Source organism: Massilia brevitalea (genome assembly GCF_030711405.1).
Classification (GTDB): domain Bacteria; phylum Pseudomonadota; class Gammaproteobacteria; order Burkholderiales; family Burkholderiaceae_D; genus Telluria; species Telluria brevitalea.
In genome coordinates this window covers 1-55,477 of sequence record NZ_JAULSI010000032.1, presented here as the reverse complement: position 1 = coordinate 55,477, position 55,477 = coordinate 1, and the positions used below count along the sequence as shown (strand labels likewise).

General features: G+C 67.3%; 52 protein-coding genes, 1 rRNA gene and 1 pseudogene (1 of these 54 cut by a window edge). 20 read left to right on the top strand and 34 right to left on the bottom strand.

The window, feature by feature from the left end; all coding sequences use genetic code 11:
- From QWL29_RS19180 to QWL29_RS19170, 3 genes are all read right to left on the bottom strand, one after another.
- Positions 1-380, bottom strand: the 5' portion of a protein-coding gene (locus QWL29_RS19180; RefSeq protein ID WP_305824478.1) for an OmpP1/FadL family transporter. Its footprint begins 1,036 nt before the window's first position; only the first 380 of its 1,416 coding nucleotides appear in the window; its start codon is at positions 378-380; its stop codon lies beyond the left edge, outside the window.
- 121 nt (positions 381-501) lie between these two features.
- Positions 502-2,124, bottom strand: a complete 1,623-nt coding sequence (locus QWL29_RS19175) for a DUF4132 domain-containing protein (protein ID WP_305824477.1) — start codon at positions 2,122-2,124, stop codon at positions 502-504.
- An 8-nt stretch (positions 2,125-2,132) separates the two neighbouring features.
- On the bottom strand, positions 2,133-2,930 hold the full coding sequence (locus QWL29_RS19170; protein WP_305824476.1) for a hypothetical protein: 798 nt from the start codon (positions 2,928-2,930) through the stop codon (positions 2,133-2,135).
- A gap of 156 nt (positions 2,931-3,086) precedes the next feature.
- On the opposite strand from QWL29_RS19170, the gene QWL29_RS19165 reads away from it, so the two are divergent.
- The 7 genes from QWL29_RS19165 to QWL29_RS19135 all read left to right on the top strand — a co-directional run bounded on the left by QWL29_RS19165 (position 3,087) and on the right by QWL29_RS19135 (position 10,941).
- Positions 3,087-3,446, top strand: coding sequence for a hypothetical protein (locus QWL29_RS19165; protein WP_305824475.1), 360 nt, complete (start codon positions 3,087-3,089; stop codon positions 3,444-3,446).
- A gap of 92 nt (positions 3,447-3,538) precedes the next feature.
- Positions 3,539-5,122: a TerC family protein gene (locus QWL29_RS19160; RefSeq protein WP_305824474.1), complete on the top strand. Its 1,584-nt coding sequence runs from the start codon at positions 3,539-3,541 to the stop codon at positions 5,120-5,122.
- A gap of 201 nt (positions 5,123-5,323) precedes the next feature.
- Entirely contained in the window at positions 5,324-6,391 is a 1,068-nt protein-coding gene (locus tag QWL29_RS19155; RefSeq protein ID WP_305824473.1) for a DUF5694 domain-containing protein, read from the top strand.
- Positions 6,392-6,918: 527 nt separating this feature from the next.
- On the top strand, positions 6,919-7,323 hold the full coding sequence (locus QWL29_RS19150; RefSeq protein ID WP_305824472.1) for a hypothetical protein: 405 nt from the start codon (positions 6,919-6,921) through the stop codon (positions 7,321-7,323).
- A 97-nt stretch (positions 7,324-7,420) separates the two neighbouring features.
- Positions 7,421-9,055, top strand: coding sequence for a mechanosensitive ion channel family protein (locus QWL29_RS19145; protein WP_305824471.1), 1,635 nt, complete (start codon positions 7,421-7,423; stop codon positions 9,053-9,055).
- Positions 9,056-9,142: 87 nt separating this feature from the next.
- On the top strand, positions 9,143-9,520 hold the full coding sequence (locus QWL29_RS19140) for an energy transducer TonB (RefSeq protein WP_305824470.1): 378 nt from the start codon (positions 9,143-9,145) through the stop codon (positions 9,518-9,520).
- A gap of 14 nt (positions 9,521-9,534) precedes the next feature.
- Positions 9,535-10,941, top strand: coding sequence for a tetratricopeptide repeat protein (locus QWL29_RS19135; RefSeq protein ID WP_305824469.1), 1,407 nt, complete (start codon positions 9,535-9,537; stop codon positions 10,939-10,941).
- A gap of 35 nt (positions 10,942-10,976) precedes the next feature.
- Here the strand turns inward: QWL29_RS19135 and QWL29_RS19130 are convergent, their stop codons facing one another.
- Entirely contained in the window at positions 10,977-12,215 is a 1,239-nt protein-coding gene (locus QWL29_RS19130) for an MFS transporter (protein WP_370663718.1), read from the bottom strand.
- Positions 12,216-12,250: 35 nt separating this feature from the next.
- On the bottom strand, positions 12,251-13,300 hold the full coding sequence (locus QWL29_RS19125) for an NAD(P)-dependent alcohol dehydrogenase (protein ID WP_305824468.1): 1,050 nt from the start codon (positions 13,298-13,300) through the stop codon (positions 12,251-12,253).
- A gap of 210 nt (positions 13,301-13,510) precedes the next feature.
- Here QWL29_RS19125 and QWL29_RS19120 point away from each other — a divergent pair, with 210 nt between their 5' ends.
- A complete protein-coding gene (locus QWL29_RS19120; RefSeq protein ID WP_305824467.1) occupies positions 13,511-14,404 on the top strand; it encodes a LysR family transcriptional regulator in 894 nt (297 codons plus the stop codon).
- 16 nt (positions 14,405-14,420) lie between these two features.
- Here the strand turns inward: QWL29_RS19120 and QWL29_RS19115 are convergent, their stop codons facing one another.
- Positions 14,421-15,467, bottom strand: a complete 1,047-nt coding sequence (locus tag QWL29_RS19115) for an AAA family ATPase (RefSeq protein WP_305824466.1) — start codon at positions 15,465-15,467, stop codon at positions 14,421-14,423.
- Complete coding sequence (pnuC, locus tag QWL29_RS19110) at positions 15,464-16,054, bottom strand: nicotinamide riboside transporter PnuC (protein WP_305824465.1); 591 nt, start codon at positions 16,052-16,054, stop codon at positions 15,464-15,466. The genes QWL29_RS19115 and pnuC overlap by 4 nt, the downstream gene beginning before the upstream one ends.
- 234 nt (positions 16,055-16,288) lie before the next feature.
- Between pnuC and zwf the strand changes: the two genes are divergently transcribed.
- Positions 16,289-17,755 (top strand): glucose-6-phosphate dehydrogenase, encoded by a 1,467-nt coding sequence (zwf, locus tag QWL29_RS19105; RefSeq protein WP_305824464.1) that lies wholly within the window; start codon positions 16,289-16,291, stop codon positions 17,753-17,755.
- Between the two features lie 6 nt (positions 17,756-17,761).
- On the opposite strand, the gene QWL29_RS19100 is transcribed toward zwf, so the two are convergent.
- Positions 17,762-18,244, bottom strand: a complete 483-nt coding sequence (locus QWL29_RS19100) for a (R)-mandelonitrile lyase (RefSeq protein ID WP_305824463.1) — start codon at positions 18,242-18,244, stop codon at positions 17,762-17,764.
- Positions 18,245-18,408: 164 nt separating this feature from the next.
- Here QWL29_RS19100 and QWL29_RS19095 point away from each other — a divergent pair, with 164 nt between their 5' ends.
- On the top strand, positions 18,409-19,299 hold the full coding sequence (locus QWL29_RS19095; protein ID WP_305824462.1) for a LysR family transcriptional regulator: 891 nt from the start codon (positions 18,409-18,411) through the stop codon (positions 19,297-19,299).
- A 73-nt stretch (positions 19,300-19,372) separates the two neighbouring features.
- On the opposite strand, the pseudogene QWL29_RS19090 reads toward QWL29_RS19095, so the two are convergent.
- Both QWL29_RS19090 and paoC read right to left on the bottom strand, forming a co-directional pair.
- A pseudogene (locus tag QWL29_RS19090) lies at positions 19,373-20,179 on the bottom strand (aldo/keto reductase); the annotation flags it as partial.
- 138 nt (positions 20,180-20,317) lie between these two features.
- Positions 20,318-22,522 (bottom strand): aldehyde oxidoreductase molybdenum-binding subunit PaoC, encoded by a 2,205-nt coding sequence (gene paoC, locus QWL29_RS19085; RefSeq protein WP_305824461.1) that lies wholly within the window; start codon positions 22,520-22,522, stop codon positions 20,318-20,320.
- 202 nt (positions 22,523-22,724) lie between these two features.
- Between paoC and QWL29_RS19080 the strand changes: the two genes are divergently transcribed.
- The gene (locus QWL29_RS19080) at positions 22,725-23,486 is read left to right on the top strand and encodes a hypothetical protein (protein WP_305824460.1); all 762 of its coding nucleotides are present in this window, start codon (positions 22,725-22,727) and stop codon (positions 23,484-23,486) included.
- A 9-nt stretch (positions 23,487-23,495) separates the two neighbouring features.
- Here QWL29_RS19080 and QWL29_RS19075 read toward each other — a convergent pair whose 3' ends face one another.
- The 8 genes from QWL29_RS19075 to QWL29_RS19040 all read right to left on the bottom strand — a co-directional run bounded on the left by QWL29_RS19075 (position 23,496) and on the right by QWL29_RS19040 (position 29,296).
- A complete protein-coding gene (locus QWL29_RS19075; protein WP_305824459.1) occupies positions 23,496-24,842 on the bottom strand; it encodes an MBL fold metallo-hydrolase in 1,347 nt (448 codons plus the stop codon).
- A gap of 24 nt (positions 24,843-24,866) precedes the next feature.
- Positions 24,867-25,151 carry a hypothetical protein gene (locus QWL29_RS19070; protein WP_305824458.1) on the bottom strand — a complete coding sequence of 95 codons (285 nt, stop codon included), beginning with the start codon at positions 25,149-25,151 and terminating at the stop codon, positions 24,867-24,869.
- A gap of 1 nt (position 25,152) precedes the next feature.
- Positions 25,153-25,407 carry a hypothetical protein gene (locus QWL29_RS19065; RefSeq protein WP_305824457.1) on the bottom strand — a complete coding sequence of 85 codons (255 nt, stop codon included), beginning with the start codon at positions 25,405-25,407 and terminating at the stop codon, positions 25,153-25,155.
- 36 nt (positions 25,408-25,443) lie between these two features.
- Positions 25,444-25,740 carry a DUF3144 domain-containing protein gene (locus QWL29_RS19060; RefSeq protein ID WP_305824456.1) on the bottom strand — a complete coding sequence of 99 codons (297 nt, stop codon included), beginning with the start codon at positions 25,738-25,740 and terminating at the stop codon, positions 25,444-25,446.
- Positions 25,741-25,844: 104 nt separating this feature from the next.
- On the bottom strand, positions 25,845-27,575 hold the full coding sequence (locus QWL29_RS19055; protein ID WP_305824488.1) for an amidohydrolase: 1,731 nt from the start codon (positions 27,573-27,575) through the stop codon (positions 25,845-25,847).
- A 150-nt stretch (positions 27,576-27,725) separates the two neighbouring features.
- A complete protein-coding gene (locus tag QWL29_RS19050; RefSeq protein ID WP_305824455.1) occupies positions 27,726-28,109 on the bottom strand; it encodes an OsmC family protein in 384 nt (127 codons plus the stop codon).
- Between the two features lie 27 nt (positions 28,110-28,136).
- A complete protein-coding gene (locus tag QWL29_RS19045) occupies positions 28,137-28,559 on the bottom strand; it encodes a DoxX family protein (RefSeq protein ID WP_305824454.1) in 423 nt (140 codons plus the stop codon).
- A gap of 38 nt (positions 28,560-28,597) precedes the next feature.
- Positions 28,598-29,296, bottom strand: a complete 699-nt coding sequence (locus QWL29_RS19040) for a pirin family protein (protein WP_305824453.1) — start codon at positions 29,294-29,296, stop codon at positions 28,598-28,600.
- A 256-nt stretch (positions 29,297-29,552) separates the two neighbouring features.
- On the opposite strand from QWL29_RS19040, the gene QWL29_RS19035 reads away from it, so the two are divergent.
- A complete protein-coding gene (locus QWL29_RS19035) occupies positions 29,553-30,644 on the top strand; it encodes a porin (protein ID WP_305824452.1) in 1,092 nt (363 codons plus the stop codon).
- A gap of 10 nt (positions 30,645-30,654) precedes the next feature.
- Here QWL29_RS19035 and QWL29_RS19030 read toward each other — a convergent pair whose 3' ends face one another.
- The 4 genes from QWL29_RS19030 to QWL29_RS19015 all read right to left on the bottom strand — a co-directional run bounded on the left by QWL29_RS19030 (position 30,655) and on the right by QWL29_RS19015 (position 33,136).
- Positions 30,655-31,275, bottom strand: a complete 621-nt coding sequence (locus tag QWL29_RS19030; RefSeq protein ID WP_305824451.1) for a response regulator transcription factor — start codon at positions 31,273-31,275, stop codon at positions 30,655-30,657.
- A gap of 54 nt (positions 31,276-31,329) precedes the next feature.
- Positions 31,330-31,605, bottom strand: coding sequence for a XapX domain-containing protein (locus QWL29_RS19025; protein ID WP_305824450.1), 276 nt, complete (start codon positions 31,603-31,605; stop codon positions 31,330-31,332).
- Positions 31,606-31,677: 72 nt separating this feature from the next.
- The gene (locus QWL29_RS19020) at positions 31,678-32,364 is read right to left on the bottom strand and encodes a hydrolase (protein ID WP_305824449.1); all 687 of its coding nucleotides are present in this window, start codon (positions 32,362-32,364) and stop codon (positions 31,678-31,680) included.
- Positions 32,365-32,428: 64 nt separating this feature from the next.
- Entirely contained in the window at positions 32,429-33,136 is a 708-nt protein-coding gene (locus QWL29_RS19015; protein ID WP_305824448.1) for a YoaK family protein, read from the bottom strand.
- 213 nt (positions 33,137-33,349) lie between these two features.
- Here QWL29_RS19015 and QWL29_RS19010 point away from each other — a divergent pair, with 213 nt between their 5' ends.
- The 6 genes from QWL29_RS19010 to QWL29_RS18985 all read left to right on the top strand — a co-directional run bounded on the left by QWL29_RS19010 (position 33,350) and on the right by QWL29_RS18985 (position 39,695).
- A complete protein-coding gene (locus QWL29_RS19010; RefSeq protein WP_305824447.1) occupies positions 33,350-34,315 on the top strand; it encodes an alpha/beta fold hydrolase in 966 nt (321 codons plus the stop codon).
- Between the two features lie 124 nt (positions 34,316-34,439).
- The gene (locus QWL29_RS19005; RefSeq protein WP_305824446.1) at positions 34,440-35,066 is read left to right on the top strand and encodes a response regulator; all 627 of its coding nucleotides are present in this window, start codon (positions 34,440-34,442) and stop codon (positions 35,064-35,066) included.
- An 18-nt stretch (positions 35,067-35,084) separates the two neighbouring features.
- Positions 35,085-36,971 (top strand): amidohydrolase, encoded by a 1,887-nt coding sequence (locus tag QWL29_RS19000; RefSeq protein WP_305824445.1) that lies wholly within the window; start codon positions 35,085-35,087, stop codon positions 36,969-36,971.
- Between the two features lie 199 nt (positions 36,972-37,170).
- The gene (locus QWL29_RS18995; RefSeq protein WP_305824444.1) at positions 37,171-38,028 is read left to right on the top strand and encodes a sensor histidine kinase; all 858 of its coding nucleotides are present in this window, start codon (positions 37,171-37,173) and stop codon (positions 38,026-38,028) included.
- Positions 38,025-38,660: a response regulator transcription factor gene (locus QWL29_RS18990; RefSeq protein WP_305824443.1), complete on the top strand. Its 636-nt coding sequence runs from the start codon at positions 38,025-38,027 to the stop codon at positions 38,658-38,660. Before QWL29_RS18995 ends, QWL29_RS18990 begins: the two co-directional genes overlap by 4 nt.
- 195 nt (positions 38,661-38,855) lie before the next feature.
- Complete coding sequence (locus tag QWL29_RS18985; protein ID WP_305824442.1) at positions 38,856-39,695, top strand: alpha/beta fold hydrolase; 840 nt, start codon at positions 38,856-38,858, stop codon at positions 39,693-39,695.
- A 47-nt stretch (positions 39,696-39,742) separates the two neighbouring features.
- On the opposite strand, the gene QWL29_RS18980 is transcribed toward QWL29_RS18985, so the two are convergent.
- The 4 genes from QWL29_RS18980 to QWL29_RS18965 all read right to left on the bottom strand — a co-directional run bounded on the left by QWL29_RS18980 (position 39,743) and on the right by QWL29_RS18965 (position 43,257).
- On the bottom strand, positions 39,743-41,179 hold the full coding sequence (locus QWL29_RS18980; RefSeq protein WP_305824441.1) for a catalase: 1,437 nt from the start codon (positions 41,177-41,179) through the stop codon (positions 39,743-39,745).
- A gap of 82 nt (positions 41,180-41,261) precedes the next feature.
- On the bottom strand, positions 41,262-41,693 hold the full coding sequence (locus tag QWL29_RS18975) for a DoxX family protein (RefSeq protein ID WP_305824440.1): 432 nt from the start codon (positions 41,691-41,693) through the stop codon (positions 41,262-41,264).
- Positions 41,694-41,727: 34 nt separating this feature from the next.
- Positions 41,728-42,087, bottom strand: a complete 360-nt coding sequence (locus tag QWL29_RS18970) for a hypothetical protein (RefSeq protein WP_305824439.1) — start codon at positions 42,085-42,087, stop codon at positions 41,728-41,730.
- A gap of 222 nt (positions 42,088-42,309) precedes the next feature.
- Complete coding sequence (locus QWL29_RS18965; protein ID WP_305824438.1) at positions 42,310-43,257, bottom strand: cupin-like domain-containing protein; 948 nt, start codon at positions 43,255-43,257, stop codon at positions 42,310-42,312.
- A gap of 126 nt (positions 43,258-43,383) precedes the next feature.
- Here QWL29_RS18965 and QWL29_RS18960 point away from each other — a divergent pair, with 126 nt between their 5' ends.
- A complete protein-coding gene (locus QWL29_RS18960; RefSeq protein WP_305824437.1) occupies positions 43,384-44,019 on the top strand; it encodes an NUDIX hydrolase in 636 nt (211 codons plus the stop codon).
- 242 nt (positions 44,020-44,261) lie between these two features.
- On the opposite strand, the gene QWL29_RS18955 is transcribed toward QWL29_RS18960, so the two are convergent.
- The 4 genes from QWL29_RS18955 to QWL29_RS18940 are packed head-to-tail and all read right to left on the bottom strand — an operon-like array spanning position 44,262 to position 48,778.
- Entirely contained in the window at positions 44,262-45,200 is a 939-nt protein-coding gene (locus QWL29_RS18955; RefSeq protein ID WP_305824436.1) for a 3-hydroxyacyl-CoA dehydrogenase NAD-binding domain-containing protein, read from the bottom strand.
- 7 nt (positions 45,201-45,207) lie between these two features.
- Positions 45,208-45,954: an ABC transporter ATP-binding protein gene (locus tag QWL29_RS18950; RefSeq protein WP_305824435.1), complete on the bottom strand. Its 747-nt coding sequence runs from the start codon at positions 45,952-45,954 to the stop codon at positions 45,208-45,210.
- A complete protein-coding gene (locus tag QWL29_RS18945; RefSeq protein ID WP_305824434.1) occupies positions 45,954-47,726 on the bottom strand; it encodes a branched-chain amino acid ABC transporter ATP-binding protein/permease in 1,773 nt (590 codons plus the stop codon). The genes QWL29_RS18950 and QWL29_RS18945 overlap by 1 nt, the downstream gene beginning before the upstream one ends.
- Positions 47,723-48,778, bottom strand: coding sequence for a branched-chain amino acid ABC transporter permease (locus QWL29_RS18940; RefSeq protein WP_305824433.1), 1,056 nt, complete (start codon positions 48,776-48,778; stop codon positions 47,723-47,725). The genes QWL29_RS18945 and QWL29_RS18940 overlap by 4 nt, the downstream gene beginning before the upstream one ends.
- A gap of 304 nt (positions 48,779-49,082) precedes the next feature.
- Between QWL29_RS18940 and QWL29_RS18935 the strand changes: the two genes are divergently transcribed.
- Positions 49,083-50,249: an ABC transporter substrate-binding protein gene (locus QWL29_RS18935; RefSeq protein WP_308635764.1), complete on the top strand. Its 1,167-nt coding sequence runs from the start codon at positions 49,083-49,085 to the stop codon at positions 50,247-50,249.
- A 75-nt stretch (positions 50,250-50,324) separates the two neighbouring features.
- On the opposite strand, the gene QWL29_RS18930 is transcribed toward QWL29_RS18935, so the two are convergent.
- The 4 genes from QWL29_RS18930 to rrf form a co-directional block, all read right to left on the bottom strand.
- Positions 50,325-52,031: a hypothetical protein gene (locus QWL29_RS18930; protein WP_305824432.1), complete on the bottom strand. Its 1,707-nt coding sequence runs from the start codon at positions 52,029-52,031 to the stop codon at positions 50,325-50,327.
- A gap of 57 nt (positions 52,032-52,088) precedes the next feature.
- Entirely contained in the window at positions 52,089-53,999 is a 1,911-nt protein-coding gene (locus tag QWL29_RS18925; protein ID WP_305824431.1) for an alpha/beta hydrolase family protein, read from the bottom strand.
- A gap of 68 nt (positions 54,000-54,067) precedes the next feature.
- A complete protein-coding gene (locus QWL29_RS18920) occupies positions 54,068-55,096 on the bottom strand; it encodes a pepsin/retropepsin-like aspartic protease family protein (RefSeq protein WP_305824430.1) in 1,029 nt (342 codons plus the stop codon).
- A gap of 181 nt (positions 55,097-55,277) precedes the next feature.
- Positions 55,278-55,390 (bottom strand): 5S ribosomal RNA (rrf, locus tag QWL29_RS18915).
- Between the last annotated feature and the right edge of the window lie 87 nt (positions 55,391-55,477).

The following is a 55,477-nucleotide window of genomic DNA, read 5'->3' as shown; positions in this document are numbered from 1 at the left end:
CCGAAGCCGGCGGTCCAGCGGTCATCGATCTGGTGGCTGTAGTACAGCGAGGGCGCGGCGACGGCGCTTGGTGCGTAGTCGCTTTGGCGGGCCTGGCCGCCGGTCGGCGTGCCGGTGAAGCGGGTCGAGCCGGCGTCCTGGTAGGTGGAGTGCGGCACCAGGGCGGTGACGCCGCCGGCGAACTGGCGGCCTTCCAGGCGCGAGAGGCCTGCCGGGTTGGCGAATACGGTCGATGCGTCGGCGGCTTCGGCGCCGTTGGCTTCGGCGGTGCCCTGGCTGGAGACGCTCTGCGAGCCGAAGCGGTAGCCGGAGGCGCCGGCGGTGGCGGAGACGCCGGCCAGCGCCAGCGCAATGAGGAGGTTCAGGTGTTTCTGGTTCACGGTATGTCTCTTGGTTCGGGTTGTCTTCTTCAACGCTCCCCTCAGCCTTTGGAATGCCGAGGCGATGCGCGGCGAAGCATACACCAAACCGAAATTTCGAATACGACCGTGCCTTTTTTCCTCAAGCCCCGGCAGACTGCCCGCCATCCAGCAGCACGCCGACGCTGCGCACCACGCGCTCGAGCAGCGCCTCGTCGTAGGGCAGCCAGGGCACGGCGCCGAGCCGGCGGCCCGTGTCCGGCAGCGCCAGTTCCACCGGTGTTCCGTCGCGCAGCACGCGCCCGGTGCGGATGCCGACCCTGGCTCCGGCCACCTGCACATGGAAACCCTCGATGGCCACCGTGCCTGCCGCGATCTGCTTTTCCAGCATCTGGGCCAGCATCTCCACGCGGCGCAGGCGATCGCGGGAATCGTCTTCGGTATCGAGCGCCACCGTGGCCACGCTGACCAGCAGGTCCACGGCGCGGCAGGCTTCCGATACTACTTGCGGCGGCGACTCGGCCAGCGCCACCGGTGCGGCGCCGCGGCGCAAGACCAGTGCGCCGCTGCCGACCACGCCGTCGCAGCCCGGATAGACTCGGTCCGTCAGGCACAGTTCCGTGTCCCACTCGCCGAAACGGCGCACCAGGCAGCCGTCATCGATCTTCCAGCCTTCGCGCCGCGCCAGGCCCAGGAGCGGCACGGTGGCCAATTGGTAGCCGGCGAACAGGTTGCCGTCGGCGGGCTGGTAGAACTCGCGGAAGACCTGGCGCACCGGCTGGCGCAGCTGGCCGTGCACGATGCGCGCGCGCCAGGCTTCGCGCTCGGTTTCTTCGGCGTCGAGCGGGTGCCAGAGCGTGACGGGAACGCCAATTTCGATGTCAAGCGGCTGTCCGTGCGCGTCGACCGGCTGGTCGTCCGCGCCGAGCATGAATGCCACGCCGGCGCGCCAGACCAGGGTGTGGGCGAATTCAGCAACTACCTTGTCGGCCAGCAGGCGCGCACGCCATTCGCCGTAGGGAAGCGCGAACGGGCGCAGGAAAGCGCCCTCGAAGAACTGGGTCAGCAGCGCGCGCGCCTGCTTCGGCGCCAGGCCGGCGTCCAGCAGCCGCAGCGCCACTTCCGGACGCAGCGCCAGCGCGCGCTCGGCCGGCTTCTGGTGGCGCGCCAGCTTCTTGTGCAGGCCGGCGTGGCGCACCGTCGCCAATGCCTGGCGCAAGGCGGCCACCGCTTCGGGCGTGGGCACGTCCTCGATGGCGTGGCCGAGCGCAATCGTCAGCGCTTGGGACGGCGCGGTGCGCGCCGCGGTGGGCGCCACGCAGGTCTTGGAGAGCACCGGCGCGACCAGGCACGCGTACCAGGCGTCGTCGCGGAGGGCGCCCACGCGCGCCGCCATGCCAAGCACCAGCGCATCGTCGCGATCGAAGGCGCCATCGGCTTCGTACCGCTGCGCAACCACATGCCGCAAGCGCCCCAGCATGGCCCCGCTGCCGGTGGCGCGGGCGATGGCCAGCAGGGCGTGCCGTTGGTCGAACCAGGCTTCCTCGGACGGCAGCAGCGGCGCCAGCGCGGCGTCGAGCGCGGCGCTGGCAGCCGCGTCCGTGCCCCTGTCTTTGGCATTGGGCGCCGCGTGGTAGCGCAGGTGGCCGAGCAGCTGGTGGGCAGAGGTCGGCTGCGCCGGCATGGCGCGCAGGGTCGCCAGCAACGCTGCTTCGTCGAGGCGCGGCGCCTGCAGATCGGAAAATGCGCCGATGCCGGCCCTCAACCCCAGGATCAGGTTTCGACGCTGCAGCCGCGAACAAGGCCGCTATCGCCGCCGTTTTGCAGGGCCACCAGCTTGCCCGACAGGTCGTAGCCGACCTGCATCAGGTTCCCGCCGGGCAGCTTGACGCTGTACAGGACCTGGTTTTCTCCCGGCACGATGCTCAAGGTCTCGAGCTCGGCGCGGCTCAGGTCAAAGGATTCGCCGCCCAGCGTGGCCATGCCGCCGGCGAGCTTGAATTCGGCCTTCTTCTGTTCCAGCGGATTGGCCCGGCTCACGCACGTGACGGCGACACCCGGCGTGTCGACGAAGCGGGCCATGCTCTTGTACAGGGGCTGGCTGCGCAGCTTGTCCAGCGGCGGCCCTTTCGGGCAGCTGATCATCTGCTCGCCGCGCATCACTGCGGCGCCTGCGCCGTCCGGCTTGCCCTCGTCGCTCAGAGTCAGCACCGGGCCCTTCTCGGCATCCATCGACAGCATGGCGCCCCCTTTGACGGCGCCGCCCGCCGTTTCGCGGGTGAGGCTGATCATCTGCGCCTTGCGCATGTCCGCGCTGATGTCCGGCGCCGTCAGCTTGCCCGCGGCGTCGAGGCTGATGGTGGCCTCGACGGTGTCCAGCTGCGGCGTGCGGGTGCAGCCACCGCTGTGGCTGCCGGCAAGCAGTGGTCCCACCGCCGGCCAGATGTCGCCCCCAGCCGATGCCGCGGCATTGCCGGCAGCGGCGCCCGGCGCGGCCGGGCTGTCTTCCTTGCTGCAGGCCGCCAGCACCAGGACGGCGAGGACGGCGGGGATCAGGATCGAACGGCGCACTGTGGACTCCTTGGCAATAAAAGCGCCACCTTAGCATGAATATTTCGCCCAATTGCCTGGTGCTGGCATTTCATGCCAATTGCATGGGTACGCGCCCGCTCCCGGCTCGGCCTTGGCCGCATGCTATACTGACAGCGTCCTCTTTACTGCTAGCGTATGAGACGAGCGTTCGTCATCTTCCTGATCCTGCTGTTCCCCCTGAATGTGCTGGCACTGTCCCTGTCGGTTGCGGCCACGCAGGCCGGCGCCGCGGGCGTGGCCGTCCAGCTTGACGCGCCCTCTTCCGCATCGACATCCTCTTCCGCCGGCGATTCCCTGTTTGCCAAGGTGTTCGACATCGACACCAGCGCCGACCTCGATCCCGACGAGCCGCCCGCCATGGACCTGCACGACATCGTGAACCATGAAGCGGGCCTGCGCCTGCATCTCCTGCCCGGCCGCGCCGCGCTGTGCCACGACGCGCGCCGGCATTGCCACTTCCTGCCTCCTCCGGTCAAGCCGCCGCGCGCAGCCTGAGACCGGTTCGCCGGCCCTGTATCCGGTTCGCCCGCCGCGCCCCACGTGCGCGGACGGCATGACGTATTCAATTTATTCAAGAGGCTGACAAGATGGAATGGCTGTTCGACCCCACCATATGGGTGGGCTTATTCACGCTGGTGCTGCTGGAAATCGTCCTCGGCATCGACAACCTGATCTTCATCGCGATCCTGGCGGACAAGCTGCCGCCGCACCAGCGCGACAAGGCGCGCCTGCTCGGTCTGTCGCTGGCGATGGGCATGCGACTCGGCCTGCTGACCATCGTGTCCTGGCTGGTGACGCTGACCACCCCGCTGTTTTCCCTCGGCTCATTCAGCTTTTCGGGACGCGACCTGATCCTGCTGGTCGGCGGCATCTTCCTCCTATTTAAGGCGACGATGGAACTGCACGAGCGCCTGGAAGGCGTGGAGCACACGCAGAGCGAATCGAAGGTATACGCCAGCTTCGCCGCCGTGGTGGCGCAGATCGTCGTGCTCGACGCCGTGTTCTCGCTTGACGCCGTGATCACCGCGGTGGGCATGGTCGACGAACTGGGCGTCATGATGGCGGCCGTGATCATCTCGATCGGCGTCATGATCCTGGCCTCGAAGCCGCTCACGCGTTTCGTGAACGCGCACCCGACCGTGGTGGTGCTGTGCCTGAGCTTCCTGCTGATGATCGGCCTGAGCCTGGTGGCCGAAGGCCTGGGCTTCCATATCCCGAAGGGCTACCTGTACGCCGCGATCGGCTTCTCGATCGTGATCGAGTCCTTGAACCAGTTCGCCCGCCGCAACCTCATGAAGAACGCTGCGCGCGTGCCGTTCCGCGAGCGCACCGCCGACACGGTGCTGCGTTTGCTGGGCAGCCGCAGGCGCGGCGCCGTGGCGCAAGCCGAGGCGGAGGCCGAAGCGGAGACGCCGCCCGAGGAAACCTTCGGGGTCGAGGAACGCAACATGGTCAGCGGCGTGCTGACCCTGGCCGACCGCTCGATCCGCTCGATCATGACGCCGCGCTCGGAGATGTCGTGGGTGAACCTGGAGCACGCACCACCCGCCATCCTGGCGCAGCTGCGCGACACGCCGCACAGCCTGCTGCCGGTATGCCGCGGCGAGCTCGATAACGTGGTCGGCGTGGCGCGCACCAAGGACCTGATCGCGGCGCTGCTGCTGCGCGAGCGGGGCGACCTGTCGGTGGAAGCGAGCTTCGAGCCGGCTCTCAGGACCCCGATCATCATGCCGGAAACGAGCGGCGTGCTGCGCGCCATGGACACGCTCAAGCGCGCCCACGGCCAGCTGGTGCTGGTGACCGACGAGTACGGCACGGTCCAGGGCATGCTGACGCCGATCGACATCCTGGAAGCAATCGCCGGCGAGTTCCCCGACGAAGACGAACAGCCGGCCGTGCGCCCACAAGGTCCGGGCCTGTGGGAAGTCGACGGCGCCGCCGACCTGCACCTACTGGAACAAGTGCTGGAAACCGACGCCCTGGTGGGAGAGTCCGACGACTACACCTCGCTGGCCGGCTTCCTGCTGGCGCGCTTCGAGACCTTTCCCGAGGCTGGGCAGGCGATCGAGCTCGATGGCTTGCGCTTCCAGATCCTGGCGGTCGAGGAGAGGCGCATTGCGCGGGTGGCGATCCGGCGCATCGAGGCTGCCATCCAGAAGCCGGCGGAGTAAGCCGGTGGGGGCGCGGCTGCCCCCGCTTATTGCTTTCTGGATAAGTAAAGCGCCGAGTTTACTTAATGGCGGGACGGACTCCATGCCGGCTATTTGGCAGCCTGGCCCGTGATTCCTGCAATCTGTCCACCCGTCGTTGTGCCGTACGGAAGTTCTTTCTACATTGTCAAGCTGTTCGACAACCACGGAAAGGACACCGCAATGACACGCTGGACCTATGGGCTGTGCTGCCTGCTTGCGGCGCTGCCGCTTGGCGCCGGGGCGCAAACCGCGCCCGACAGACTCGACCTGACCACGCTCGACCAGGGCATGACCGGGCCGCGCGCCCAGGTGCTGGTGCTGGGCACGGTGCACCTGAGCGGCATGCCGGCCAGCTTCAAGCCAGCAGCGCTGGACGGACTGCTCGACCGCCTGGCGCTTTTTTGCCCGGAGATCGTCACCATCGAAACCGAGTCCGGAGAAGAATGCGACATGGCCGCGCGCCATCCGGCCAGGTACGGCGCCGACTATTGCCCGTCGACCGACGCGGCCAGGGCGGCGACCGGGCTGGACGTGCCGGCGGCGCTGGCCGAGGCCGACAAGATGTTGAAGGCCTGGCCGGCCGCGCCCACGCCGGCGCAGCGGCGGCGCCTGGCCGCCACCTTCCTGGCGGCGAACGACCATGCGTCTAGCTATGTGCAGTGGCTGCAATTGCCCGAAGCCGAACGCCGCGCCGGCGACGGCCTGGACGCGAAGCTGGTCGAGATGCTGGGCAAGATCGGCAAGCGCAATAACGAGAACTACCGGATCGCGGCGCGGCTGGCGGCACGTCTCGGCCTGCAGCGCGTGTACCCGGTCGACAACCATACCGGCGACCGCATGGACCTGCCCGACATGAAGGCCTTCGTGCGCTCGATCGAGGCGGCCTGGGCCACGGCCGGGCCGGCCATGAAGACGCGCGGCCAGCAGGAAGACGTGCTGGCCGCGGCGGGCGACCTGCTGCCGCTCTACCGCTACATCAATACCCCTGCGGGCCTGAAGGTGCTGGCCGACGCCAACGTCAGCGCCTCGCTGCGGCACACGTCGCCGGACGGCTATCCGCAGATGTTCGTGGCCGGCTGGGAAATCCGCAACCTGCGCATGGTGGCCAACGTACGCGAGACTTTCCGCGAACGGCCCGGCGCGCGCGTCCTGTCGGTTGTCGGCAGCTCGCACAAGCCCTGGTTCGACGCGTGGCTGGGGCAAATGCAGGGGGTGGACATTGTGGACGTGGAGGCGGTGCTGAAATAAGTTGCCCGTTTGTCAGCTCCGCGCGGGAGTATTCTGGGTGACCCGGCGCGGGCCTTCTCCCAAGCCGTCTCTTTTCGCGCTCTCATTTCCTCTCTTTTTTTCTCATTTCGTACTTGTCAAAGTGACAGGGTGGAAAAGAGAAGGAATGAGACGATATGAGTACGGCAAATAAGACAATTTGATAGAGGGGTCCTGACGCGCCTCCCCCTACCCCTGCCGCAATCAGGCCGAGCACGATCCGGTGGTAAAGGGTGCATGGGCAAGCCCGGGCTGGCAGGCCTGCCGCATGCTTCCTCCTGTTACCGGTTGCCGGCTGCCGGTTTTCCCTTGCCGGTTGCCGATTGCCGGCGCCGGCCGTGGCTACCCTGGCAGCCGTAGTGTTAGCATGGCGGGCATTGGCGCCGGCGCCCGCGCTTCGACAGCGTCGCTGCTGCGCAGCCCCAGCCTATTTCCAGGAAAGAGAACATGCACCACGATTCAACCCGACCAGACGGCAGCGCCATCCTTGCACCACGTGGAGGACAGCCATGAGCTACGACCTGATGGTCTTCGCGCCCGAAGCCGCGCCACGCAAGCGCCCCGATTTCCTCGACTGGTACGAAGCGCAGACCGAATGGCCGGAAGACCACGGCTACGACGATCCGGCGCTGGCCATGCCGGCGCTGCAAGCCTTTTATGCCGAGCTGAGCGAGACATTCCCGCCGGTTGCCGAGGACGAGCCGGAACAGCTGGAATCAGGCACCGACTACACCATCGGGCGCGACCTGATCTATATTTCCTTCCTCGACTGGGACCGGATCGACCAGGCGCACGACGCCGTGTACCGGCTCGCAGCCAGGCACGCGCTCGGCTTTTTCGATGTCAGTTCGGACATCGCCGAGGTCTGGCTGCCTGACAATAAGGAAGGCCTGCGCATCGCGCATTCCGACTAGCCGCGCCGCCGCGCTCCACGAGAGAGCGGCTTTCGCGCCACAGACAAGCGCGTCGATGCATGGCATCATTGCGGGTTTTTCCCAACAGCAACCATCCATGCTTGCCCCGGTTCGCCTCCTTGTTTTCCTGACCATCCTCGTCTTCAGTGCGCTGAGCCAGGCGCAGACAGCGCCGCAGGCGACGCTCGCGGGGCAACCGGCCGCCGCCGCAACCGTCGCCACGGCCGAACTGAACGTCGGCGCGCGCACCATCTTCGTGTTCCGCTCCAGCCTGGCCGGCTTTCCGGCCCGGGACCGCGCCGACGGCGCCAGCAAGCGCCTCGACAAGGCCATCGCTGCCGGCGGTCCGCAGCATGCCGGCACGCGCTCGATCGGCGAAGGCACCCAGGTGCTGCTGGATGGGAACCTGCTGTTCCTGGTCACCGCGAACGACGTCAACACCCTGGCCGGCGACACCGTCGACGAGGTGGCGCAGGAAGCGGCGACGGCGCTGAACCGCGTGCTGCTCGAACGGCGCGAACAGGGCAGCCCGCGCGCCCTGCTGGTCGCCGGCGCCTGGTGCCTGGCCGCGACGCTGGGCTACTGGCTGGTGCTGCGCAGCCTGGGCATCCTGCACCGGCGCGTGCGCGCGTTCACCAAGCGCTCGGTCAGCCGCAAGCTGGAGCAGGTGCGCTTCCAGGACGTCGCCCTGCTCGACGCCGACTACATCGTGCGCATGCTGCGCCAGCTGGCCGGCCTGCTGCTGTGGGCGCTGCGCCTGTTCGCCACCTTCCTGTGGCTGACCTTCCTGCTCGGGCACATCCCCTACTTCCACGACTGGGGCGACCGCCTGCGCGACTATTTGATCGCCACCGGCTTCGACATCATGGGCGGCATCGGCCGCGCCCTGCCCGGCCTGCTGGTAGTGGCCGTGATCGCCGTGCTGGCGCGGATGGCGATCCGCACCGCCGGCTCGATCCTCAAGCGCGTGGAACGCGGCGAACTCGAAGCGGGCTGGCTCGACCAGGACACGGCGCCGCCCACGCGCCGCCTGGTGAACGTGGCCATCGTGCTGTTTGCGCTGGCGATGGCCTATCCTTATCTCCCCGGCTCGCACACCGCCGCCTTCCAGGGCGTGACCGTGCTGGCCGGCGTGATGGTGTCGATCGGCGGCTCCAGCCTGGTGGCGCAAGGCGCCTCGGGCCTGATCCTGATGTACACGCGCACCCTGCGCAAGGGCGAGTACGTGCGCATCGGCGAGGCCGAGGGCACGGTGGTGGAACTCGGCATGTTCGAGACCCGGCTGCGCACCGGACTGGGGGCGGAGATTTCGCTGCCGAATGCGCTGGTGCTGTCGAACACGACCAGGAATTTCTCGCGCACCGGCGTGGAAGATGGCTTCGCGCTGGAAGCGGCCGTGACGGTCGGCTACGACACGCCCTGGCGCCAGGTGCATGCCTTGCTGCTGCAGGCGGCGCGCGATACGCAGGGCATCCTGTCCGAGCCGGCGCCCTTCATCGCACAGGCGGCATTGTCGGACTTTTATATCGAATACCGCCTGGTGGCGCAGTCCGGCGTGCTGGACCCGCACGAGCGCGTGGCGCTGCGCAGCCGCCTGCATGGGCGCATCGTGGACGAGTTCAACCGCCATGGCGTGCAGCTGACGTCGCCGCACTACATGCAGGAGCCGGCCACCTCGCACGTGGTGGCGCCGGAAGCCTGGGCGCCAGCGCCGGCCGACGCAGCGCGGTAAGGGCTGGCAGGCAGGGGCGGCGCGAGATTCCTGTCGCCCTGGTTAGCCATGTTGGCTATACTTCCAGTATTCCTGACGAGCCCAGCGATGCGCCTACTCCTCCTTCCCATCCTGCTGTTGCCGGCCCTGGCCTGGGCCGCTGTGCCCGAGCCTGCCGCCCCGTATTCCCCCAAGTTCGCCCGCATCAGCGCGACCGCCGAAGTGCTGTCCTGGGACCTCTGCCCACGGCCCGCCTATCCGCGCGCCTCGATTCGCAACGAGGAGACCGGCGTGGTGACGCTCAGGTTCACGGTGGCGGCAAACGGACGCCTGCTGGGCGCGGCAATCGCCCGCAGCTCGGGCTTTCCCCATCTCGACAACGCCGCCTACGGCGCCCTGACGCGCTGCCGCTTCCGCCCGGCCAGTCTCGACGGCCAGCCGGTGCAAAACACGGTTTACGTGCAATACGTATGGACACTCGATTGAAGCGCCCTCCGTCAATGACCCGGCCCCTGCTCCTCCTGTTATTGGGCGCCTGCGCCGGCGCCTTTGCGCAAGCGCCGGTTCCGGTCGCGCTGCCCGTTGCCATCGCCTGCGATACCCCGGTCTACAAGGCGGATCCCGAGGCCCTGGCGCGCGCCAGCCAGGGCCTCGACCGGGCCAGGGCGGACCCCGGCCCCGAGAACCTGAACCTCGCTGCCGCGCTGGCCGACCTCGCGTTCGCAACGGCGCCCCAGGGCGGGCCGCAGGCGCAGCGCGACGCCAACCGCAAGGCGGCGCTCGACATGGCCGAGCGCGCCGCAACCATCTGGCACGCGGCCTCCCCCAGCGCCACGCTGGCGCAAGACCTGCAGCGGCGCGCACGCACCGCCCGTAATACCGACCATTGCCCCCTGGCGCTGAGCCTGTTCGAATCAGCACTCGCGGTAGTCGACAAAATCAGGGACGCAAATGATCCGCTGGCACTGTCCGTGGCACGCGAGCTGATGCTGCTGGCCAGCGCGATGAGCGACGACCCGACCATGAACACGCTCGCGCCACGCCTGCTGGCGGCGCTGCCTGCGGACCAGGCGCCGCTCGAGGGCACCAGCTACGCCGCCTACCTGGCGGCCGCCGATCACTTCTACCGCGCGGAAGACAACGAGCGCGCCGAGGCGCTGGTGAACGAACTGTCCGAGCGCGTACGCGGGGCGGCAGGAGACGCGGCAAGCGCGCCCAGGCTGCGGCGCCTGAACGCCGAGCGTGCCAGCATCTATTACGCCCAGGGCCGTTACAAGGAAGCCGAAGCGCTGGCACCGCAGCGCCTGTCCGGGCAGCCCCGCCAGGACGCACTGCGCGCGGAACTGGAGAACACACAAAGCGACATGGCCCTGCAGGTGCGCCACGGGCGGCTGAAGGACGCGCTGGCCATGGGCGAAGCGGCGCTGGCGCGCATTCAAGCCGGCCGTGCAAGCAGCCAGGCGGCGCTGGCCGAAGCCCAGGCGCAATGGGAGGCCGAGAAGCGCAACGGCGGGCGCGATGCCCTGGCTGCCGCCCGCAATCGACTGGTGCAGGCGCGGCTCGACGCCAACACCTGGCAGCAGGCGCTGGCCGACATGCAGGGCAATACCGGCGAAGTCCAGCACGCACTGGGCCGGTCCGACCTGGCGCTGCCGCTGTACGAACAGGCGCTGCAAAGCTATCCGTCCACGGCCGGCTCGAACGTGTATGCGATCGAACGGGTGCGCGGCGACATGGCGCTGGTCTACCGCGCCAGGGGCGACCGCGCCCGCGCGCTCGCGCTCCAGCAGCAGGTGCATGCAACGCTGCTGCCGCTGCTCGGCGCCCAGCACCCGGACGTGCGTGAGGCGCAGAGCGAAATCGCGGCCCTGGGCGCCCCGCCCGCAAGGCCGGCGAAACGCCAATAAAAAACCGGCCCGCTGCGCATGCAGATGGGCCGGTTTCACATGCAAAGGTCAATTCGCCGCGAGCGCACTTCGCTCCGCGCCGCGCGCGCCGCCAACGCCGCCAGCAGCGCGGCCAGCAGCAGGATGCCCGCGCTCAGGCTGAAGGTCGCCGCATGGCCGCGCGCATCGAACAGCAGCCCGCCCAGGGTGGCGCCGCCGGCAATCGCCAGCTGCACGACCGCCACCATCAGGCCGCCGCCGGCTTCGGCTTCGTCGGGCAGGCTCTTCGCCAGCCAGGTCCACCAGCCGACCGGCGCCGCCGTCGCCACCAGGCCCCACAGGCAAAGCAGGACGGCGGTGGCCGCGACCGAGCCGCCCCAGGCCAGCAGGCCGCCGGCAATAAGCGCCATCACCAGCGGAATCGTCACCAGCGTGCGGTACATATGCTGCTTGAGGAAGCCGCCGATCAGCGTGGTGCCGACGAAACCGGCCACGCCCACCAGCAGCAGCAAGAGCGACAGCGTCGACACGCCCGCATGCGTTACCGTTTCCAGGAAAGGCCGCAGGTAGGTGTAGAGCGCGAACTGCCCCATGAAGAACAGGCCGGTCGCCGCCATGCCGAGCACGATGGCGGGCCGCTTGAGCAGGCGGAACACCGCGCCCAGGCTGGCGCCGCCCGCGCTCGGCAGCGGCGGCAGGCTGATCATCTTCCAGGCCAGCGCGATGGCCGCCACCGGCACCAGGCAGAAGAAGGCGCCACGCCAGCCAATTACGCCGCCGAGGAAGCTCCCCAGCGGCGCCGCCACCACGGTGGCAAGGGCATTGCCGCCATTCAGGATGGCCAGCGCGCGCGGCACCTGGTCAGTCGGGACCAGCCGCATCGCGGTGGCCGCCGACATCGACCAGAAGCCGCCGATCGCCACGCCGATAAACGCGCGCCCGATCATGAAGACCGTGTAGTTCGGCGCAAAGGCCGCCACCGTGCTGGAGACGATCATCATCAGCGTCAGCCCGAGCAGCAGGACCTTGCGGTCCAGCCGTCCGGCGAGCGGCGCCATGAACAGGCTGGTGAGCAGGGCAAACGCCCCGGACACCGAGATCGCCTGCCCGGCCTGGCCCTCGCTGATGCCGAGGTCCGCCGCCACCGGCGTGAGCAGGCTGACCGGCATGAACTCGGATGCCACCAGGGCAAACGCGCCGAGGGCCATGGCGAACACGGCGCCCCAGGCTGGAATGATCGCCGGACTACTGTTACCCGCCAGACCGGGATTGCTTGTCGATGCTTGCGGGTTCATGCGCTTGCCGTTCTTTCTTCCCTAGCGGTGGTGGATCAGGCGGCCAGGGTAGCGCTGTCGATCACGAAGCGGTACTTCACGTCGCCCTCCAGCATGCGCTCGTAGGCGGCGTTGATCTCGTCGGCGCGGATCAGTTCGATGTCGGCCACGATGCCGTGCTCGGCGCAGAAGTCCAGCATTTCCTGGGTTTCCGGGATACCGCCGATCATCGAGCCGGCAATCGCGCGGCGCTTCATGATCAGGTTGAACACCTGCGGCGACGGGTGCGGGGACGAAGGCGCACCGACCAGCACCATGGTGCCGTCGCGTTTCAACAGGGTCAGGAAGGCGTCCAGGTCGTGCGGGGCGGCGACGGTGTTGACGATCAGGTCCAGGGTCTTGGCTTGCGTTGCCATCGCGTCGGCATCGCGCGAGACTACGACTTCATGGGCGCCGAGCGCCAGTGCATCGGCGCGCTTGGCTTCCGAGGTCGTGAACGCCACCACGTGGGCGCCCATCGCGCGCGCCAGCTTGATGCCCATGTGACCCAGGCCGCCGATGCCGACGATGCCCACGCGCTTGCCGGGGCCGGCGTTCCAGTGGCGCAGCGGCGAGTACGTGGTGATGCCGGCGCACAGCAGCGGCGCCACCGCGGCCAGCTGGTCTTCGGCGTGCGTCACGCTCAGCACGAAGCGTTCGTGCACCACGATCTGTTCGGAATAGCCGCCCAGGGTGTGGCCCGGCGCGTCGGCGGTCGGGCCGTTGTAGGTGCCGACCATGCCGTCGCAGTAGTTTTCCAGGCCGTCTTCGCAATCGCCGCAATGCTTGCAACTGTCGACCATGCAGCCGACGCCGACCAGGTCGCCGACCTTGTGCTTGCTGACGTGGGCGCCGACACTGGCGACGCGGCCGACGATCTCGTGGCCCGGCACGCACGGGTACATGGTGCCGGCCCATTCGCCGCGCACCTGGTGCAGGTCCGAGTGGCAGACGCCGCAGAAGGCGATGTCGATCTGCACGTCGTGCGGACCCGGCTCGCGGCGGGTGATGTCGAGGGAAACGAGGGGCTGGTCGCCGGCGTGGGCGCCGTAGGCTTTGACGGTCATGGGTAGTCCTTTGAGGTTGTACGAGGACCTGGCGCTTGCGGGGCGCGAGGCCGAATCAGGGGGAGGATGGTACAGGCAAAAAGGCAGGCAGAACGAAGGCGAATTTGCATGCCCTTATGAATATTCATCATGAATCGACACGTCGATTCGGTGCGCGGTATCATAAACGAATCCGCCAAACGGCGTCGTCCACCTCTCGATTTGCACACCATGGCCCGCGACAACATCAACGACATCCTGGTCTTCCTCGCCGTCGCCCGCGAGCGCAGCTTCACGCGCGCCGCCGCCCAACTGGGCATGACCCAGTCGGCGCTGAGCCACATCATCCGCGGCCTCGAAGAGCGCCTCGGCGTGCGCCTGCTCACGCGCACCACGCGCAGCGTCTCGCCCACCGAAGCCGGCGAGCGCCTGCTGCAGAACGTCGGCCCGCGCCTGGAAGAAATCGAGGCCGAGATCACGGCGGTGAGCGACCTGGGCGACAAGCCGGCCGGCACCATCCGCATCACCGCCATCGACCACGTGATCGAAAGCCTGCTCTGGCCGCGCCTGGCGCCGCTGCTGCCGCTCTACCCGGATCTGCACGTGGAACTGAGCTCGGACTACCGCCTGGTCGACATCGCCGCCGAGCGCTTCGACATCGGCGTGCGCTACGGCGACCAGGTCGACAAGGACATGATCGCAGTGCGCCTCACCGTCGACATGCCGATGTCCATCGTCGCCTCGCCGGCCTACTTCGCCAATCGTCCGGTACCAGGCACGCCGCAAGACCTCATGAAGCACAACTGCATCGCCCTGCGCCTGGCCAGCAGCGACGGGCTGTATGCGTGGGAGCTGGAGCACGCAGGGCAAAGCCTGGAACTGCGCGTGCGCGGCCAGGTGGTGTGCAATACCGCGCCGCACATCCTGCAGGTGGCGCTCGATGGCTGCGGCATCGGCTTCCTGCCCGAGGAGATGACGGCGCCGTATGTGCAGGACGGGCGGCTGGTGAGCGTGATGCAGGACTGGTGTCCGCGCTTTCCGGGACTGTTCGCCTACTACCCGAGCCGGCGCCAGTCCTCGCGGGCGCTCGGGCTGGTGATCGACGCGATCCGGTACAAGGGATAGCCCATAGCCGCGCGGATCAGCGCAGCAGTAACAGGGCCTGGCGCACCCGTTCATGCACCGGGCCATGCAGGACGCTAAACGCGATGCCTGCCCGGTCCAGCGTCTCCACGTACCAGTCGTGCTGGCGCTGCCGAAAAGCCGCATCGCGCCGCGTGCCGTCCTGCACAAACGGGAAGTCCGGCGCGCAGACGAAGGTGTGGGTATAGCGGCGACGGGCCAGCCGGGTCACGGCCGGATCGACCTTGCCGTAGCCGTCCTGACTGTAGAACACCGTGGTCAGCGCGCTGCCGTCGCAAATCAGCGGACCGCGCGCCTCCTGTGCCAGCGCGATCTCGAGCGCGACCTGGTCCTCGGCAATGGCGCGCATGTCCTCAAAAACGAACTGGCCGCCCTTCTCTTCCCAGCGCGTGCGGCCCACTTCAGGAACGGCCGTGGTCCCGAGCGCGGCGGCCAGCGCCTCGACCAGCGTGGTCTTGCCGCTCGACTCGCCGCCGAGAATGCAGACGCGGTCGACAAAATCGGCATACACCAGCGGATCGAGAAAGGCGCGCCAGGTGGCGGGATCGGCGCGCACCTGGGTGCCTGACACCGGCACCGCCTGCCGCGCCAGGTTGACGCACACGTGCTCGACCTGGTGCGAACGCCCCAGGCGCTTCGACAACGCCGCCGTCAGCACGGCGGCAAAACCGTTCCCATAATCTTCGCTGGTGAACACCGCATCGACCGCGCCGCCGCCCAGGGTCCAGCACAGCCAGGCGCAGAATTCGCGGTGCACGCCGGCCGGCGCATCGTTGGGCGGCACGGTCGCGTGGCGGTCGGTCTCGCCCCGGCGGAAAGCCTCGGCCAGCACGGCGTCGTCGATCACCAGCCGCTGCGCCTGCGGGAACAAAGCGGACAGCCAGCCGGCGCGCGCCCCGGTATCGCAATGCGCGAAGTCGGGCTTCGTATAGCTGATCACCAGCACCTCGTTGCAGGCACCGAGCGCGCTCCCGATCAGGTGCATGTGGCCACGGTGCAGCGGACAGAACTTCCCGACCACCAGGCCGCGCCGGTAGCGCTTCATGCTTCGGCCGGCACGGCGCTGCCTTCCATTTGCAGGCGCGCGAGCTTCCTCCAGCGCAGCCAGGCGACGATGGCGTTCACCCAGTACACCGCATACAGGAAGGCGGTCAGGTACAGCCCGCGGCTGGCGTACAGCGGCACGGCGATCGAGTTCACCAGCAGCCAGAATGGCCAGTTCTCGATGCGGCGCCCCGTCAGCAGCAGCTGGGCGATCACGCTGAACACCAGCACCATCGAGTCGGCGAACGGCGCGTAGGCGTCGGTCCAGAAGTGCAGCAGCGCGCCGTAGCCGGCGGCGCAGGCAAGGCCGAGCGGCACGATCCAGGCCAGGCTGCGCAGCTCGGCCGGGCGCACCACGAGGGCATGTCCGTGGTTGCCGCGCAGCCACAGGCGCCAGCCGGCCACGCTCGACAGGACGAAGAACACCTGCAGCACCACGTCGGCATACAGGTTCGCCTGGAAGAAGACGACGGCAAACAGCGCGCAACCGACGATGCCGGTCCACCAGGTGTGGATGCTGTTGCGTCCCGCCAGCAGGATGGCGGCGGTGGCAAAGGCGTTTGCCGCGATTTCGAGTGGTGCTGTCATGGTGTCGGTTCCTGCTGGTGGTGGGCCGGAACGTACTACGGCAGATGCGCGGCCGGGGAGCGCCAGTATGCCGGTGCAGCCCATCCGCAGGCCAGCAAAATTGTCCAGCTACGGGGCGTCGCGGCGCACGACCCCTGCCGACATGGCAAGCTAGTGATATGCTAGGACGCTCGATAGCACCAGGCCGGCCGCGTGCGCGCACGTACGGCTGCTCAACAACATCACGAATCCGACATGACGCCTACCCCAACCCCCGACACCGAACTCCCTCTCGACATGGTCATCTTTGGCGGCGTCGGCGACCTTGCGATGCGCAAGCTGCTGCCGGCCCTGTACATGGCCTACCTGCACGGCAACCTGCCCGGCGCCACCCGCATCCTCGCCACCGGCCGCCAGGACTACGACAACGCGGCCTACGCCAGTCATGTAACCGAACATTCGCGCCCCTTCATCGCGGCCGAGAACTTCAACGAGACCACCTGGACCGGTTTCCTGGGCCTGCTCGAATTCGTGCGCTTCGACGTGCAGCAGGCGCCCGACTTCGGCGCCCTGGCCAAAGCCTCGCGCGAGGGTGCGCAGCGCGTCTACTACCTGGCCACCGCGCCTTCGCTGTTTACCACCATCTGCGACAAATTGTCGACTGCCGGCCTGGTCGACCAGCACGCACGGGTGGTGCTGGAAAAGCCGCTCGGGCGCGACCTGGCGTCGGCGGTGGAAATCAACGAAGCCGTCGGCAAGCATTTCGCCGAATCGCAGATCTACCGCATCGACCATTACCTGGGCAAGGAGACGGTGCAGAACCTGACCGTGCTGCGCTTCGGGAATTCGATCCTGGAACCGATCTGGCGCGCGCCGAACATCGTCAGCGTGCAGATCACGGTGGCCGAGGAAGTGGGTGTGGGCAGCCGCGCCGGCTTCTACGACAGCACCGGCGCCATGCGCGACATGGTGCAGAACCACCTGCTGCAGCTGCTGTGCATCGTGGCGATGGAGCCGCCGACTTCGCTGTCGCCGGACGCCGTGCGCGACGAGAAACTCAAGGTACTGCGCTCGCTGCGCCGCTTCACCCTGGCCGACATCGCGCGCGACACCGTGCGCGGCCAGTACAGCCACGGCGTGGGCGGCGGCGAGGAAGTGAAAGGCTACCTGGAAGAAGCGAACGTCCCGGAAGGCAGCCGCACCGAGACCTTCGTCGCCCTGCGCGCCCACATCGACACCTGGCGCTGGTCGAAGGTGCCGTTCTACCTGCGCACCGGCAAACGCATGGCGCGCCGCTCCTCAAAAATCGTGATCGAGTTCGCCAATCCCCCCTTTCCGCTGTTCCCGGAAAACCCGGGCGGCGTGACCAACCGCCTGGTGATCGAGCTGCAGCCGGAAGAAGCGATCAAGCTGCAGATCATGGCCAAGCAGCCGGGCAGCGGCATGCAGATGCAGCAGGTCGAGCTGAACCTCGACCTGCAATCGGCCTTCAAGCAGCGCCGCGCCGAAGCCTACGAGCGCTTGCTGATCGACGTGGTGCGCGGCCGCCTGACCCACTTCATGCGCCGCGACGAACTGGAAGCGGCCTGGGAATGGGCCGATCCGATCATCGAAGGCTGGAAGACCCTGGGCGAAAAGCCGCAGCAATACGCCGCCGGCTCCTGGGGCCCCGCCGCCTCGTTCGCCCTGCTGGCGCGCGACGGCTTCTCGTGGTTCGAGTAATCCCGGTCAGCGCCGGTACTGCCGGGCGCTGACCTTTTCCAGCCACTCGACGTTCTTGCCGTCGACGATGCCGGTCAGGGCGATGTGACTCATCGCCGTGCCTGGCGTGGCGCCGTGCCAGTGCTTGACGCCGGGCGGGCACCAGACGGCGTCGCCGGCATGCAGCTCTTTCACCGGGCCGCCCTCGGCCTGGGTCCAGCCCGTTCCGGCAGTGACGATCAGGTACTGGCCGGCCGGGTGCACGTGCCAGGCCGAGCGTGCGCCTGGCTCGAAGCTGACCGTGGCCGCGCCGAAGCTGGTGCGCTGGCCGGCCGGGAACAGCGGGTCGACGCGCACCTTGCCGTCGAAGTTCGCGGCGGACCCGGCAAAGGACGGCTGGGAGCCGGCGCGGTAGATGACCTGGGTGCCGCCGCCGTCGGCCGCCTGGGCCTGGAACGTGCTGCAGGCGGCCAGCGCCAGGGCCGCCATGGTGGGATATCGTGCTTTCATCTGCTCTCCGCATGAAGTTGAACGTGGCCAGACTGTAAAGCCTGGGGCGCGCCATGCCTAGCTGGCACGCACCGCTAAGGCTTATGAGCACCGCTCATGAATCCTGTCCGCAGGCCCTGCCCCGCGCGGGTAGAATCGCCGCATCGAACGCACGAAGGAAACCGATGCAGCACAACTTCAACGACCTGCTGGCCTTTGTCACCGTCGCCCGCGAAGGCAGCTTCACGCGCGCGGCGGCCCAACTCGGGGTCTCGCAGTCGGCATTGAGCCACACGATCCGCGGCCTGGAAGCGAAGCTCGGCATCCGCCTGCTGACCCGCACCACGCGCAGCGTCTCGCCCACCGATGCCGGCGAGCGCCTGCTGGCAACAGTGGCGCCGCGTTTCGACGAGATCCTGGCCGAAGTGGCGGCCCTGAGCGAACTGCGCGACAAGCCGGCCGGCACGGTGCGTATCTCGGCCGCCGAACACGTGGCCGATACCGTCATCTGGCCACGGCTCGAACCCTTCCTGCCGCAGTATCCGGACATTATTGTCGAGGTGGCGGTGGAATACGGGATGATCGACATCGTCGCCAACCGCTACGACGCGGGCGTGCGCCTGGGCGACCAGGTGGCGAAGGACATGATCGCGGTGCGCATCGCGCCCGACCTGAAAATGGCGGTGATCGGCGCACCGGCCTATTTCAAGCAGCACGCCGCGCCGCTCACGCCGCACGACCTCACCGCCCACAACTGCATCAACCTGCGCCTGACCACCTACGGCGGCCTGTATGCCTGGGAGTTCGAGAAGGACGGGCAGGCGCTGAACGTGCGCGTGCAGGGCCAGCTGGTCTATAACAGCAGCCGCCCGATGCTGCGCGCGGCGCTGGCCGGCTTCGGCCTGGCCTGCGTGCCCGAGGACATCGCGCGCGAGCACATCGCGGCCGGGCGCGTGGTGCAGGTGCTGGCCGACTGGATGCCGAGCTTCCCCGGCTACCATTTGTACTACCCGAGCCGGCGCCAGTCGTCGCCGGCCCTGTCGCTGGTGATCGACGCGCTGCGCTACCGGGTGTAGCGATACTTAGCGGCTGACGAGCTTTTGCAGCTCGGACGGATAGCGCGCCCCTTCCACTTGCACCGTGCCGACACGGTTTGCGCTCCAGCAGCCAGGCCAGTGCGATCTGCGCCGGCGTCACGCCCTTCCCGGCCGCCAGCGACTTCACCACGTCCACCACGCGCGCATTCGCCTTGCGCGCCTCGACCGCGAAGCGCGGCACCTTGTTGCGGAAGTCGCTGCTGTCGAACGTGGTGTTCTCGTCGATGGCGCCGGTCAGGAAACCCTTGCCAAGCGGGCTGAAGGACACGAAGCCGATGCCGAGTTCTTCCAGCAGCGGCAGGATCTCGTGCTCCGGCTCGCGCCACCACAGCGAATACTCGCTTTGCAGCGCCGCTACCGGCTGTACGGCGTGGGCGCGGCGGATCGAATCGGCGCCGGCCTCGGACAGGCCGAAATGGCCGACTTTCCCTTCGCGTATCAGGTCGGCCACAGCGCCGGCCACGTCCTCGATCGGCACGTTCGGATCGACCCGGTGCTGGTAGAACAGGTCGATGCGCTCGGTGCGCAGGTTTTTCAGCGAGGCTTCGGCCACGGCGCGGATGCGCTGCGGGCTGCTGTCGAGGCCCGCGCCGGCCACGCCGTCGCGGAAGCCGAACTTGGTGGCGATGACGACCTGGCCGCGCACCGGCGCCAGCGCTTCCCCGACGATCTGCTCGTTGATGGCGCCATAGGCTTCGGCGGTATCGAAGAAGGTGACGCCGCGTTCGTGGGCGGCGCGGATCAGGGCGATGGCGTCGCGCGCGTCGGTGGCCGGGCCGTAGCCGAAGCTCAGGCCCATGCAGCCGAGGCCGAGGGCGGAGACCTGGAGGCCGCTTTGGCCGAGGGTGCGTTGTTGCATGGTGTACTCCTGCGTTGATTGATGGGCTCATGCTACGCCTCGCGCCGCGTCTTGATTAGCCTGTCAAACCTGGATGGCGTCATGAACGCGGCTCATGAATGCATCGGCCCAGCGGCCGATCTGCGCAGCAGGCGCCCCTTACAGCGGCGGCAGCTTGTCCAGCAGCTTGTCGAGCGTGACCGGGTAATCGCGCACGCGCACACCGGTGGCGTTGTAGACGGCGTTCGCAATCGCCGCCGGCACCCCGCTGATCCCCAGTTCACCCACGCCCTTGGCCTTCAGCGGCCCGGCGGTCCGGTCGACCTCGTCGAGGAAGATGACTTCCTGGTGCGGGATATCGGCATGCACCGGCACCTCGTAACCGGCCAGGTCGTGGTTCACGAAAAAGCCGCGCCGCTTGTCGACCACCAGGTCTTCCATCAGCGCCGCGCCCGCGCCCATGGTCATGCCGCCGAGGATCTGGCTGCGCGCCGCCAGCGGGTTGATGATGCGCCCGGCAGCGCACACGGCCAGCATGCGGCGGATGCGGATTTCGCCGGTGGCGGCGTCCACGCCGACTTCAACGAAGTGGGCGGCAAAGGTCTGCTGGGCATAGCGCTTGGCCAGGTCGCCGTATTCCATGGCGTCTTCGGCCACCAGCTCCCCGCCGGCGGCAGCGTCAAGCAAGGGCCGGCTGTTGCCGCCTGCGCGCACGCGCCCGCCGACGAACTCGAGGTCGGTGCCGCCCAGGCCGAGGCGCGCGGCGATCATCTCGCGCAGCTTGACGCAGGCCGCGTACACGCCGGCCGTCGACGAGGCCGCGCCGAACTGGCCGCCGGAGCCTGCGCCGTCCGGAAAGCGCGAGTCGCCCAGGCGCACCACCACCTTGTCGATGCCCACGCCCAGCATCTCGGCGGCGGTCTGCGCCAGGATGGTGTAGCTGCCGGTGCCGATGTCGGTCATGTCGGTTTCCACGGTGACGATGCCCTGGCGGTCGAGGCGCACGCTGGCCGCGGACTTCACCACCGGCGCGCCGCGAATCGCCGAGGCCACGCCCATGCCGACCAGCCAGGGGCCATCGCGGCGCGCGCCCGGCGTGGCGCTGCGCCGGTTCCAGCCGAACCTGGCCGCGCCGTCCTGCAGGCACTCGACCAGCTGGCGCTTCGAATAAGGTTTGTCCGGCGACTCCGGGTCGACCTGGGTATCGTTCAGGATGCGAAAGGCCACCGGGTCGAGCCCGAGCCTGTCCGCCATTTCGTCGATCGCGATTTCCAGCGCCATCATGCCCGGGGTTTCGCCCGGTGCGCGCATCGCGCTCGCTTCCGGCAAATCGAGGTGGGCCACCGTCAGCCGCGTCATGCGGTTGGCGCCCGCGTACAGCAGCTTGGTCGGCGCGGTGGCGGTTTCCGGCCGCGTGCCCAGGTTGCCGGAGCGGCTTTCGTGGCCGATGGCCGTGATCCGCCCGTCCTTGCCGGCGCCGATGCGGATGCGCTGGATGGTGGCGGCGCGGTGCGTGGTGTTGTTGAACATGAGGGAACGCTGCAGCGTCACCTTCACCGGGCGCTTCAGCTGGCGCGCGGCCAGCGCGGCCAGCACCGCGTCGGACAGCACCGAGCCCTTGCCGCCGAAGCCGCCGCCGATGTAGGGCGAGACGATGCGGATCTTCTCGGGTGCGATGCCGAGGATCTTGCCCATGTCGCGCGTGCCCCAGGTGACCAGCTGGATCGCGGTCCACAGGGTCAATTGGTCGCCTTCCCACGAGGCGATGGTGGCGTGCGGCTCCATCATCACGTGCGAATGGTCGGGTGTGGTGTACTGGGCGTCGAGCGTGACCGGGGCGCCCGCAAAGGCGCTGGCGAAGTCGCCGACCGCCGTGCGCAAGGCATCCTCCTTCTGCAGCTCCTGCTTGCCCGGCGGCTTGGGCGGGGCCTTGGCCAGGTCGTAGCTGCCCGTGGCCGGGGCGTAGCGCACCCGCACCAGGCCGGCGTCGGCACGCGCCTGCTCGAAGGTCTCGGCCACCACGATCGCCACTGCCTGGTGGTAGTGGTCGACCTCGGGCCCGGCCAGGGCCCTGGCCACGTAGAAGCCGCCGACGCCCAGCTTGCCGGCGTCCCGCGCGGTGACGATGCCGACCACGCCCGGCGATGCGCGCGCGGCGCGCAGGTCGATATCGAGGATGCGGCCCTTGGCGATGCCGGCGCCGACGATGTAGCCGTAGGCGGCATGCGGCGCCTGCGCGTCCTGTTCGTAGGCGTAGGTGGCGCTGCCGGTGGTCTTCAGCGGGCCGTCGATACGCGGGGTGGGCTTGCCGACCACGCGCAGGCGGTCGATGGGATTGGTGGATGCCGGGGTATCGAATTTCATCGTCGCTCTGTCCTCGCTGGTGCCGCGTGACTGGGAAGGAGATGCATGGCTTGTCTGCCGATGCGGCCATGGCTGAATGTAACCGCTGCGCGCCGTGCTGAACAGACCGTTCGTTTGCACAGTCTTATGAAGAGGATTCATGAATCGCCGCAGGCGCGCGGTTCGCACTACAATGCTGGCGCAACCATCCCTTGAAAGTACCATGAGCACTCCCGACCTCCCTTTCCGCGCCACCATCGTCGAGGCCTGCGCCTGGCTGGCCGCGCAAACCGGCACGCCCTGGACCCTGGCGCGCTTGCTGGAACACGAACTCACGCCTTATGTGTGGCTCGACTACGACCCGGCCTATCCGGAACTGTTCGGCGACGCCAATGGCGGCTATGCGGCGCCGATCTTTTATGCGGCCGACATCGCGCGGCTGGCTGGCGGCAGCGAGGATGTGCTGATCACGCGGACCAAGGATGCGTACAAGATCATTGCGGTGCTGCCGGAGCCGGGTTTTACGCGGGCGCTGGCTGATCTACGTTTTTTGAAAAGAGACGTGGAAAAGCTCGCAGGCAGGTTGAAGCATGCGGCGAGCACGCCCGGTGGGGTGGGCGAAGGGACGACAGCGTGGACTCGGGAGTCCACCCTACAAGAGCCACCGAAACAGGCGGCGAAGGAATCGCAGTTGGGGATTACCAGGGCCGAGGTGCTGGCTGCCTTCGGGCCGGTCGTGCGCATGAATCTGGAAAAGGCGCTGGACGATGCGATCGGCATCTTCGGCGACGATGGGGCTCGCGTGAAAGCCAGCGTGCGCAAGTCGAAGCGCAATGCGGTGTGGAACCCGGTGACGCTGGCGCTGGGCCTGCACGACGTCTACCGGGCGCCGCTCGGGGCATTGAAGCGCGCCTTCAAGACCCACGACTGCCTGCTCGATTGGGAAGCCAACTGGGAGCAGTCGCTGCGACTGCTCGGCAAGTAAACCCTGGCCTCAGCGTGCCAGCAAACGCTTGAGCTGGGCCGCCTGGTAGGCGCCGAAGGTGTCGCTGAACAGGCAGCGGATCAGCGGGTCGTCGACCACGTCGGCGTCCAGCAGGTCGCGTTCGGTGTCGTCGTCGAACACGGTGTCGTTGATGCGCATGTACATCGTGGTCATCGACTCGCCCTGCTCCAGCGCGCCATACAGCTTGGTTGCAGGGATTTCGGTGGTCCAGCCCAGCGGCCCCGCAGCGTCGTCGAGCGTGGCCTTGCCGTCCTCCAGGCGGTAGCGCCAGTGCGTGGTGCTGCCGTCGCTGTCGACGGTCGACAGCTGCCACACGCGGGGCACGTCGAAGTAATCGGACGAGGCCTCGACGTCGCCGTATTTCTCAAGCAGCCCGCTGCGGCAGTAATCGAGCACGCGTGCGCGCTGGGCCTCGCTCAAGGGCGCGAAATGGCGCGCGATCTCGCTCGTGGGTGGCGCGGATGCGTTGCCTTCATAGGCGTAGTCGACATCCTGTTCGCCCACCGGGATCACCCAGGGCAGGGGCGGCGCCGGTTGCAGACCATCCGCATCGAGCCGTACCGACACCCCGGGATTCAGACGCACGACCTGCGCCTGCGGCAAGGCCGCGTCCACCTCGCGCCCGAACTGCGCATACGAGATCGGGAAAAAGGCGCGGTTGTACCAGGACCAGGGCTCCTGGAGGAACTGGCAGGAACTCGGCACCACGTAGCGCGGTTGCAGCGCCTGCAACTGGGCGATCCACTCCTCGGGCAGGGCCGGCGGCGCGGCCGCATGACGCGATGGCGCCAGCACCTCGAGTTCGCGCATGGTCTGGAAGGGCCACAGCACCATGTCCCAAGGGCCCTCGTCCACCAGTTGGCCCAGGGTCGTGTCGTCGATCCAGGAGTCGACCACGTTCAGCACGTTCAGGCCGGCAGCGCGCACCTGGAACATCGAGTCGACGTCGGCATCCATGGCCTCGCGCGGCGTTACCTGGAAAGGACCGACCGTGACTGACTCGTCCAGGCGCAGCGGATGCACATGGCAGAAGCCGAGCTGGCGGATCATGTCGAACAGTTCGTCGAAGATGCAGTACAGGTAGATCGGCGTGGCGCGGTCGAGCAGGTCCAGGCTGTCGAGCGAGCAGTGGTCGTCGTGGAAGTGCGAGATGAAGACGGCGTCGAAGCGCTGGCGCCGGATGGCATCTTCATCGAAACGCAGTTGCGGGAACGCGTGGCAGTTGCGGCTGAAGGGGTTTTCGAAAATCGTGTCGAAGGCAATGCGCGTGCCCTCGCATTCGAACAGGTACCCCGCATGCAGGATGCGGGAGATGGTGATGGCGGTCGTGTTCATGGTGTCAGGCTTCGATTGATACATTCAAGGGGACGGCCAAAGCACCGCTTCACCGTCACGGCCTGTGGCCGCATACACTCCCACCACCGACAAGGCCTGGATGAGCCGCGGTAAGACCAGGAGCTCCCACACCATTCGTCCGTCCGACTTGATCAAGGTGCGCGCCACATACAGGCCGACCGGCACGACCAACAATGCGAGGTCGACCATTGCCCTGTACCTGTGCGCCTTCCAGGAAGCGCGTAGCGGCGGCACGGCGAGCAGAAACAAGAGTCCGGATACGCCATATAGCAGGACATCGAAACGCATCTCACCGCTCCCCGGGATGTCGGTAGGGCATGCCAAGCGCGGCAACGAGCGCATGTGCTTTGTCATTGTCGGGAATGATCAGCCTATGCGCGATGGCGATGGCCAGAAGCTCGCCCGCCCTGACGGCGCGTGCAAGCTGCGTGGCCGCCATGTCGAGCCGGATCCCTGGCTGCGTGATGCCATGCGAGGCATCATACGGGAGCAGGTCCGCCTCCAGGAAGACAGCCATCGCGTCAAGGGTGTCGATATGGCGCATGCCTGTCGTTGGCTGCTGCTTCGGACGCGCCGCCCCTTATTGCGGATCCGGCAGCATGTACTTGTCGTAGTTGGCGATGAAATCGTCGATATTCGCGGTCATCATTTCGCGGAACTGGCCGACGAAGTATTCCAGGGCACGCTCTTTTTCGGTCGTCATGTTCTGCGGGCTGCCCGTGCTTTTCGCCAGCAGAAAAGCATTGAAACGCGACGCCGCGAACAGCGTCGATGCGCCGACTTCGCTTGGCGTGCTGCTGTCGCACTGGTCGTTTGCGTAGTTGATGACGCCGTCGACGCGCTGCCAGAATTCCGGACCAATGATGTTTTCGCTCATAATTTCTCTAGACTGTGGGTTAAGCATGGGATGCAAGCGCCGGCGATGACTGCGGCGGGCGCCGGGAAAGGCACTCTAGCACAAGCACGGCGCCGATCCCAGGCCTAGCGGTTCTGGTAGCCGCCGTACGCCGCCACCGGGCTCCAGGCCGGCGACACGGGCGGCAGCTGCGGCGCCAGCGGCGCATAGCTACCTGCGCCGTACACCACCTTGCCGTTCACGACGGTCAGCAGGCTTTCCAGGCGTTTGATCTTCTCGGCATCCACCGTGAAGTAATCCTGCGGCAGCACCACGAAGTCGGCGTACTGGCCGGCCTGGAGCTTGCCCTTCACCTGTTCTTCGCCACTCATCCAGGCCGAGCCGGTGGTCATCAGCTGCAGCGCCTCGTAGCGGGTCGGCACGTCCTTGTCCTGCCAGATGGGCATGCCGCCCGCGGTCTTGCCGGTCACCGCCCAGTACAGCGAAGGCCAGGGGTTGTAGCTCGACACGCGCGTGCCGTCGGTGCCCAGGCCGACCGGCAGCTTCATGTCCAGCATCTTGCGGATCGGCGGCATCTGGCGCGTCTGTTCGCCGTAGCGCTTCCAGTAGGCTTCGCCCTGGAAGTGCATGCGGTCCTGCACCGCCACGCCGCCGCCGAGCTTCCTGATGCGCGCCAGCTGGGCGTCGGTAATGGTTTCGCCATGGTCGACGATGAAGCGCAGGCCGTTCAGGGGCGTCTTCGCATTCACCTTCTCGATCACGGCCAGGTCGCGGTCGATGCTTTCGCCATAGGTGGCGTGCAGGCGGAAGGGCCAGCGGTTCTTCACCAGCAGGCTGACAACGGCTTCGAGTTCGCCTTCCATGGTCTCCGGCAGGTCGGGCCGCGGCTCGAGGAAGTTCTCGAAGTCTGCCGCGCTCGACACCAGGTTCTCGCCGCCGCCCTCGGCCGAGAAGCCGTTCGGATAGAACATGTGGTCGTTCTTCTTCGGGTGCGTCATCGTGGTCCAGCGCTGGAAGTCTTCCAGCTCCTTGCCGGCGCGCTGGGCGAACAGGTAGTAGGAGGTGCGCACGGTGAGCTTGCCTGCGCGCGCCAGTTCCAGCGTCACGCCGTAGTCGTCCGGGTAGTTCTGGAAGCCGCCGCCGGCGTCGATGGCGCTGGTCACGCCCAGGCGATTCAGCTCGCGGTAGAAATGCAGGGTCGAGTTCAGCTGGTCGTCACGGCTCAACTTGTTGGTCTTGGCCAGGGTCGAGTACAGGATCAGGGCGTTCGGCTTGGCGATCAGCCTGCCGGTCGGCTTGCCTTTGGCGTCGAGCTCCACCACGCCGTCCTTGAATGTCGTCTCCTTCGTGTAGCCGAGCGTGGCGATGCCCTTCTTGTTCAGGAAGCCCAGGCCGTACAGGTAGAGGATGAAGACCGGGCGGTCCGGCACGGCGGCGTTGATTTCTTCCAGCGTCGGCAGGCGCTTTTCCTCGAACTGGTATTCGTTCCAGCCGCCGACCACTTTCACCCACTCGCCTTCCGGCGTGCGCGCGGCCTGTTCCTTCAGCATCTGCAGCGCGCGTTTCAGCGAAGTGACGCCGTCCCAGCGCAGCTCCATGTTGTAGTTCAGGCCCTCGCGGATCACGTGCAGGTGCGAGTCGTTCAGGCCCGGGATTACGGTGCGCCCGGCGGCGTCGATCAGCTGGGTGGCTGGTGTCTTCAGCTTCAGCACCTCGGCGTTGCTGCCGGCCGCCAGCACCTTGCCGTCCTTGACCGCGACCGCCTGGACGAATTCGCCCTCGCGCGCCATGGTGGCGATCTTGCCGTTGGTGAGGATCAGGTCGGCCTGCGCCTGGGCCAGGCCGGCAGCGAGCATGGCGGAAAAAAGGAGAGCGTGTTTCAGGTGGGTAGTCATGGTGTCGGTCCTTCGTTGGAAGCGGTGGCGGCAGGGAGTCTGCGCAGCCTGGTGACGATAACGGCTGGCTGCCGCGCCGTCCCCTGCCTTATGGCGGGGACGGCGGCGCGGCTACACCAGCTCGGTGCGGATGGCGATCTGGCCGGACAGCGTCTTGTGCACCGGGCACTTGTTGGCGATGTCGAGCAGGCGTTCCCGCTCTTCCACCCCCAGGTCGCCCAGCAGGCGGATGCTGCGCTGGAAGCCGTAGGCCGCGCCTTCCTGGCCGTGGTCCACCGTCACCAGCACCTCGTCCAGCTTCCAGCCCTTGCGGCGGGCGTACAGGTTGACGGTCAGCGTGGTGCAGGCCGCCAGCGCCGCCGCCAGCAAATCGTGCGGGGCCGGGCCGCTGCCCTCGCCGCCGGATTCGACGGGGGCGTCGCTCAGCACCTGGTGCGGGCCGATCTCGATGACTTGCTGCAGCGGGCCGGCGCCGCGGTGGGTCGTCACTTGCATGGTGTTCTCCTGTCGTTTGCTGAAGGTTCAAGCTGCCTGGGTACGCAAAGCCGCGCTCTTGCCTGCCTGGACCGCGGCGCGCTCCTGCTCGATGCCGAAGATGACCAGCATGCCACCCAGGATAGCCAGGTTTTTCAGGAAGTGGTTCAGCTGGTTCTGGAACTCGGCGGCGTCGGCATGCCAGAACCCGTGGAAGATCAACGTTACCGGCACCAGGAACAAGGCCAGCGCCAGCGCCGCCAGGCGTGCCTGGAAGCCGGTAACCAGGGCCAGGCCGCCGCCCACTTCGAGCAGGATCGTCAGCACCAGCAGCACGCCGGCCGCCGGGATGCCGGCGCTGTTCATCCAGGCCGCGACGCCGGCAAAACCAAGCACCTTGCCGATGCCGGATACGAGGAACAAGACGCCGGCCAGTGCGCGGCCGATCGGGTAGAGTTTGGTGGTGTTCATGGTAGTGCTCCTTTCAGGTTAGTTATCAGATGATGCGATTACAACGGCAGGTCGAACAGCAGCACTTCGGCGTCGCTGGCGCTGTCAAACCGCACCAGGTCTTCGCCGCTGACGTGGGCCGCGTCGCCGGTGTCCAGGCGCTGGCCGTTGACGTTGACGCTGCCGCGCGCCACCTGCACATAGGCCTGGCGCCCTTCTGCCAGACGATGCTCGACGCGGTCCTCGCCGTCGAGGATGGTGGCGTAGATCGATGCGTCCTGGCGCAGCGAGACCGAGCCTTCGCGGCCGTCGTTCGATGCGATCACGCGCAGGCGGCCCTTCTTGGCGTCGGCGTCGAAGTGCTTTTCCTCGTAGCCCGGCGCGCCGCCCTCGTTCGGGATCACCCAGATCTGCAGGAAGTGCACCGGTTCGGTTTTCGAGGCGTTGAACTCGCTGTGGGTGACACCGCTGCCGGCGCTCATGCGCTGCACGTCGCCGTAGCGCAGGACCGAGCCGTTGCCCATGCTGTCCTTGTGTTCCAGCGCGCCGTCGAGCACGTAGGAGATTATCTCCATGTCGCGGTGGCTGTGCGGCTCGAAGCCGCGGCCTGGGGCCACGCGGTCTTCGTTGATCACGCGTAGCGGGCCGACGCCCATGTGGGCCGGATCCTGGTAGTGGCCGAACGAGAAGGTATGCTGCGAACGGAGCCAACCGAAACTGGCGACACCGCGGTCCTGGCTTTGACGAATCTTCAACATGATGTTTTCCTTTTGGTTGAAAGTAATCGAACCGTTCGATCACCTGGCGCTGCCGAACTTGCTCCCTCATCCGGGCTGATGCCCCGCGGCGCCTTGCATGGAAAACATTATGGACGCTTGGGCAAGCGAAGGAAAACGGGTTATTTCACGGCCTATCATCGAGTTTTTCGATGATGACGCAACCTGCCGAATGGCGGGTTTCAAGGTTGCCTGCCCTTGCTAGTATCGGCAGCTTCCCGGATATGAAAGCACCGCCATGAAACGCACTCCTCTTCGCAGCGCCCTCCTCGGCCTGCTCGCCACGCCGGCGCTGGCCATGGCCGACGCGCTGCAGCTGTATGGCCGCCTGAACCTCGCCGTGGAAAACATGTGCCTGCACGGCGGCGGCGATGGCGCCCGGGGTGCCACCGACGTGCGCCTGGCCAACTACCGCTCGGTATTCGGGGTGCGCGGCAGCGAAGCACTCGGCAACGGCCTGCGCGTGATTTTCCAGGTCGAAGGCACGCTCTCGCCGGACACGGGCGCCGGCGGCGTGGCTGCGCGCGACACCCGCGTCGGCCTGGAAGGCGCCTGGGGCACGCTGTTCGCCGGTAACTGGACCACGCCCTACAATGCCGCAACCGCCGGCCTCGACCCCTTCTATCCGACCACGGCCGGCTACATGAGCATCATGGGCAACGGCTCGGCAGCCAGCGCCAGCAACATCAGCGACACCACGTCGTTCGACCGCCGCCAGCAGAACAGCCTGCACTACTGGACGCCCGCCTGGCAAGGCCTGATGCTGCGCGTGGCGCACGGCTTCAACGAGGAGTCGCCGGCAAATGGCGCCAAGCCTTCGCTGACCTCGGGGTCGCTGGTATTCGAGCGCGGCAGCCTGTACGCGACGGTCGCCCACGAGCGCCACCGCGAATACCGCGGACCGGGCCTGAATGACTGGGGAACCAAGCTGGGTGCGGCCTGGCAGTTCGGGCCGGCGCGGCTAGCGGCGGCGGTCGAGCAGCTGCATTACGAAACGGCGGCCGGCGAGCTGGCGCGGCGTTCGTATTATGTGTCGTTAACGCGGCAGTTCGGACCGCATGCGCTGAAGCTGGGTGTAGCCAAGGCCCGCGATGGCAAGGGGACGACAGCGGAACAGGTGGGCTTCGTGCGTGCCGGCGACGATACCGGCGCCGTGCATGCCACGCTGGGCTACGACTACGCGCTGTCGAAGCGCACCAGCGTGTTCGCCTTCTACACGCACCTGCGCAACGACAGCCGGGGCAGCTACGATTTCGCCATCAATTCGCTCGATGCGACGAGGGGGTCGCGCGCAGCGGGTGCCGCGCTGGGCCTGCGCCACGCGTTCTGAACCAGGGAATCTAGCGGCTGCGCGTCTTCTCGATCTGCAGCCGCTCGGCGTGGCGCACCAGGTCGGGCAGCGAGCGCGCCGCCATCTTTTCCATGACCTTGCGCTTGTGGGTCTTGGCCATGATCTCGCTCACGTCCAGCTCGTCGGCGATCTGCTTGTTGAGCAGGCCGCCGATCGCCAGGCGCATGGTTTCGCGCTCGCGCGGGGTCAGGCTGTCGTGGCGCTGGCGCAGCTCCGTCAGTTCGCGCCGCGCCGCCAGCTGCGCCGCGTCGCCCGCCAGGGCCTCGCGCACGGCCAGCAGGAGCGCTTCGGGCGCCACCGGCTTGACCAGGAATTCGACGGCGCCGGCTTTCATGGCCTGCACCGACATCGGAATGGTGCCGAAGCCGGTCATGAAGATCAGGGGAATGTCGGCGCCGACGCGCGCCAGCTCGGCGGCCACGGCAAAGCCGTCGAGTTCGGGCATGTGCATGTCGCACACCAGGCAGCAGGGGCCATCGCTGCGGCTATGGGAAACGAAATCGGCGCCGGCTGCGAAGCCATGCGCCGTGTAGCCTTCGGCATGCAGCAGGTTGAGCACCGAGGCGCGCACGCTGTCGTCGTCGTCGACCACGTAGACGACCGGGGTCATCGTGCATTCTCCATCGGGTTCGTCCAGCTCATCGCCCAGGCTCCTGTGATGGCGTCAGGCGCGATGCTCGCCCGGCGCGGGTTGGTCGGCGGGCGCCGGCTTGGCCTCGACACCCGTGATGCGTGCCACGCACTCGCTGCGCAGCCAGCTGGCCGTGACCGGTTCCCCGCTCATCATCTTCCTGATGACGGGGACGGCCTGTTCGCCGACCAGCATGCCCAGCAGGCCGACCAGCGCAATCGCCGGCGGGGCCGGCGAGCGCACCTGCAGCAGCGCGTAGATCAGGCCGACCAGGATACCGGCGGCCAGCGACACGACGTAGATTTTCATTGGGTCTCCGCAAAAATGGAAGAGCCATGCGGCACCATCGCGCCGCATGGCCTGCATACGTCGGGAGCCCGATTACTTCGCCGGCACCGGCGCCAGCGTTTCATGGCTGCCGGTGATGCGCTGCGGCGCCTTGTGCACCATGGTGTAGGCGTAGTCCACGCCCATGCCGTAGGCGCCCGAGTGCTCGCGCACGATTGCCATCACGTCATTATACGTATCGCGGTGGGCCCAGTCACGCTGCCACTCCAGCAGCACCTGCTGCCAGGTGACCGGCACCACGCCGGCCTGGATCATGCGCTGCATGGCGAAGTCGTGGGCGGCCTGCGAGGTGCCGCCGGAGGCGTCGGCCACCATGTAGATCTCGTACTCGCCTTCCAGCATCGCGCACAGGGCGAAAGTGGTATTGCACACTTCGGTCCACAGGCCCGACACGATCACCTTCTTGCGGCCGTTGGCGGCCAGGGCGTCGCGCACCTTCTGGTCGTCCCAGGAATTCATCGAGGTGCGTTCCAGGATCTCCTTGCCCGGGAAGACGTCCAGCAGTTCCGGGTAGGTGTGGCCCGAGAAACTTTCGGTTTCCACGGTGGTGATGGTGGTCGGGATGTTGAAGACCTTTGCCGCCTTGGCCAGGCCGACGGTATTGTTCTTCAGGACCTGGCGGTCGATCGACTGCACGCCGAAGGCCATCTGGGGCTGCTGGTCGATGAAGATCAGCTGGCAGTTATCGGGAGTCAGGACCTCGAGTTTTGGATTGTTCATGGTTTCACTTTCTTGGGTTGGATGGTGCGGCGCATGTACCTTGACCTGCGCCGCGTTGCGAAAACTAGGGAATGGTCCTGGCCTGGACCGGGCTGGCAGCCTGGGGCCGCTCGGCCACCAGCAGCCCGACCAGGATCAGCACCGGCAGCGCCAGCGCGGCAAAGCCGAACCACAGGTAGCCAAAGGCTGCCGCGATACAGCCGATGGCGAACGACAGCAGCGGCCACAGGAACTTGGCGAAACGGGTTTTCAAGCCGGGGTCGTCGGCGCCGCGCAGCAGGTCGACCGCGTCGATCACGATTTGTGTCACGTTCCCGGTCATCATCGAGGTCGGCGCCAGGTGGCCCAGCAGCAGGCGCGAGATCGCGCTGTGGGCGCCCATGGCCGCGGCGCCGAGCAGGCCCGAGGTCATCGCCAGAGGGCCTGCTTCCGTGACGACCGGGGTCGCCGCGATACCGAAGAACATGAAGCCGAGCAGCAGCGCCAGCTCCAGCAGCAGCGCCGGCCGCAGTGCCAGTGCCTGGCGCCGCTCCACCAGCACCACCAGGATGCGCGCCGCTGCCACGCCGGCGATAAAGGCCGGGAAGGCGAGGAACTTCAGCAGGATCGAGCTGCGCGAGGGGTCGGCCAGGGCCGCGCCGATCAGGATGAAGTTGCCGGTGACGTGGGCCGTGAACAGGCCGAACAGGGCCAGGAAGCCGAGCGTGTCGACGTAGCCGGCGAAAAATCCCAAGGCCATGCCTTGTGTTTGCACGTGTCTGGGTTCGTTCATGGTGTCTCCTTCGATGCGCGGTGCTGGAGCGAGAAGCACACCCCAGGCCACCGCAGCGTTGAAGCATCCTAAAACGCCCCGCCGCGCCCGCCCCCTCCCATTTGGCCAGTCTCGCGCGCACCCGGTCTTTCGGCCAGTGTGGCGCCAGCCTGCCGTCCCTAGACTGGCTGCTCCTGCGCGCACCGCGCAGTCATCCCTCCTGAAAGGACCACCATGACGAACAAGAACTCCCTCTCGCGCCGCTCGCTGCTGACCGGCGTTGCCTCCGCAGCCGCCGGCGCCGGCCTGGCTGCCGCCGGTTCCGCCGCAGTCGCCGCCACCTCGGCCAAGGCGCCGGTGCAGCCGGGCACGCGCGCCGGCCAGTACCTGACCCTGGCCGACGGCACCGTGCTGCACTACAAGGACGGGGGCAGCGGCCAGCCGGTCGTGTTCAGCCACGGCTGGCCGCTGCAGGGCGACGCCTGGGAAGACCAGATGTTCTTCCTCGCCTCGCACGGCTACGGTGTGATCGCCCACGACCGCCGCGGCCATGGCCTGTCGAGCCAGCCGTGGAACGGCAATGACATGGACACCTATGCCGACGACCTGGCCGCGCTGATCAAACACCTGGACCTGAAGAATGCGGTGCTGGTCGGCCATTCGACCGGCGGCGGCGAAGTGGCGCGCTACATCGGGCGCCATGGCAGCAGCCGCGTCGCCAAAGCCGTGCTGGTGGGCGCCGTGCCGCCGCAAATGGTCAAGTCGCCGACCAACCCGAACGGCCTGCCGATGGACGTGTTCGACGGCATCCGCAAGGGCGTGCTGGAAGACCGCGCCCAGTTCTTCATGGACCTGACGGTTCCCTTCTACGGCATCAACCGCCCCGGCGCCAAGGTCTCGCAGGGCGTGCGCGACACCTTCCGCAACCAGGGCATGCAGTGCGGGATCAAGAACGCCTACGACTGCATCAAGCAGTTCTCGGAGACCGACTTCACGGCCGACCTGAAGAAGATCGACGTGCCGACCCTGGTCGTGCATGGCGACGACGACCAGATCGTGCCGATCGACGCCGCCGGCCGCGCCTCCGCAAAACTGCTGAAACGCGGCAGCCTGCTGGTCTACGAAGGCGCGCCGGACGGCCTGCCGACCACCCACAAGGCGCGCCTGAACGCCGACCTGCTGGCGTTCATCAAGGCCTAAGCACGCGCTGAAACGGGCGGCGGCCTATCCATGTGTATATCTCGACCGCCTCCCGCCACCCGGCGAGAATGGTCCGGCAGCCGGCATCCCGCGCCGGCCTCCCCTTTTTGCATAGGAGCCGCCGATGGACAAGCCGCCGATCTCCCTCGTCATCGCCGACGACCATCCACTGATCCTCGCCGGCATCGCCATGCTGATCGAGGCCGAGCCTGCCCTCGTGCTGCTGGGCCAGGCCGTGGATGCCGACGGCGCCGTCGCCCAGTACGAACGCCTGCGTCCCGACGTGCTGCTGCTCGACCTGAACATGCCCGGCGGCGGCCTGGATGCGATCGCCCGCGTGCGCGCCCGCCATCCGGACGCGAAAATCGTGATCCTCACCACCTACGACGGCGACGAGGACGTGCACCGCGGCCTGGCATCCGGCGCGGCGGGCTACCTGCTGAAGCACTCCGCCTTTGACGAAATCGTGCATTGCCTGCGCCAGGTGATGGACAAGCGGCGCTACCTGCCGCCGCAGCTGGCCCACAAGCTGTCTGCGCGCATCGAGGCCAGCGCCCTGTCGGCGCGCGAGCTCGACATCCTGGCCCACCTCAGCGCAGGCAAGAGCAACAAGCTGATCGCGCGCGATGCCGGCATCGGCGTCGGCACCGTGAAGTACCACATCAATAACATCCTCTCGAAGCTCAACGTCGCGTCGCGCACCGAAGCGGCCAGCGTCGCCCAGCGGCGCGGCCTGCTGCCCACCTACTGAATCAACCACGGAGTTCCCATGACCTCAACGGCGCCCGCATCACAGTCCCAACCTTCATCCCCCCCGCTCATCCTGTTCAACGGCTGCTTCCACACCGTCGACCGTGGAAACCCGCAAGCCAGCGCGGTCGCCATCCAGGACGGCAAGTTCCTGGCCGTCGGCGATCTTGAGGCCGTGATGCGCCACCGCGCGCCCGGCAGCCAGGTTATCGACCTGAACGGCCGTACCGTCATCCCCGGCCTGAACGACTCGCACCTGCACCTGATCCGCGGTGGCCTGAACTACAACCTCGAACTGCGCTGGGAAGGCGTGCCCTCGCTCGCCGATGCGCTGCGCATGCTGAAGGACCAGGCCGACCGCACGCCGAACCCGCAGTGGGTGCGCGTGGTCGGCGGCTGGAACGAATTCCAGTTCGCCGAAAAGCGCATGCCCACCATCGAGGAAATCAACTGCGCCGCGCCCGACACGCCGGTCTTCATCCTGCACCTGTACGACCGCGCCCTGCTCAACCGCGCCGCCCTGCGCGCCGTCGGCTACGACCGCAACACGCCGAACCCGCCTGGCGGCGAGATCGTGCGCGACGCCGACGGCAACCCGACCGGCATGCTGATCGCGCGTCCGAACGCGATGATCCTGTACGCCACCCTGGCCAAGGGCCCGAGCCTGCCGCACGACTTGCAGGTGAACTCGACGCGCCAGTTCATGCGCGAACTGAACCGCCTGGGCGTGACCAGCGCCATCGACGCCGGCGGCGGCTTCCAGAACTACCCCGAGGACTACGCCGTCATCGACGCGCTGGCGCGCGAGAACCAGCTGACCATCCGCATCGCCTACAACCTGTTCACCCAGAACAAGGGGAATGAGCTGGGCGACTTCCAGAACTGGACCGGCATGATCAAGCCAGGCGACGGCAGCGATTTCTATCGCCACAACGGCGCCGGCGAGATGCTGGTGTTCTCGGCAGCCGACTTCGAGGACTTCCTGCAGCCGCGCCCGGACCTGCCGAAGGGGATGGAAGACGAACTGGAAAAAGTGGTGCGTCACCTGGTCGAGCAGCGCTGGCCCTTCCGCCTGCACGCCACCTATGACGAATCGATCTCGCGCATGCTCGACGTGTTCGAGAAGGTCAACCGCGATACGCCATTCGCCGGCCTGTCCTGGTTCTTCGACCATGCCGAGACCATCACACCCCGGAATATCGAGCGCGTGCGCGCTTTAGGTGGCGGCATCGCGATCCAGCACCGCATGGCCTTCCAGGGCGAGTTTTTCGTGGAGCGCTACGGCGCCGATGCAGCCAAGGCCACGCCGCCGGTGGCGCGCATGCTGGAGATGGGCGTGCCGGTGGGCGGCGGCACCGACGCCACGCGCGTGGCCAGCTACAACCCGTGGACGGCCCTGTACTGGCTGGTGTCGGGACGGACCGTGGGCGGCATGCGCCTGTACGACGCCGGCCAGCGCCTGTCGCGCGACACGGCGCTGGAACTCTGGACCAGCGGCAGCGCCTGGTTCTCCAGCGAGCAAGGCAAGAAGGGACGCATCCGCGCCGGCATGCTGGCCGACCTGGCGGTGCTGTCGTCGGACTTCTTCCGCGTGCACGAAGACGAGATCAAGGCGATCGAGTCGGTGCTGACCGTCGTCGACGGCAAGATCGTGTTCGGCCAGGCCGAGTTCTCGTCGATTGCCCCGCCGCCGATTCCGGTGCTGCCGGAATGGTCGCCGGTGAACAAGGTGAGCGGGCATTACCGCGCCGCGCCGCCGCAGCCGGTGGCACAGCTGGCGCACCAGTGCCAGGGTCCATGCGGCGTGCATGCGCACAGCCACGACCGCGCACGGCGCTCGACCGTGCCGGTATCGGACTACCAGGGATTCTGGGGCGCGTTCGGCTGCAGCTGCTTCGCGTTCTGACCGGTCCGCAAAGCCGATGTAGGGTGGACGGATCCCCGTCTACCCGTTCAACACCGCACATCGAAGAGGTACATACAAGTTTTGTGAATCCGCTACGACTATCGTATGACAGGATTCGCGCTGCAGAGCAGCATAATGGGATCGACGTCGCGCCGGAGCCGTGCGCGATGCACTGTAAGCTCAGAAGAAAGCCGATCCCATGCACACTCTCCTGAAATCCGACCGCCCGCCCCCTTCCGCACCGCGCCAGCCCCCTGGCGAGCGGCGCGCGCATCCGCCCGTTCCCGCCGCGGCGCCGGCCGAGCCGCCCTGCCCCTGCGCCAGCGCCTCCGACCGCCTCGGCATGGTCATCGCCCACGAGGTCAACCAGCCGCTGGCGGCCATCGCGCTGCACACCGCCGCCGCCCGCAAATGGCTGTGCCGCGCCGAACCCGACATCGAACGCGCCCTCGAATCGCTGGCGCTGATCGGTGCGGCGGGCCGCCAGGCCGGCGGCATCGTGCGCGGCATGCAGCGCCAGGCGGCGCGCCAGCCGCTGGAAACGGCGGACGTGCCGGTCGACGCCGCCGTGCAGGACGCGTTGCAGGCGCTGTGCTGGCCGATGCGCAAGAACTGCATCGCGGTCGATGCGTTTTTCGGGCTGGACGATTGCAGCATCGCCGCCAACCGGGTGCAGGTGCAGCAGGTCGTGAACAATCTGCTGGTGAACGCCGTCGAGGCGCTGGTGGCCGGCGGACGCAGCCAGCCTTTGCGCATCCGCGTCGAGACCCGGCGCCACGGCGGCGAGGTCGAGATCGCGGTGGCCGACAACGGGCCGGGCATCGCGCCGGCGCGCCATGCGCAGGTGGTTGCCAGCCTGGCCGGCAACGCCGATAATCCGAGCAATAGCGGCAGCGGCCTGGGCCTGGCGATCAGCGCGTCCATCGTGCGTGCACACGGCGGCCGGCTCTGGTTCGAGCCCGGCGCGCCCCACGGCGTGTGCTTCCGCCTGCGCCTGCCGGTTCGCGCGCGATCCGCCGCCACGGGCCGCACCTTCATGAAGGCATTCACGACATGAGCAATACCAGCGCCCCCGCGATCCGCGTCATGGTCGCCGATGATCATCCGATGATGCGCGAAGGGATCTCGGCCGCCCTCGAAGCCCAGGGCGGCATCGAGATCGTCTGCACGGCCGCCAACGGCGCCGAGGCCATCGCCGACTTCGCACGCCACCGCCCGGACGTGTCGCTGGTCGACTTGCAGATGCCGGTCAAGGACGGACTGGAGGCGATCATCGGCATCCGCGCACTGCATCCCGATGCGCGCATCGTCGTGCTGACCACCTACAGCGGCGACGCGCGCGTGGTGGCCGCGCTGAAGGCCGGCGCCGCCGCCTACCTGCTGAAGGACGCCTCGGGCGCGGCCCTGGCCCAGGCCGTGCGCAACGTCTACAAGGGCGCCAGCGTGATCGCGCCGGTGGCCCAGCGCGACGTCGACAGCCACCACCGCGCCGACGCCCTGTCCGCGCGCGAGCTCGACGTGCTGCGCCTGGCCGCCAACGGCAACTCGAACCGCGTGATCGGCGAGGCGCTCAGCATCAGCGAACCGACCGTCAAGACCCACATGAGCGCCATCCTGGTCAAGCTTGGCGCGGGGGATCGCACGCATGCGGTGACGCTGGCGGTAAAGCGCGGGTACATCAGTCTTTGAGGTGTGCATGGTGGGTTCGAGAACCCACCCTACGTCTTGTCGGCAGTAGGTAGGGTGGGTTCTCGAACCCACCAATCGTAAAGCGACACACCACGCTATCCTTTTGTATAGCTAGTCCTTGACCCTGACGGCCTTCAGAATGGCCTGAACGCCGCCCTCCCGCGCGGCGCTCTCCCACCCTGAAAGGATGTCACCATGACCGCCCCCCGCACCATCAACACCGTTACCGCCCGCGACGGCACCCTGCTCCACTTCACCGACTGGGGCCACGGCCAGCCGGTCGTCTTCAGCCACGGCTGGCCGCTCTCGGCCGACGCCTGGGAAGACCAGATGCTCTTCCTGGCCGACCACGGCTACCGCGTCATCGCCCACGACCGCCGCGGCCACGGCCGCTCCAGCCAGCCCTGGCACGGCAACGACATGGACACCTACGCCGACGACCTGGCCACCCTGCTCGACACGCTCGACGTCACCGGCGCCATCCTGGTCGGCCACTCGACCGGCGGCGGCGAAGTCGCGCGCTACATCGGCCGCCACGGCACCAATCGCGTGTCGAAAGCCGTGCTGGTGGGCGCAGTGACCCCGCAGATGGTGGTCTCGCCGGCGAATCCGGACGGCGTGCCGCTGTCGGTATTCGACGGTATCCGCGCAGGCGTGCAGGCCGACCGCGCCCAGTTCTTCTACGACCTGAGCACGCCTTTCTACAACTTCAACCGCGACGGCGCCAAGGTGTCGGAAGGCATGCGCCTGTCGTTCCTGCGCCAGGGCCTGCAGTGCAGCCTGAAAAGCGCCTACGCCTGCATCAAGCAGTTCTCGGAGACCGATTTCACCGAAGACCTGAAGAAGATGTCGATCCCGACCCTGGTGGTGCATGGCGACGACGACCAGATCGTGCCGATCGCCACCACCGCGCGCCGCGCCGTCGAGATCCTGCCGCAGGGCCGCCTGTCGGTGTATGAAGGCGCAAGCCATGGCCTGCCGGCCACGCACAAGGACAAGCTGAACGCCGAGCTGCTGGCTTTCCTGCGCGGCTGATTCCTGCATGCTGGAGGGGCCGGCGGCCCCTCTTTCCCGCTACCGCATCACTCCCCCAGGCGTTCGAACGCCGCCTGCACTCCGGCGCCGTAGGCCGCATCGGCCTTGGCGCAGTTGGCCACGTGGCGCGCCTTGATCTCCCCATCCACCCCGCGCATCGCACGCGCCGTGTTCTCGAACAGCGCCATCTGCTGGGCCGGCGTCATCAGGCGGAACAGCGCGCCCGGCTGCGAATAGTAGTCCGTGTCTTCGCGATGGTTCCAATGGTCGGCCGCGCCGTCGAGCGCCAGCGGCGGTTCACGGAAATCGCGCTGCTCGCGCCATTCGCCGCGGCTGTTCGGCTCATACGATGTGGCGCCACCGTGGTTGCCATCCACGCGCATCTGGCCGTCGCGGTGGTAGCTGTGGAAGGGGCACTGCGGCGCGTTCACCGGAATCTGGTGGTGGTTCACCCCCAAGCGGTAGCGCTGGGCGTCGCCGTACGAAAACAGGCGGCCCTGCAGCATGCGGTCCGGCGAAAAGCCGATGCCCGGCACGATGTTGGCCGGGTTGAAGGCGGCCTGCTCGACGTCGGCGAAGAAGTTCTCCGGGTTGCGGTTCAGTTCCATCGTGCCGACCTCGATCAGCGGGTAGTCGGCATGCGGCCAGACCTTGGTCAGGTCGAAGGGATTGAGGTGGTAGCCGCCCGCATCGCGCTCGGGCATCACCTGCACGTACATGGTCCAGCGCGGGAAGTCGCCGCGTTCGATGGCTTCGTACAGATCGCGCTGGGCGCTTTCGCGGTCGCGGCCGATGAGTTCCTGCGCCTCGGCGTCGCCCAGGTTCTGGATACCCTGCTGCGTCTTGAAGGTGAACTTGATCCAGGAGCGTTCATTCGAGGCGTTGATGAAGCTGTAGGTATGGCTGCCGAAACCGTGCATGTGGCGGTGGCTGCGCGGCAGGCCGCGTTCGCTCATCAGGATGGTTACCTGGTGCAGCGCTTCGGGCAGCAGGGTCCAGAAGTCCCAGTTGCTGTTGGCGTTGCGCAGGCCGCTGCGCGGGTCGCGCTTGACGGCGTGGTTCAGGTCGGGGAATTTCAGCGGGTCGCGCATGAAGAACACCGGCGTGTTGTTGCCGACGAGGTCCCAGTTGCCCTCTTCCGTATAGAACTTCATGGCGAAGCCGCGGATGTCGCGTTCGGCGTCGGCCGCGCCGCGTTCGCCGGCCACCGTCGAAAAGCGCACGAACATCGGCGTGGTCTTGCCGACCTCGCCGAAGAGGCGCGCCTTGGTGTACTGCGTGATGTCGTGGGTGACGGTGAAGCTGCCAAAGGCGCCGGCGCCCTTGGCGTGCATTCGGCGCTCGGGGATGACCTCGCGGTCGAAGTGGGCCAGCTTTTCCAGGAACCAGACATCCTGCAGCAGCATCGGGCCGCGCGGGCCGGCGGTCTGCACGTTCTGGTTGTCGGCGACAGGCGCGCCGGCGGCGGTGGTGAGGTTTTTCATTGGTCTTCTTTCAGGTAGTTGGAACCTCGGCAGCGTAGCGCCGCGCCCGTCCCTTGCCACCCACCGAAAGACCAGGCTGCGCCTAGTGTTCGCTACGCTCGCGCAGGTCGATCCAGGCCACGATCAGGAAGGCGCCGACCAGGCCCAGGTGCTCGAAGAAGCCATTCGCCGCCATCGTGCGCGCCGGCTCGGCCAGGCCCCAGAAACGGTTTGCAACGAAGTTGGCGGCAAACGTGAACAGGGCCAGATAGGCCGCCCCGGCCCAGCGCCAGGCGCCGCACAGGATCAGCAGCGAGGCGCCCAGTTCGCCGGCGATGGTGAGCAGCGCCAGCGGCGCGGCAGGCGCCAGGCCGAAGTGCCGCATCTCGGCCAGCGCCGCCGAAAAATCCAGCGCCTTGGTCAGCCCGCCCTGCAGGTAGGCGGAACACAGCAGCAGCAAAAAGCACCAGTACAAAGGATGCGTGCGGCGCGCGGAGGGACGGATCGGGATGGCCTGGGCCAGGTGGGTGTGCATGGGCGTATGAGGGAAAGTGAAGGAAAGGGCCGCATCAAATGGGAAGCGCATAGCGCGCCAGGTCGGGGCGCGCAACCGGAAACCCGGCGTCGGCCTGGCTGGCGGCGCGTTGCAGCAGGCGCCGCACATGGGTGGCCAGCAGGCAGCGGCGCTTGCCCTTGCGGAAAAAGGCATGGCTGCCGCGCACCACGTAGCCGTCGTGGAAGGTCACTTCGAAGCCGACCGGGCTGGCGTCGTGCAGGCTGCCCCAGCGCGCCAGCACCCGGTCGGCGCTATAGAACTCGCTGAGCAAGGCGGTGGCGCTGGACGGATTCCACAGGCGGATGCGCATGACCTCGATCTGCTCGTCGGCATCATCAATGGCGCTGTCTGGCGGGAGGATGGAAGCATGCATGGTCGCGGTCCGGGGCTGGTCTGGATGTCGGACGCCCGGGTGAGCATCCGGTTCCAGCATACCGCCCCGCAAACATCGCCGCCCCTGCCAGAAGGCATGCCAACCACAGCGAGGGTCAGGTCTGACATTCGGACACGAGCCCAGCCGTAAGGCGCGAGTTCAACGTTTTTCAGATCATTTTTGACGCCAATTCCACGGTAAAGCCGAGTCCGTGTCCGAATGTCAGACCTGACCCCGGCTGTTTTCTTCGGTTTGCAGGATCACCGGCATGGCGCGCGACCAGCGGTTGGCCGAGAGCGAGAAGCTGAGGGAGCGGACCTGGTGGTACCAGCCGGCCGGCACGTACAGCATGTCGCCGGCTTCGACCAGGACCTCGACCAGCGCCGCCTGGCGCGCGAGCGGATAGCGCTCGAAGTCGGGGGAATCCGGATCGAAAGGGGAACCGAACAGCAGCGCGTTCGCTTCGCGCGGGTACAGGAACTCGGCGTCCTGCGGCGGCGCCAGCCAGATGCGCTTGCTGCCCCAGACTTGCGCGAACAAATTGTCGTCGTAGTCGCAATGCAGCGGCGTGACGGTGCCGCCCGGGCCGAGCCAGAAGCGCGGCGGACCGGGTTTTTCCAGCCAGGCCGGCCAGTGGCAGTAGCGGTTCAGTTCGCGCAGTTCGAGGTTGCCGACGTAGGGCGGCAAGGCCTCGGTGCCGGCGGCGGCCAGGTCCAGGTAGGCCAGCATCGACATGTCCTGCATCGCGCGGTCGGGGGCGAAGGCGGTGCCGATGTAGTCGCCGACGCGGGCGCGGACCGGCAGTGCGCCGAATTCCTCGCGCAGGGTCTGTGGCGTGAGGCTGCACAGCGGCCAACGCCTGGCCGCGCCTTGGGCCAGGAAGGGCAAGCCGGCCGCGGCGCGGGTACGGAAGTCCTGGGCGTCGCGGATGCGCACGCCCGGCACGGCTTCCAGGCTTGGGAGCGTGCGCGAGACGCGCTGTACCGCTTCGCGCATGGCCTCGATCGAGGCAACGCCGCGCACCTCGGCGTCGCGGCGTGCGCGCGCGGCCTTGCGGGCCTGCTGCGCGTCTTCGCTGGCCGAGTGGTCGACTACGGTGGGCCGTGGCGGCAGGCGCTGCAGGGTGGGCGCCGGCTCGGCGTTGGCTTGGATGTCCGTCTGGTCTGGCATATGCTTGCTCGCCCCGCTTGCCAGGGCGCTTGATACAGGTAGGGGCGACAGCATAGCGCATCGCGCTGGCTGATTGCCAGCGCGGCGTAATCCGGCGATGATCGTGCTTTTGTCCTCACCGCGCCCATGACCACCTATCACCCCTGCACCAACGACGCTGGCCAGCCCGTCGTCATCCGCAAGCCCTCCATGCCCACGCCACTGTCGCACTGGGACGACCCGAACCAGATCGCCACCGTCCTGCCTGGCGGTGCGCTGCCGGCGGTGCTGAACGGCGTGGCGTTTTCGGCCTGGGCCGGGGCGCCCGCCGGCAGCGACGGCTGGAGCGCCTGCGTGGCCGGCATCGGCGTCGAGGAGCCGCCCTTCGTGCTGCCGGCCGGGATGGCCGCTGCGGCTGGCGCCGTGATCCTGGAGGACGATGGCCGCGTGTGGCTGGTGGCGCCCTCGAACGGCTTCGGCGGCTACAGCGCCACGTTCCCGAAAGGCCGGGTCGATCCCGGCACCAGCCTGCACTGCGCCAGCGTGCGCGAAGCCTTCGAGGAATCGGGACTGCAGGTGCGTGTGGAAGCCTTCTTGCTGGACGTGCGCCGGACGCTGACCTATACCCGCTACTACATCGCGCGCCGCGTCGGTGGCAGTCCGGCGGCCATGGGCTGGGAATCGCAGGCCGTGCACCTGGTGCCGCTGGCGCAGCTGCGGCAAGTGGCCGTGCATCCGAACGATGCGCCGGTGATCGCGGCGCTCGAACGCTGGCTGGCCTAGCGCAGGCTTGTACGCGGTGTCGCCTGCCGTGCCGATACTTGCTGACAGGGGGCCGCTTGCCCCCTTCCTGGATGCCTGCCGGTTTAGCGCAGGTGCTTCCGTAGTTTGCAGCCTTGGCGTTTTTTTGTGGAGTTGGCCATATTTGTTGGTTAGTTACGTTTTAACGATAAAGGGCAGTGTTTTCTGGCGCGGTGACTGCCTGGGGCATTACCGGATGTCGATGTCCCGGCCGGAGATGGCGCTCAGGGCAGTTCCGGCTTGCCCGCTTTCGCCCCGATCAGATCGGCCAGCAGCGCATCGCGCGCCGGCGCCAGGGCGGCGCGGTCGCGTTCGCGCAGCGCCTCGTCCAGCCCGGCGCACAAGGTCGCCTTCAGTTCCTCGGTAATGTGCGGCGTGCCGAGGTCCGCCCACCAGCTCTCGATCGGCGGCCCGAGATGGTCGAGCATGTGGCGCAGGCCGCCCTCCCCGCCCGACATGTGCAGGTTCAGGAAAGGCCCCATCAGCGCCCAGCGCAAGCCGGGACCGTAGGCGATGGCGGTGTCGACGTCGGCCACGCTGGCCACGCCCTGCTCCACCAGGTGGAAGGCTTCGCGCCAGAGCGCCGCCTGCAGGCGGTTGGCGATGTGGCCCGGTACTTCCTTGCGCACGTGGATCGGGCGCTTGCCGATGGCGGTATAGAAGTCCATCGCACGGTCAATGGTCTGCGGAGAGGTCAGCGCGCCGCCGATCACCTCCACCAGCGGGATCATGTGCGGCGGATTGAAGGGATGGCCGAGCACCACGCGCCCGGGATGGCGGCACGCGCCCTGCACCCGGCTCATGAGCAGGCCCGAGGAACTGGACGCCAGGATCACCTCGGGCGCCAGCAGCGCATCCATGTCGCGAAACAGCGCCACCTTCAGGTCTTCGCGCTCCGGTCCGTTCTCCTGGACGAAGTCGACGCCCTGCAGGGCCGCGGCCAGGTCGGCCGAAAAGCGCAGCCGGCCAGGCGACGCGCCTTCGGCCAGCCCCATCCCCTCCAGCACCGGCCAGTGCCGGGCCACTGCCGCGCGCAAGGCCTGTTCGGCGCCCGGCATCGGATCGAAGGCCGATACATCGAAGCCGCGCGCCAAAAAACAGGCCGCCCAGCTGGCGCCGATCACGCCCGTCCCGATCACGCCGACACAACGTATTGCTCCCATGCTCACCTCACGCGGATTTCTTGTTCAGCCCCAGGTAGGTCTCGATGACCTTCGGATCGTTCGCCAGCTGCGCGGCCGGCCCTTCCATCACCACGTCGCCGGTCTCCAGCACGTAGGCATAATCGGCCGCCTGCAGTGCGGCGCGGGCGTTCTGCTCGACCAGCAGGATCGCCACCCCAAGCTCCTTCAGGCGCACGATGATGCGGAAGATCTCCTTCACGATCAGCGGCGCCAGGCCCAGGCTCGGCTCGTCGAGCATCAGCAGCGCCGGCCTGGCCATCAGCGCGCGCCCCACCGCCACCATCTGCCGCTCGCCGCCGGACATGGTGCCGGCCGCCTGCGTGCGCCGTTCGCGCAAACGCGGGAACAGGTCGTACACCACCTCCAGCTGCGCGCGCCAGTCCTTCTCGCCGCGCTTGTAGCGCGTGTAGCTGCCCAGCAGCAGGTTGTCTTCCACGCTCATGGTGGTGAACAAATCGCGGCTCTCGGGCACCAGACTCATGCCCTGGGCCACGCGCTGTTCCACCGGCCAGGCTTTCACCTCAAGCCCGCGCAGCAGCACCGCGCCTTGGGCCGATGCGTTGGCGCCGAGCGCGCCGGCGATGGCATTGAGCATGGTCGACTTGCCGGCGCCGTTCGGGCCGATCACGGTCACGATCTGGCCGGCGCCCACCGTGATCGACGCGCCATGCAGGGCCTCGACCTTGCCATAGGCGACGTGCAGGTCTTTTACTTCCAGTACGGGCGTCGTCATCAGTCCAGTCCTCCGAGGTAGGCTTCCAGCACGGCCGGGTCCTGCTGTACCTGGGCCGGGTTCCCTTCCGCGATTTTCGTACCGAACTCCATCACGATCAATCGGTCGGTCAGGTTCATCACGAAGTCCATGTCGTGCTCGACCAGCAGGATGCTCATGCCTTCGCCCTTGAGTTTGTTCAGCAGCTCGGCCAGCGCCTGCTTTTCCTTGTAGCGCAGGCCGGCGGCCGGTTCGTCGAGCAGCAGCAGCGCCGGGTCGGCGCACAGGGCGCGCGCAATTTCCAAAATACGCTGCTGGCCCAGCGCCAGGTTGCCGGCCTGCTCGTACAGCAGCTCGCCCAGGCCCACGCGTTCGAGCTGGCGCCGCGCCTCGCACAGCAGCGCCGCTTCTTCCGTGCGATCCAGCCCGACCGCGCTGGCCAGCACGCCGCCGCGCGCGCGCAGGTGGGCGCCGATGGCCACGTTTTCCAGCACCGTCATCTCGGGCAGCAGGTGCACGTGCTGGAAGGTGCGGCCGACGCCCAGTTGCACGATGCGGCGCGACGGCAGCGAATCGATGCGCACCAGTTCCTCGCCCTGGCGCAGGCGCACTTCACCGCTCGTTTCCGGCAGCACGCCGGTGACCAGGTTGAACATGGTCGACTTACCCGCGCCGTTCGGCCCGATCAGGCCGACGATCTCGCCGCCGTGCACCGTAAAACTCATGTCGTTGACGGCGACCAGGCCGCCGAACTGCTTGCGCACCTTGTCGATCACCAGCAGCGGGTAGCCGGCCACCGCCCTGGCGCGCTGGGGCAAAGGCGGCGCAGTATCGGGCGCCACCGCATCGCGATGCTGCGGCAGGCGCGCCGCGATGAAGGGCCAGATACCGTTGCGGGCGCGCTGCAGCAGCACCACCATCAGCACGCCGAAGACGATGATCTCGAAGTTGCCGTTCGAGCCGAGCAGCGCCGGCAGCCAGCTTTGCAGCTGGTCCTTGAGGATGGTGAGCACGGCCGCGCCGAGGATGGCGCCCCACAGGTAGCCGGCGCCGCCGATCACCGCCATGAACAGGTACTCGATGCCCGCGTTCAGGCCGAAGGGCGACGGGTTCACGGCGCGCTGCAGGTGCGCATACAGCCAGCCCGACACGCAGGCCAGCAGCGCGGCGATCACGAAGATGCGGATCTTCATGGCCGCCGTGTTCACGCCCATGGCTTCGGCCATCACGCCGCCGCCCTTCAGGGCGCGGATCGCACGGCCCGAGCGCGAGTTCAGCAGGTTGCGCAGCAGGATCACGGCCAGCAGCAGCACCAGCCAGATCAGGAAGTACATGCTTTTACCGGAGCCGAGGTCGAGGCCGAACAGGGTGAGCGGTGGGATGCCGGCGATGCCGTCGTGCTTGCCGAGCGACTCCATGTTCCCGAACAGGTAGTACAGCGACAGGCCCCAGGCAATGGTCCCCAGCGGCAGGTAGTGGCCGGACAGGCGCAGCATGATGGCGCCGATGAACAGCGCGGATACTGCCGTGATGACCAGGCCCGCGACCAGGCCAAGCCAGGGCGAGAGGCCCGCGCCCGTCGACAGATACGCGGTGGCGTAGGCGCCCAGGCCCACGAAGGCGGCCTGGCCGAACGAGGTCAGCCCACCGACGCCGGTGAGCAGCACCAGGCCGAGGGCCACGATGGCGTACAGGCCGATGTAGTTGCCGAGCGTGACCCAGTAGGCCGGCAGCGGCAGCAGGCCGAACACGCAGGCGGCGATGGCGAAGATGATCAGGGAACGGCGCGTCATGCTTCGCCCTCCTCGACTTGCGGATGCACGATCGAGCGCCACAGCAGCACCGGAATGATCAGGGTGAACACGATGACTTCCTTGTAGGAGCTGGCGTAGAACGAGGAATAGGCTTCGAGCAGGCCGACCATCAGCGCGCCGGCTGCGGCCAGCGGGTAGCTCGCCAGGCCGCCGATGATGGCGCCGACAAAGCCCTTCAGGCCCATCAGGAAGCCGCTGTCGTAGTAGACGGTCGTGAGCGGCGCGATCAGCACCCCGCACAGGGTGCCGATGCTCGACGCCAGCAGGAAGGCGAGGCGCCCCGCCGCCGTGGTGCCGATGCCGACCAGGCGCGCGCCGCGCCGGTTCACGGCGGTGGCGCGCAGCGCTTTACCCGACAGCGTGCGGTCGAAGTACAGGTACAGGGCGCCGATCAAGAGGACGGCTGTGACGATCACGACCACGCTCTGGCCGGAGATGCTCAGGGTACCGAAGTTGAACACATGCGAGGAAAACGGCGTGGTGCGCGAGCCTTCGGCGCCGAACATCACCAGCCCGATGCCGAGCAGGACCAGGTGCACGGCCACCGACACGATCAGCAAGACCAGCACCGGGCTTTCGGCCAGCGGCTGGAAGGCCAGGCGGTACATCATCGGCCCCATCGGAGCAACGATGGCAAAGGTAAACAGCACCTGCACCAGCATCGGCAGCGCCGTGCCGTCGACCGAGCGTGCGATGGCGTAGAGCGCAGCGGGCAGGAGCACGAACTTGAGGAAGGAAAGGCCGAGCATACGTGTGCGGTCCTGCTGGATCGACGCGCCGCGCAGCGTGCCGAATAGCTCCTGCACGAAGCAGGCCAGGCCCAGCACCAGCAGCAGGAGCGCGCTTTGCGGCGGCGTGCCGACCTGCAGCGCCGCCATGGTCAGGGACCCGAAGGCGAGGAATTCGCCGATCGGGATGAAGATCACGCGCGTGATCGAAAACACCAGCACCAGCGCCAGGGCCAGCAGCACGTACACGGCCCCGCTGGCAATGCCATCCTGGGTCAGGATGGCGAAGATCGATAAATCCATACTGCTGCCTGCGGAGATGCAGCATCCTGCGCCCCCGTGGCCCTCCTCTCCTCAAAAGTGTCTGTCGAAGGCGGACCCGTTGCATGCCGCTTTGCACGCCGGCGTTTCGCCAGGCGGCACAAAAGAGAACGCACAGGCCTTCTGCTGCCCGTTTTGTTTTAGATGATATGCGAAAACTGTTGAGAAACCGACATTTTTTGCTTTCTCTGGGCGATACTGTGGTTTGTTCCTGCCGCTTTCGTTTGCTGGCTTTCGTCCACTGCAAGCTTCGCGGCGGCACACATCCAACAACAAAGGAGACTCCATGAACCGCCTCATTTCCTTGCGCAAGACCGCTCTTACCGTCGCCACGCTGGCCGCCTTCGGCGCCGCCGCAACCGCCCACGCCCAGATCAAGGTCGGCGTATCGATCTCGACCACCGGCCCGGCCGCCTCGCTCGGCATCCCGGAGAAGAACACCGTGTCGCTGTTCCCGGCCGAAATCGCCGGCCAGAAGGTGCAGTACATCGTGCTCGACGACGCCTCGGACGCGACCCAGGCGGTGAAGAATGCGCGCAAGCTGGTCTCGGAAGACAAGGTCGATCTGCTGATCGGCTCCTCGATCACCCCGACCTCGCTGGCGATGCTGGAAGTGGCGGCCGAAACCGAGACGCCGATGATCACCATCGCCGGCGCTGCGCGCATCGTGGAACCGATGGACGCCAAGCGCCGCTGGGTCTTCAAGACCACCCAGCACGACGGCCAGATGGCGGCCGCCATCACCCAGCACATGAGCAACAACGGCGTGAAGACCATGGGCTTCATCGGCTTCTCGGACGCGTATGGCGAAGGCTGGTGGGGCGAGGTCGAGAAGGTGGCGCCGGCGCGCAAGATCAAGGTCGTGGCCAACGAACGCTTCGCGCGTACCGACACCTCGGTGACCGGCCAGGTGCTCAAAATGGTGTCGGCCAATCCCGATGCGATCCTGATCGCCGGTTCCGGCACCCCGGCCGCGCTGCCGCAAAAGGCGCTGCGCGAGCGCGGCTACAAGGGCAAGATCTACCAGACCCACGGCGTGGCCAACAGCGACTTCCTGCGCGTGTGCGCGGCCGATTGCGAAGGCACCTTCCTGCCGGCCGGCCCGATGCTGGTGGTGAACCAGTTGCCCGACACCAATCCGGTGAAGAAATCGGCGCTGACCTACGTTAACAAGTACAACAGCGCCTTCAAGAAGGAAAGCCTGTCGACCTTTGGCGGCCACGCCTGGGATGCGGCGATGCTGCTGCAGGAAGCGGCCAAGACCGCCGTGCCGAAGGCTAAGCCGGGCACGAAGGAATTCCGCGCGGCGCTGCGCGATTCGCTCGAAGGCATCAAGAACCTGCCGGCCTCGCACGGCATCTTCAACATGAGCCCGACCAACCACCAGGGCCTGGACCAGCGCTCGCAGGTGATGGTGCGGATCGAAAAAGGCGCCTGGAAGTACGTGCCGTAAGCCCGTACCGGCGCAAGCTGGCGTGACCGAGGCGCTGCCCGCTCTGGCGTGCGGCGCCTCTTTTTTGCTCTTTGCTCAGTAGCCGACGAGCTTGAGCAGCGCGTCGGTCAAGCCTTCCAGGCCGCGCCCTGTCCGCCCCGCCTTGCGGCCCGCTTCCGGTGTTTCGTCATAAATGTAGATGCCGCCGCCGAAGCGGTCGTGCAGCAGCGGCGCGCGCCCGCGCAGGTAGGGCAGGAAGGGTTCGCTGCGCACGGTGGCGTAGGCGCTGTCGGTGGAAAAGCCGAGGGTCGCCGTCTGGCGCACGGCGTGGCTGTCGCGCGCTCCCTGCACGCGCACGCCGCGCTTGCCCTGCAGCGCCAGCGTCACCGGGCCGCGTATCACGAAAAAGCGCAGCTGCAGCGTCAGCCAGGCGTGCAGGCTGGCCAGGCGCCAGTGCCAGCGGATGTCGAGCGGCGCGCCGGCGTCGGCAATCAGCCCGACCAGTGCGCGCGGCTGCAGCGCCAGCGCCTGGCCGGGCGGAATGCGCACCAGCGCGATCTCGCTCAGGCCGTCGTCGCTGGCCGACAGCACGACCTGCTGTTCCGGTCCGCCCGTGCGTACGCAGGTGAGCAGGACCGTGCCGGACGTCAGGCTGGCCCACACGCGTCCCTTGATCAGCCAGCGCGTGCCGCGCGCCGCGCCGACCGGCGCACTTTGCAGATAGTCGGGCAAGACCAGCAATTCCTGTTGCGGCGCCAGCGCGATGGTCTGCGAGACGGCCGAGGCGGCGACGAGTTCGACCGGTGCGGCGGACGCTTTCGCCGGGTCGAGGCGCAGCGCTGCGCCGCGGGTGGCCAGCGGCGCGAGCACGAAGTAGAACACCGCCCGGATCGCGGCCTTGCCGGCGATGCACAGCAACAGGATGCCCAGCGCCGCCGGCAAGGCCTGGCGCAGCGCTTCGGCCACGCGCGCGGCGAGGTTGCGCGACAGCGCCGCGCGGGCATCGTCCACCTGTGCCTGCAAGGCCGCGACGCTGGCGTCGAGCCGCTCCCCGTCCACGGCGAAGTCGCGCAGCGCGGACACCGACTCCATGCGGCGCAAGGCCAGCGCCTGCGCGCGGTAGGCGGCAGCGGCGCGGTTGTTTTGTGCCGTGAGGGCCCCGATGTCGGCGGCAAGCGCTTGCTGGGCCGGACTGCGCGCCCACGGCCGCTCCATGCGCTGGCTGTCGAACCAGCCGAGGCGTGCCACTTCCCGCTGTTTCTGCTGCAGGCGGGCATAGATGGCGCGGTGCTGTTCGAGCAGGCGCCTCAGCTCGGCCGTTGCGGCGGCGCGGCTCTCCAGCGCGAACAGGTACGCGCGCAGCCCCTGCAGATAGCCGAGTTCCTGGGCCAGCAGTTCGCGTTCGAGCCTGCCCCGGTAGCCGCGGGCCAGTTCGCCGGCGTACGCGGCGGGGCCGCCTTTGAGCAGCACGGGCAGGCTGTCGGGCCGGGCTGCGGGCGAAGCCGCAGCCTGCGCCAGCTGCGCGAGCCGGGCATGGACGGCGCGGATCCGCTCGTCCACCCGGGCGAGGGGCAGCTGCCGCGCGGCGCGCATCCTGCCTGTCAGGTCGGCCGCGGCGGCTTGCCGGTCATTGGCGATCCGCGTCTGCACGTCGAGGACCAGGGCAAGCCGGTCGCGTGCCGACAGCGCGCCGCGCACGGCGTCGACGACGAGCTTGCCCGCCACCAGCACCGCCGCAATCGCCAGCACCGATAGCAAATAAAAGAGCGCCGCGCGGAGGATGGGCTTGAAGGCGGAATGCAAAACCGGTCCATGGATGGGAATGGCCCCATTCTACTTCAGCTGCCGCGCAGGCCGCGGTCAGGGCGAGGCCGGCGCCGCGGCGCCCGCTCCGGCATCGACCGGTAAGTGCTTGCCGAGGAAGTCGAACATGGCGTTGTAATAGGCGATCTGGCTGTCCTGGTAGTGCAGCCCATGCCCCTCTTCGTTGAACAGCACCCACGCCACCTGCTTGTCGTTGGCCTCGAGGGCGTCGCGCATGCGCCGGCCGTGGGCAACCGGCACGCGCTCGTCTTCCCTGCCATGCATCAGCAGCACCGGGGCCTGGATACGGGCCGCATGCTTGAGCGGAGACACCGGATCGAAGCGTTGCGGGTTCAGGTCCTGGTCGCCGATGTGACGCTTCATGAGCTGGCGGCTGGCCTTGTCGAAGCTGAGGTCGGTCCAGTCCGAGAACAGCTTGCCGATGTCGGTCACGCCCGCGAAGCTGATGCCGCAGCGGTACAGGTCCGGCGTCTTTACCAATCCCCATAGCGCCGCGTAGCCGCCGTAGCTGGCGCCGACGATGCAAATGCGTTTCGGGTCGGCGATCCCCTGGCTGACCAGGTGGCGTACGCCATCGGTGATGTCATCCTGCATGGCCTTGCCCCACTCGCCGAAGCCGGCTTCCGCGAACTTGCGCCCGAAGCCGCTCGACCCGCGGAACTGGGGCTGGAACACGAGATAGCCGCGGTTGGCGAGCAGCTGGACGTCACGGTCCCATTCCCAGCGGTCGCGCGCCAGCGGCCCGCCGTGGATCAGCACGATCATCGGCGGCGGTGTCGCCGTTTTCTCCGGACGGGTCAGGTAGGCCGGAATCGACAGCCCGTCGGCAGCCTGGTAGGACATCACCTCCACGCGGCGCATGGCCGTACGGTCGACCGAAGCCCTGGCCTTGCCGATCAGGACCAGGGATTTTTTTACGCTATCGAAGTAGTACCAGGTGCCGGGATCGACGTCGCCGTAGGAATGCACCAGTACGGCGCGGCGCGGGTCGCCCGAGATCAGGTTCACGCGGTCCGGCAACAACACATCGATCTGCTTTTGCATGGCGGCCCAGGCGGGATCGAACCACACCTGCTCGCTTTTCATGCCGCCGGTGGCCACGTAGTCGAAGGCGGTCTTGTCGACGCCGTCGAAAGACAGCAGGTCCTGGGTCGGGTGGCCTGCCAGCAGCTCGGTCTGGCGGCGCGAGGCGACGTCGTAATGGAAGAGTGCGACGGTGTCGCGCCCGCTACGCGATTTGATCACCAGCGAATCCGGCTCGTCCGGCACGTAGGCCGGCACCCAGTAGTCGTCGTCGGCAGCGAATTCGGCGAGCTTGGTCCAGGTTGCCGTGTTCGCCGGCTTGTACCAGTTCGAGACCGTGGTGGCGTCCTTGAAGAGGCGCGCGTTGACCAGCGTGACGGCGCGCAAATTGCCCTTCCTGTCGTAGGCGCGGTGAATAGGCTCGCCGGCCGGATGCCAGAAGGTCGTGCACTCGGCGGTCCTGGCCTTGCACCTGGCGATCTTGTTGTTGCGCGCATCCTTCATCACCAGCACCTCGCCACTGGCGGCGCCAAAGCCGACCTGGCCGATGATGGACTCGCCCAGCGTGCGCAGCTTCTTTCCCTCCAAATCCATCGACTCCGCGTCGTAGCCCAGGTCGACGGCGAGAACCTCGTTGTCGGCCCAGGTCACGTGGCGCGGCGCTTTCAGGTAGCTCCAGTAGCCTTTCGAAAAGCGCCGGCCCTCGCGCAGCTTCGCGACCGCGAGCGTCTCGGTATCGATCAGGATCAGGCCGTAATTCACGCCACCGAAAAGAATCGCGGCGATATGGCGGCCGTCGGGCGACAGGGCCGCCATGGTCATGCCCGATGCGTCGGTCATTTCTTCCAGGCTCAGCGGACGTGCGCTGGCGGCGGACGAATACAGGGCGGCGCACAGCATCAGGATCGTGGCGAGGTAGTGCATGGCTTGTCAGGGTGTGGTGGTTTTGTCTTGGTGCTGTCCAGCGCCGGCCGATGCGGTCGCGCCGGTGTTCAGGGAACCGGCGCTGCGATCACTTCCACCGATCCGCGCCGGACGGCGCGTGGTGTGCGGATGGGCGAGAAATACACCTGGTTCTGGCTCATGGCGACGTAGACGCGGTAGCGCTGCAGGAAATCGGCGCCCAGTACCAGGATCTCGCCGGAATAAGGCAAGTCCATCAGCCGCAGGTCGACGTCGCTTACCGCGAGCTCCCCGATCGACATGCTTGATACAGGCACTTTCCAGACCGGCTGGTCCGGACCGTGCCCGGGCAATGGCGCCTCACGCACGGCGCCCGGCGAGTTCGGGGTCAAGCCCAGCCGTTCCGCTGCGGCTTTCGGAATGTAGGATTGGGGTGTCGCCGTCGAGAGCAAGGCGGATACGTTCTTGCCGCCTATATGCGCGGTGAACAGGATGCGGGGGTCGCGTTTCAATAGGTCCCATGACGTGCGGACCGCCACCGCTTGCGGGTCCCAGTACGCGAGGTGCTCGCGGAAACACCCCTTGGGCTTGAAGAACTTGATATACCCGGCATCCAGAGCAATCTCGAGATCCATGTGCAGAAGGCTGCCGGCACCGATCCGCACGCCGTAGGTGTCGTCCATGAAATCCTCGACCGTGAACATCACGTCTCGTTTCCTGGCCGGGCCGAAGCTGAAGTCATCGAGCACGGCATACGATACATCGCGCACCATATGGGCGCCGGTGACGTTTCTCGGATCGTCGGGAAACATCGTGCCTTGCGAGGTTCGCACCGGAATGCCGAGCCGATCCAGGGTCTTCTTGTTGAGGACCGCCGTTTCCACGGCGGCGGTACTGATCATGGCGGGAACGGGGGTACCGTTGATAATGGCCTCCCCGACCGGCCGCATATCGTCCGTCGACTTGAGAACCAGACTGGCTTGTTCGGCCATATCGCACGCGGCGGAGAGCGCTTCGGCGCGGGCCTCGATCGATAACGCGAGGCCGGCGCATAGCGCAAGCCGTAACAGGGAATCACGCGAAGCACGGCGGAGCATGAGCATGGTGTCGATGAGCAAATGAAAGAAATTGCATTATAGATACTGATTTCGATGCAAATCCACCATTATCTGAATATTATGCTTGTCACATAGCGCTGTATTGTGTCGATAGCGGAATGCGTAGGGAAAGCGGCCTTCCAAAGCAAAAAGCCCCGACCAGTTTCCTGGGCGGGGCTTCTTGTTTACTACGTATTAACTAGCCTGACGATAACCTACTTTCACACTGGTTGCAGCACTATCATCGGCGCAAAGTCGTTTCACGGTCCTGTTCGGGATGGGAAGGGGTGGGACCGACTTGCTATGGTCATCAGGCATGACTTGTACGAGCATCGTTCCCTGGTGGGTAACGCGGCTCAGAATCTGGAGGAAGTAAAGTTTCGGTAGTCACTGTCATCAACA

What these genes read in the sequence shown, in the direction of transcription:
- QWL29_RS19165 (WP_305824475.1), top strand. Translation starts at nt 3,087, where the DNA reads ATGAGACGAGCGTTCGTCATCTTCCTGATCCTGCTGTTCCCCCTGAAT.
- QWL29_RS19160 (WP_305824474.1), top strand. Translation starts at nt 3,539, where the DNA reads ATGGAATGGCTGTTCGACCCCACCATATGGGTGGGCTTATTCACGCTG.
- QWL29_RS19155 (WP_305824473.1), top strand. Translation starts at nt 5,324, where the DNA reads ATGACACGCTGGACCTATGGGCTGTGCTGCCTGCTTGCGGCGCTGCCG.
- QWL29_RS19150 (WP_305824472.1), top strand. Translation starts at nt 6,919, where the DNA reads ATGAGCTACGACCTGATGGTCTTCGCGCCCGAAGCCGCGCCACGCAAG.
- QWL29_RS19145 (WP_305824471.1), top strand. Translation starts at nt 7,421, where the DNA reads ATGCTTGCCCCGGTTCGCCTCCTTGTTTTCCTGACCATCCTCGTCTTC.
- QWL29_RS19140 (WP_305824470.1), top strand. Translation starts at nt 9,143, where the DNA reads ATGCGCCTACTCCTCCTTCCCATCCTGCTGTTGCCGGCCCTGGCCTGG.
- QWL29_RS19135 (WP_305824469.1), top strand. Translation starts at nt 9,535, where the DNA reads ATGACCCGGCCCCTGCTCCTCCTGTTATTGGGCGCCTGCGCCGGCGCC.
- QWL29_RS19130 (WP_370663718.1), bottom strand. Translation starts at nt 12,215, where the DNA reads ATGAACCCGCAAGCATCGACAAGCAATCCCGGTCTGGCGGGTAACAGT.
- QWL29_RS19125 (WP_305824468.1), bottom strand. Translation starts at nt 13,300, where the DNA reads ATGACCGTCAAAGCCTACGGCGCCCACGCCGGCGACCAGCCCCTCGTT.
- QWL29_RS19120 (WP_305824467.1), top strand. Translation starts at nt 13,511, where the DNA reads ATGGCCCGCGACAACATCAACGACATCCTGGTCTTCCTCGCCGTCGCC.
- QWL29_RS19115 (WP_305824466.1), bottom strand. Translation starts at nt 15,467, where the DNA reads ATGAAGCGCTACCGGCGCGGCCTGGTGGTCGGGAAGTTCTGTCCGCTG.
- pnuC (WP_305824465.1), bottom strand. Translation starts at nt 16,054, where the DNA reads ATGACAGCACCACTCGAAATCGCGGCAAACGCCTTTGCCACCGCCGCC.
- zwf (WP_305824464.1), top strand. Translation starts at nt 16,289, where the DNA reads ATGACGCCTACCCCAACCCCCGACACCGAACTCCCTCTCGACATGGTC.
- QWL29_RS19100 (WP_305824463.1), bottom strand. Translation starts at nt 18,244, where the DNA reads ATGAAAGCACGATATCCCACCATGGCGGCCCTGGCGCTGGCCGCCTGC.
- QWL29_RS19095 (WP_305824462.1), top strand. Translation starts at nt 18,409, where the DNA reads ATGCAGCACAACTTCAACGACCTGCTGGCCTTTGTCACCGTCGCCCGC.
- paoC (WP_305824461.1), bottom strand. Translation starts at nt 22,522, where the DNA reads ATGAAATTCGATACCCCGGCATCCACCAATCCCATCGACCGCCTGCGC.
- QWL29_RS19080 (WP_305824460.1), top strand. Translation starts at nt 22,725, where the DNA reads ATGAGCACTCCCGACCTCCCTTTCCGCGCCACCATCGTCGAGGCCTGC.
- QWL29_RS19075 (WP_305824459.1), bottom strand. Translation starts at nt 24,842, where the DNA reads ATGAACACGACCGCCATCACCATCTCCCGCATCCTGCATGCGGGGTAC.
- QWL29_RS19070 (WP_305824458.1), bottom strand. Translation starts at nt 25,151, where the DNA reads ATGCGTTTCGATGTCCTGCTATATGGCGTATCCGGACTCTTGTTTCTG.
- QWL29_RS19065 (WP_305824457.1), bottom strand. Translation starts at nt 25,407, where the DNA reads ATGCGCCATATCGACACCCTTGACGCGATGGCTGTCTTCCTGGAGGCG.
- QWL29_RS19060 (WP_305824456.1), bottom strand. Translation starts at nt 25,740, where the DNA reads ATGAGCGAAAACATCATTGGTCCGGAATTCTGGCAGCGCGTCGACGGC.
- QWL29_RS19055 (WP_305824488.1), bottom strand. Translation starts at nt 27,575, where the DNA reads ATGCTCGCTGCCGGCCTGGCCCAGGCGCAGGCCGACCTGATCCTCACC.
- QWL29_RS19050 (WP_305824455.1), bottom strand. Translation starts at nt 28,109, where the DNA reads ATGCAAGTGACGACCCACCGCGGCGCCGGCCCGCTGCAGCAAGTCATC.
- QWL29_RS19045 (WP_305824454.1), bottom strand. Translation starts at nt 28,559, where the DNA reads ATGAACACCACCAAACTCTACCCGATCGGCCGCGCACTGGCCGGCGTC.
- QWL29_RS19040 (WP_305824453.1), bottom strand. Translation starts at nt 29,296, where the DNA reads ATGTTGAAGATTCGTCAAAGCCAGGACCGCGGTGTCGCCAGTTTCGGT.
- QWL29_RS19035 (WP_305824452.1), top strand. Translation starts at nt 29,553, where the DNA reads ATGAAACGCACTCCTCTTCGCAGCGCCCTCCTCGGCCTGCTCGCCACG.
- QWL29_RS19030 (WP_305824451.1), bottom strand. Translation starts at nt 31,275, where the DNA reads ATGACCCCGGTCGTCTACGTGGTCGACGACGACGACAGCGTGCGCGCC.
- QWL29_RS19025 (WP_305824450.1), bottom strand. Translation starts at nt 31,605, where the DNA reads ATGAAAATCTACGTCGTGTCGCTGGCCGCCGGTATCCTGGTCGGCCTG.
- QWL29_RS19020 (WP_305824449.1), bottom strand. Translation starts at nt 32,364, where the DNA reads ATGAACAATCCAAAACTCGAGGTCCTGACTCCCGATAACTGCCAGCTG.
- QWL29_RS19015 (WP_305824448.1), bottom strand. Translation starts at nt 33,136, where the DNA reads ATGAACGAACCCAGACACGTGCAAACACAAGGCATGGCCTTGGGATTT.
- QWL29_RS19010 (WP_305824447.1), top strand. Translation starts at nt 33,350, where the DNA reads ATGACGAACAAGAACTCCCTCTCGCGCCGCTCGCTGCTGACCGGCGTT.
- QWL29_RS19005 (WP_305824446.1), top strand. Translation starts at nt 34,440, where the DNA reads ATGGACAAGCCGCCGATCTCCCTCGTCATCGCCGACGACCATCCACTG.
- QWL29_RS19000 (WP_305824445.1), top strand. Translation starts at nt 35,085, where the DNA reads ATGACCTCAACGGCGCCCGCATCACAGTCCCAACCTTCATCCCCCCCG.
- QWL29_RS18995 (WP_305824444.1), top strand. Translation starts at nt 37,171, where the DNA reads ATGCACACTCTCCTGAAATCCGACCGCCCGCCCCCTTCCGCACCGCGC.
- QWL29_RS18990 (WP_305824443.1), top strand. Translation starts at nt 38,025, where the DNA reads ATGAGCAATACCAGCGCCCCCGCGATCCGCGTCATGGTCGCCGATGAT.
- QWL29_RS18985 (WP_305824442.1), top strand. Translation starts at nt 38,856, where the DNA reads ATGACCGCCCCCCGCACCATCAACACCGTTACCGCCCGCGACGGCACC.
- QWL29_RS18980 (WP_305824441.1), bottom strand. Translation starts at nt 41,179, where the DNA reads ATGAAAAACCTCACCACCGCCGCCGGCGCGCCTGTCGCCGACAACCAG.
- QWL29_RS18975 (WP_305824440.1), bottom strand. Translation starts at nt 41,693, where the DNA reads ATGCACACCCACCTGGCCCAGGCCATCCCGATCCGTCCCTCCGCGCGC.
- QWL29_RS18970 (WP_305824439.1), bottom strand. Translation starts at nt 42,087, where the DNA reads ATGCATGCTTCCATCCTCCCGCCAGACAGCGCCATTGATGATGCCGAC.
- QWL29_RS18965 (WP_305824438.1), bottom strand. Translation starts at nt 43,257, where the DNA reads ATGCCAGACCAGACGGACATCCAAGCCAACGCCGAGCCGGCGCCCACC.
- QWL29_RS18960 (WP_305824437.1), top strand. Translation starts at nt 43,384, where the DNA reads ATGACCACCTATCACCCCTGCACCAACGACGCTGGCCAGCCCGTCGTC.
- QWL29_RS18955 (WP_305824436.1), bottom strand. Translation starts at nt 45,200, where the DNA reads ATGGGAGCAATACGTTGTGTCGGCGTGATCGGGACGGGCGTGATCGGC.
- QWL29_RS18950 (WP_305824435.1), bottom strand. Translation starts at nt 45,954, where the DNA reads ATGACGACGCCCGTACTGGAAGTAAAAGACCTGCACGTCGCCTATGGC.
- QWL29_RS18945 (WP_305824434.1), bottom strand. Translation starts at nt 47,726, where the DNA reads ATGACGCGCCGTTCCCTGATCATCTTCGCCATCGCCGCCTGCGTGTTC.
- QWL29_RS18940 (WP_305824433.1), bottom strand. Translation starts at nt 48,778, where the DNA reads ATGGATTTATCGATCTTCGCCATCCTGACCCAGGATGGCATTGCCAGC.
- QWL29_RS18935 (WP_308635764.1), top strand. Translation starts at nt 49,083, where the DNA reads ATGAACCGCCTCATTTCCTTGCGCAAGACCGCTCTTACCGTCGCCACG.
- QWL29_RS18925 (WP_305824431.1), bottom strand. Translation starts at nt 53,999, where the DNA reads ATGCACTACCTCGCCACGATCCTGATGCTGTGCGCCGCCCTGTATTCG.